The organism is Kitasatospora sp. NPDC005751 (assembly GCF_040630835.1).
In the GTDB taxonomy this organism is placed as follows: Bacteria; Actinomycetota; Actinomycetes; order Streptomycetales; family Streptomycetaceae; genus Kitasatospora.
On sequence record NZ_JBEXYC010000019.1, the window covers coordinates 1 to 57,671 of the forward strand.

General features: G+C 73.5%; 46 protein-coding genes and 1 pseudogene (1 of these 47 running past the window's edge). 37 read left to right on the forward strand and 10 right to left on the reverse strand.

Annotation, left to right across the window (positions count from 1 at the left end):
• Nucleotides 1–109: 109 nt before the first annotated feature.
• Nucleotides 110–976, reverse strand: a complete 867-nt coding sequence (locus ABZ497_RS18985) for a hypothetical protein (RefSeq protein ID WP_359806571.1) — start codon at nucleotides 974–976, stop codon at nucleotides 110–112.
• Nucleotides 977–1,687: 711 nt separating this feature from the next.
• Here ABZ497_RS18985 and ABZ497_RS18990 point away from each other — a divergent pair.
• The 9 genes and pseudogenes from ABZ497_RS18990 to ABZ497_RS19030 all read left to right on the forward strand — a co-directional run bounded on the left by ABZ497_RS18990 (nucleotide 1,688) and on the right by ABZ497_RS19030 (nucleotide 8,184).
• Nucleotides 1,688–2,026, forward strand: coding sequence for a DUF6247 family protein (locus ABZ497_RS18990; RefSeq protein WP_359806574.1), 339 nt, complete (start codon nucleotides 1,688–1,690; stop codon nucleotides 2,024–2,026).
• Nucleotides 2,023–2,283, forward strand: coding sequence for a hypothetical protein (locus ABZ497_RS18995; RefSeq protein ID WP_329485318.1), 261 nt, complete (start codon nucleotides 2,023–2,025; stop codon nucleotides 2,281–2,283). The genes ABZ497_RS18990 and ABZ497_RS18995 overlap by 4 nt, the downstream gene beginning before the upstream one ends.
• A 427-nt stretch (nucleotides 2,284–2,710) precedes the next feature.
• Nucleotides 2,711–3,208: a hypothetical protein gene (locus tag ABZ497_RS19000; protein WP_359806577.1), complete on the forward strand. Its 498-nt coding sequence runs from the start codon at nucleotides 2,711–2,713 to the stop codon at nucleotides 3,206–3,208.
• Nucleotides 3,209–3,327: 119 nt separating this feature from the next.
• The gene (locus ABZ497_RS19005; protein ID WP_359806580.1) at nucleotides 3,328–3,771 is read left to right on the forward strand and encodes a DUF1877 family protein; all 444 of its coding nucleotides are present in this window, start codon (nucleotides 3,328–3,330) and stop codon (nucleotides 3,769–3,771) included.
• A gap of 143 nt (nucleotides 3,772–3,914) precedes the next feature.
• Nucleotides 3,915–4,580 (forward strand): annotated as a pseudogene (locus ABZ497_RS19010) (maleylpyruvate isomerase N-terminal domain-containing protein).
• A 141-nt stretch (nucleotides 4,581–4,721) separates the two neighbouring features.
• Complete coding sequence (locus tag ABZ497_RS19015; RefSeq protein WP_329485314.1) at nucleotides 4,722–5,366, forward strand: dihydrofolate reductase family protein; 645 nt, start codon at nucleotides 4,722–4,724, stop codon at nucleotides 5,364–5,366.
• Between the two features lie 225 nt (nucleotides 5,367–5,591).
• Nucleotides 5,592–6,761, forward strand: coding sequence for a hypothetical protein (locus ABZ497_RS19020; RefSeq protein WP_359806582.1), 1,170 nt, complete (start codon nucleotides 5,592–5,594; stop codon nucleotides 6,759–6,761).
• Nucleotides 6,762–7,253: 492 nt separating this feature from the next.
• Nucleotides 7,254–7,631, forward strand: coding sequence for a peptidoglycan-binding domain-containing protein (locus ABZ497_RS19025; RefSeq protein WP_359806585.1), 378 nt, complete (start codon nucleotides 7,254–7,256; stop codon nucleotides 7,629–7,631).
• A gap of 187 nt (nucleotides 7,632–7,818) precedes the next feature.
• Complete coding sequence (locus ABZ497_RS19030; protein WP_359806588.1) at nucleotides 7,819–8,184, forward strand: hypothetical protein; 366 nt, start codon at nucleotides 7,819–7,821, stop codon at nucleotides 8,182–8,184.
• Nucleotides 8,185–8,340: 156 nt separating this feature from the next.
• Here ABZ497_RS19030 and ABZ497_RS19035 read toward each other — a convergent pair whose 3' ends face one another.
• The 3 genes from ABZ497_RS19035 to ABZ497_RS19045 form a co-directional block, all read right to left on the reverse strand.
• Nucleotides 8,341–9,318, reverse strand: coding sequence for an NAD(P)-dependent oxidoreductase (locus ABZ497_RS19035; RefSeq protein WP_359806590.1), 978 nt, complete (start codon nucleotides 9,316–9,318; stop codon nucleotides 8,341–8,343).
• A 383-nt stretch (nucleotides 9,319–9,701) separates the two neighbouring features.
• Entirely contained in the window at nucleotides 9,702–12,485 is a 2,784-nt protein-coding gene (locus ABZ497_RS19040; protein ID WP_359806592.1) for a M4 family metallopeptidase, read from the reverse strand.
• 536 nt (nucleotides 12,486–13,021) lie between these two features.
• Nucleotides 13,022–15,433, reverse strand: coding sequence for a glycoside hydrolase family 2 protein (locus tag ABZ497_RS19045; protein ID WP_359806595.1), 2,412 nt, complete (start codon nucleotides 15,431–15,433; stop codon nucleotides 13,022–13,024).
• A 515-nt stretch (nucleotides 15,434–15,948) separates the two neighbouring features.
• Here ABZ497_RS19045 and ABZ497_RS19050 point away from each other — a divergent pair.
• Nucleotides 15,949–17,013 (forward strand): LacI family DNA-binding transcriptional regulator, encoded by a 1,065-nt coding sequence (locus ABZ497_RS19050; RefSeq protein WP_359806598.1) that lies wholly within the window; start codon nucleotides 15,949–15,951, stop codon nucleotides 17,011–17,013.
• A 13-nt stretch (nucleotides 17,014–17,026) separates the two neighbouring features.
• Here ABZ497_RS19050 and ABZ497_RS19055 read toward each other — a convergent pair whose 3' ends face one another.
• On the reverse strand, nucleotides 17,027–18,043 hold the full coding sequence (locus ABZ497_RS19055) for a LacI family DNA-binding transcriptional regulator (RefSeq protein WP_359806601.1): 1,017 nt from the start codon (nucleotides 18,041–18,043) through the stop codon (nucleotides 17,027–17,029).
• A gap of 245 nt (nucleotides 18,044–18,288) precedes the next feature.
• Nucleotides 18,289–19,236, reverse strand: coding sequence for an ROK family protein (locus ABZ497_RS19060; protein ID WP_359806805.1), 948 nt, complete (start codon nucleotides 19,234–19,236; stop codon nucleotides 18,289–18,291).
• 402 nt (nucleotides 19,237–19,638) lie between these two features.
• Here ABZ497_RS19060 and ABZ497_RS19065 point away from each other — a divergent pair, with 402 nt between their 5' ends.
• From ABZ497_RS19065 to ABZ497_RS19100, 8 genes are all read left to right on the forward strand, one after another.
• Entirely contained in the window at nucleotides 19,639–20,946 is a 1,308-nt protein-coding gene (locus tag ABZ497_RS19065) for an extracellular solute-binding protein (RefSeq protein ID WP_359806604.1), read from the forward strand.
• A 97-nt stretch (nucleotides 20,947–21,043) separates the two neighbouring features.
• Nucleotides 21,044–22,042 (forward strand): sugar ABC transporter permease, encoded by a 999-nt coding sequence (locus ABZ497_RS19070; RefSeq protein ID WP_359806606.1) that lies wholly within the window; start codon nucleotides 21,044–21,046, stop codon nucleotides 22,040–22,042.
• 47 nt (nucleotides 22,043–22,089) lie between these two features.
• Nucleotides 22,090–22,920 (forward strand): carbohydrate ABC transporter permease, encoded by an 831-nt coding sequence (locus ABZ497_RS19075; RefSeq protein ID WP_359806808.1) that lies wholly within the window; start codon nucleotides 22,090–22,092, stop codon nucleotides 22,918–22,920.
• A gap of 145 nt (nucleotides 22,921–23,065) precedes the next feature.
• Complete coding sequence (locus ABZ497_RS19080; protein ID WP_359806608.1) at nucleotides 23,066–24,136, forward strand: LacI family DNA-binding transcriptional regulator; 1,071 nt, start codon at nucleotides 23,066–23,068, stop codon at nucleotides 24,134–24,136.
• A gap of 52 nt (nucleotides 24,137–24,188) precedes the next feature.
• Nucleotides 24,189–25,382, forward strand: coding sequence for a mannose-6-phosphate isomerase, class I (manA, locus tag ABZ497_RS19085; RefSeq protein WP_359806610.1), 1,194 nt, complete (start codon nucleotides 24,189–24,191; stop codon nucleotides 25,380–25,382).
• A gap of 56 nt (nucleotides 25,383–25,438) precedes the next feature.
• A complete protein-coding gene (locus tag ABZ497_RS19090) occupies nucleotides 25,439–26,746 on the forward strand; it encodes a cellulase family glycosylhydrolase (RefSeq protein WP_359806613.1) in 1,308 nt (435 codons plus the stop codon).
• A gap of 66 nt (nucleotides 26,747–26,812) precedes the next feature.
• On the forward strand, nucleotides 26,813–27,427 hold the full coding sequence (locus tag ABZ497_RS19095) for a GDSL-type esterase/lipase family protein (protein ID WP_359806616.1): 615 nt from the start codon (nucleotides 26,813–26,815) through the stop codon (nucleotides 27,425–27,427).
• A 120-nt stretch (nucleotides 27,428–27,547) separates the two neighbouring features.
• Entirely contained in the window at nucleotides 27,548–28,858 is a 1,311-nt protein-coding gene (locus tag ABZ497_RS19100) for a cellulase family glycosylhydrolase (protein ID WP_359806619.1), read from the forward strand.
• Nucleotides 28,859–28,958: 100 nt separating this feature from the next.
• On the opposite strand, the gene ABZ497_RS19105 is transcribed toward ABZ497_RS19100, so the two are convergent.
• The 3 genes from ABZ497_RS19105 to ABZ497_RS19115 all read right to left on the reverse strand — a co-directional run bounded on the left by ABZ497_RS19105 (nucleotide 28,959) and on the right by ABZ497_RS19115 (nucleotide 31,748).
• Nucleotides 28,959–29,357: a DUF2267 domain-containing protein gene (locus ABZ497_RS19105; protein WP_329485298.1), complete on the reverse strand. Its 399-nt coding sequence runs from the start codon at nucleotides 29,355–29,357 to the stop codon at nucleotides 28,959–28,961.
• 162 nt (nucleotides 29,358–29,519) lie between these two features.
• Nucleotides 29,520–29,954, reverse strand: a complete 435-nt coding sequence (locus ABZ497_RS19110; RefSeq protein ID WP_359806622.1) for an Hsp20/alpha crystallin family protein — start codon at nucleotides 29,952–29,954, stop codon at nucleotides 29,520–29,522.
• Between the two features lie 132 nt (nucleotides 29,955–30,086).
• Entirely contained in the window at nucleotides 30,087–31,748 is a 1,662-nt protein-coding gene (locus ABZ497_RS19115; protein WP_359806625.1) for a glycoside hydrolase family 13 protein, read from the reverse strand.
• Between the two features lie 176 nt (nucleotides 31,749–31,924).
• Between ABZ497_RS19115 and ABZ497_RS19120 the strand changes: the two genes are divergently transcribed.
• The 18 genes from ABZ497_RS19120 to ABZ497_RS19205 all read left to right on the forward strand — a co-directional run bounded on the left by ABZ497_RS19120 (nucleotide 31,925) and on the right by ABZ497_RS19205 (nucleotide 53,430).
• The gene (locus ABZ497_RS19120) at nucleotides 31,925–33,145 is read left to right on the forward strand and encodes a sedoheptulose 7-phosphate cyclase (protein ID WP_359806627.1); all 1,221 of its coding nucleotides are present in this window, start codon (nucleotides 31,925–31,927) and stop codon (nucleotides 33,143–33,145) included.
• A 76-nt stretch (nucleotides 33,146–33,221) separates the two neighbouring features.
• Nucleotides 33,222–33,629 (forward strand): cupin domain-containing protein, encoded by a 408-nt coding sequence (locus tag ABZ497_RS19125; RefSeq protein ID WP_329485294.1) that lies wholly within the window; start codon nucleotides 33,222–33,224, stop codon nucleotides 33,627–33,629.
• Nucleotides 33,626–34,927, forward strand: coding sequence for an aminotransferase class III-fold pyridoxal phosphate-dependent enzyme (locus tag ABZ497_RS19130; protein WP_359806631.1), 1,302 nt, complete (start codon nucleotides 33,626–33,628; stop codon nucleotides 34,925–34,927). The genes ABZ497_RS19125 and ABZ497_RS19130 overlap by 4 nt, the downstream gene beginning before the upstream one ends.
• A complete protein-coding gene (locus ABZ497_RS19135) occupies nucleotides 34,924–35,940 on the forward strand; it encodes an ATP-binding cassette domain-containing protein (RefSeq protein ID WP_359806633.1) in 1,017 nt (338 codons plus the stop codon). The genes ABZ497_RS19130 and ABZ497_RS19135 overlap by 4 nt, the downstream gene beginning before the upstream one ends.
• Nucleotides 35,937–36,782 carry an ABC-2 family transporter protein gene (locus ABZ497_RS19140; protein WP_359806636.1) on the forward strand — a complete coding sequence of 282 codons (846 nt, stop codon included), beginning with the start codon at nucleotides 35,937–35,939 and terminating at the stop codon, nucleotides 36,780–36,782. Before ABZ497_RS19135 ends, ABZ497_RS19140 begins: the two co-directional genes overlap by 4 nt.
• Entirely contained in the window at nucleotides 36,779–37,585 is an 807-nt protein-coding gene (locus ABZ497_RS19145) for an ABC-2 family transporter protein (RefSeq protein ID WP_329485290.1), read from the forward strand. Before ABZ497_RS19140 ends, ABZ497_RS19145 begins: the two co-directional genes overlap by 4 nt.
• Before the next feature lie 2 nt (nucleotides 37,586–37,587).
• On the forward strand, nucleotides 37,588–39,054 hold the full coding sequence (locus ABZ497_RS19150) for a hypothetical protein (protein WP_359806640.1): 1,467 nt from the start codon (nucleotides 37,588–37,590) through the stop codon (nucleotides 39,052–39,054).
• A 5-nt stretch (nucleotides 39,055–39,059) separates the two neighbouring features.
• Nucleotides 39,060–41,165, forward strand: coding sequence for a glycosyltransferase (locus ABZ497_RS19155; protein ID WP_359806643.1), 2,106 nt, complete (start codon nucleotides 39,060–39,062; stop codon nucleotides 41,163–41,165).
• Nucleotides 41,158–42,258, forward strand: a complete 1,101-nt coding sequence (locus tag ABZ497_RS19160; protein ID WP_359806645.1) for a sugar phosphate nucleotidyltransferase — start codon at nucleotides 41,158–41,160, stop codon at nucleotides 42,256–42,258. Before ABZ497_RS19155 ends, ABZ497_RS19160 begins: the two co-directional genes overlap by 8 nt.
• On the forward strand, nucleotides 42,251–43,279 hold the full coding sequence (locus ABZ497_RS19165) for an ROK family protein (RefSeq protein ID WP_359806648.1): 1,029 nt from the start codon (nucleotides 42,251–42,253) through the stop codon (nucleotides 43,277–43,279). Before ABZ497_RS19160 ends, ABZ497_RS19165 begins: the two co-directional genes overlap by 8 nt.
• Nucleotides 43,276–44,163: a sugar nucleotide-binding protein gene (locus tag ABZ497_RS19170; protein WP_359806651.1), complete on the forward strand. Its 888-nt coding sequence runs from the start codon at nucleotides 43,276–43,278 to the stop codon at nucleotides 44,161–44,163. The genes ABZ497_RS19165 and ABZ497_RS19170 overlap by 4 nt, the downstream gene beginning before the upstream one ends.
• Entirely contained in the window at nucleotides 44,160–44,702 is a 543-nt protein-coding gene (locus ABZ497_RS19175) for an NUDIX hydrolase (RefSeq protein WP_359806654.1), read from the forward strand. The genes ABZ497_RS19170 and ABZ497_RS19175 overlap by 4 nt, the downstream gene beginning before the upstream one ends.
• A 38-nt stretch (nucleotides 44,703–44,740) precedes the next feature.
• A complete protein-coding gene (locus tag ABZ497_RS19180) occupies nucleotides 44,741–46,900 on the forward strand; it encodes a glycogen/starch synthase (protein WP_359806657.1) in 2,160 nt (719 codons plus the stop codon).
• Between the two features lie 3 nt (nucleotides 46,901–46,903).
• Nucleotides 46,904–47,812, forward strand: a complete 909-nt coding sequence (locus tag ABZ497_RS19185) for a Cof-type HAD-IIB family hydrolase (protein ID WP_359806660.1) — start codon at nucleotides 46,904–46,906, stop codon at nucleotides 47,810–47,812.
• On the forward strand, nucleotides 47,796–49,895 hold the full coding sequence (gene malQ / locus ABZ497_RS19190; protein ID WP_359806662.1) for a 4-alpha-glucanotransferase: 2,100 nt from the start codon (nucleotides 47,796–47,798) through the stop codon (nucleotides 49,893–49,895). Before ABZ497_RS19185 ends, malQ begins: the two co-directional genes overlap by 17 nt.
• A 186-nt stretch (nucleotides 49,896–50,081) precedes the next feature.
• Nucleotides 50,082–51,008 (forward strand): adenosine kinase, encoded by a 927-nt coding sequence (locus tag ABZ497_RS19195; RefSeq protein ID WP_359806665.1) that lies wholly within the window; start codon nucleotides 50,082–50,084, stop codon nucleotides 51,006–51,008.
• A complete protein-coding gene (locus tag ABZ497_RS19200; RefSeq protein ID WP_359806667.1) occupies nucleotides 51,005–52,498 on the forward strand; it encodes a GMC family oxidoreductase in 1,494 nt (497 codons plus the stop codon). Before ABZ497_RS19195 ends, ABZ497_RS19200 begins: the two co-directional genes overlap by 4 nt.
• On the forward strand, nucleotides 52,495–53,430 hold the full coding sequence (locus tag ABZ497_RS19205) for an aldo/keto reductase (protein ID WP_359806669.1): 936 nt from the start codon (nucleotides 52,495–52,497) through the stop codon (nucleotides 53,428–53,430). The genes ABZ497_RS19200 and ABZ497_RS19205 overlap by 4 nt, the downstream gene beginning before the upstream one ends.
• A gap of 82 nt (nucleotides 53,431–53,512) precedes the next feature.
• Here ABZ497_RS19205 and ABZ497_RS19210 read toward each other — a convergent pair whose 3' ends face one another.
• Nucleotides 53,513–55,789 carry a carbohydrate-binding module family 20 domain-containing protein gene (locus ABZ497_RS19210; protein WP_359806672.1) on the reverse strand — a complete coding sequence of 759 codons (2,277 nt, stop codon included), beginning with the start codon at nucleotides 55,787–55,789 and terminating at the stop codon, nucleotides 53,513–53,515.
• Between the two features lie 712 nt (nucleotides 55,790–56,501).
• Here ABZ497_RS19210 and ABZ497_RS19215 point away from each other — a divergent pair.
• A protein-coding gene (locus ABZ497_RS19215; protein ID WP_359806675.1) for a carbohydrate binding domain-containing protein crosses the window boundary here: on the forward strand, nucleotides 56,502–57,671 show its 5' end (the start). It continues 2,316 nt past the right edge of the window; only the first 1,170 of its 3,486 coding nucleotides appear in the window; its start codon is at nucleotides 56,502–56,504; its stop codon lies off the right edge, out of view.

The window sequence follows — 57,671 nt, forward strand, 5'->3', positions numbered from 1 at the left end:
GCAGGGCGGCGATCAGCTGGACGGCGGCCTCGGAGTAGAACGCGCCGCCGCGCTGCCCGAGCAGCTCCGGCTTGGTGTCCAGGGCCGGGTCGGCGCCCCCGTCCGGCGGTCAGGCCTTCGCCCCGGCGACGGCCGTGTAGAGGCCGCGCTCGGGCCGCTGCGCGCGGCCGGCCTTGGCGAGACGCTCCAGCCTGGTGCGGATCGTGTTGATGTTGCCCTCGTGCGTTTCCAGGCCCAGCAGTTCGGTGACCTCGCGGGCGCGCAGCGGGGCCTCGGCCTTCGCGAGCACCGCCACCACGGTGTCCGCGTCCGCCACCTGGCGCCGGCGGTCCGTCGAGGCGGTCTTGCCCTCGGTGGCGGTCGCCGGAGCCGGTGCGGCCTTCTTGGCCGGGGCCGCCGCCGGTGCGGCCTTCTTGGCGGTGGTCGCCGGAGCCGGGGCCGCCTTCTTGGCGGGGGCCGCCGCCGGAGTCGACGTGGCCTTCTTGGCAGGCGTCCGCTTCACCGTGGGCTTGGGCCCGCTGTCCTTGGCCGCCGCCTTCGTCGCGGTCCGCTTCTTGCCGGGGGCCGACGACGGCGCCGCCTGCTCCGCATCGGACGCGGCACTCTTCGCCGCCACCGCCTTCTTGGCGGCTGCCGGCTTCCTGCTCCGCGCCTTCGCCGTCGGAGCGGTGGACGCCTCCGGAGCGGCAGGCGTGGCCGGGGCAGCGGGCGCCTCCGCCGGAGCCGGCGCCGCCGGGGTCGGCTCCGTCGCCGCGGCCTCCTCCTGCGGTGCCTCGGCCGAAACCGGCTGCGCCTCGGGGGCGCCCGACTCGCCCCCGGCACCGATCGACACGCCGGCGAGCCCTCGCAGGCCCGCCAGCGCCTTGGCCACCGCCTCCTCCTCGGCCCTGGCGGCGGCGAGTTCCTGCTCCGCCCGGGCGAGCCGGTCCCGCACTGCGGGCAGTCTCCCCTCCAACAGCGAAATCGTCGATCCCACACCGCTGTCCGTACCGAAAGTGCTCCCGTTTCCCACAACCACTCCTACGCGTAGTCCGTCACCAGTCGTGCAGTGAATGTACGGCTAGCCGGGCGGGGTGTACGAGGATTGCGGAATGTTCCATCGCACGGGGTGCCGACGGTGCGTGGCCTTACCTCGGTGGAACCCGGTGTGGAAGCGAACGCGCGGAGGGCGGGCGGGTGTTGGCGGAGGAGGCCGACCAGGGTTCCCGGCACCCGACGCGGTGCTTGAACGGCACCCCTGTCCGCGCCCCATCTCCCGTTTACCGGAGGGGTGTTGCTCGACGGACCGGTCGAGTGTCGACCGCTGCCGGAGGCATCCGACACCGTGGAGGGGCGTACGCCGCCGAAGAGTCGCCGCACACCCCGACGGTGCGGTCCGCCGCCCCCGCGGCGGTTCGGGTGTCAGCGGTCCGGTGGGTGAGATTCGTGAGCGGCAGCAGCGGCACGGGGGTTGTCGCGTCCGCGCCGGGGCCCCCGGGCGGCGGGGCAGGGGCGCGGACTCGCGACCCGTACGGCGCGGGGCAACTCGACGCGGCGGCGCGCCCTCTGGGGCACCGGGGCGGACGAGCACGCCCCGGACCGCCGGACCCGGGGCAGGCCGGACCGACGGCTCGGGACACACGCGAATCGGCCAACCAGGAGGGAATCCGGTAGCGGCCCCGCCCTCGCGCCCACCGATTGCCGTACCGTGACCGACGACGAAGTGGAGGACCTCTTGAGCGCCCAGCCCGACCACCTGCCCGCCCCGCCGTCGGCCCCGGCGCCTCGCGCCGCCGCCCAACTGCTCGTCCGCATCCACGCCGAGCCGCCCGAGCGGTCCGCCCGGTGGCTGCCGGCGTTCGAGCGGGACTGGGCGAAGGCGCTGGAGGATTCCCGCCAGACCTACGACCTTTCCCCGTTGCACGAGGTGGTCCGCACCTGGCGGTTCCGCCTGGACAGCGCACCGGCGGTCGACGCGTTCGCCGCCGCCGGCCTGGACGACGAGGACGGCATCGACCTCGCCGACCTCACCGGGACGAACCCGTGACCGACCGGGTCTGGCCGGCCCGCCTGTCCCCGCAGGCGGCCAAGACCTTCGTCGACCTGCCCCGACACGCGCGGCTGACGGTCCGCGACCTGCTCGACATCGCCTCCTGCACCCCCTGGGGATGGCCGCAGTGGGACGCCACCGACCTCGAAGGCGAGGACCTGCGCTGCGCCTCCGTCGGCCAGCTCAGCCTGGTCTACTCGGTCAACCGCCTGGCCGAGCGCCTGTACGTCCTCGACATCGTCTGGCTCGGCTGACGTCTGGCTCGGCTGACCTCCGGCTCGGCCGACCTCCACCGCGCCCGCCGCCTGAACGGGCCGCCGTCACCGCGTCGTTGGCCGTCCGCGCCGGCCTGCGCCGAACGATCGGCCGGCGACCCGCCACCTCTCCCGCTCCGCGAGCGAGGAGAACCCGCAGAATCCGGTTCGGGAGTCCACGAGGATCGGCCGGCATCCGGGAACCGGGAACACGGAGGTCGCCGAGTCGGCGTCACCACCGTTGCCGGGCATCGGTTTCACTGTGGCACGCGCCCACCGGCTGCGTGTCGACCCCTTGCGGTGGGCCCGCGTCCACGAGCCTCCCGTGTGGGGAACCGCTCGGCCGTTCGCTCCGGGTCGGGCGCGGCCGTCCGGGGCCGGTCAACCGATTGGACAGCCATCGCCGCAGGTGACAGGCTCCGCCGTCGTGGAGATACTCGATGTCCTGACCGGCCTGGCGCGGACCGGGCACCTGGGGCCGGTCGCGAACGGGGTGACCCTGGCCTCCGTGATCGCAGAGTACGGCGAGCCGTGGGTGGGCGCCGTCGGGGACCGTCACGAGTGGCCCCGACTGGTCGGCTACGGGGACCTGGAACTGGCGGTGTGCCGCTGCGGAGCCGTCGTGCTCGTCTGCCTCCAGACCTGGCGTGAAGTCATCGACCTCCCACCCGCACTGGCCGGCCGACCGGCCCTTCCCGGACAGCCGTACTACACCGACGTCATCGCCGCCCTGGACCGGGCCGGTTGTCCTTGGCGGCCGTACCCGGCACTCACCTTCGAGGGTCAGCGCTCGGTCGAGGCCGAACCCTCCGGCGCCGTCTTCACCTTCGAGACCGTGGACGACGAGGAGCCGGTCCTGAACGTCGTGTGCCTGCCACCCCATCACCACGACTGTCCCACGACCGCCGCATCGCCCGGGAGTTGACGCGGGTGCAGGCCATCCACCGCGACCGCCCGCTCTCCCCGCAGGGACGCCGAACCGTCAGGCTCCAGGCTCACGGTCCTGGGAATGAACGGGCGCTGTCTCCGGCGAGCGCCGACCAGTTGCGGCGCGCGGCGGCCGAGCCGGACCGGGCGCGGGCACGGGTCGCCGAGCTCGACGGGGGCGGGGCGGCCGCCCCGGAGCGGCTGCACGAGACCGGACGGGCCGGGCACGTACTCGGCTTCCTGCTCCGCCGCCACGCCCTCCCGGTCGCCGTCGTCCACGGGGAGGACGAGCTCCCCGACGCGGGGGACCGGTGCTACGGCCCGCCGCGCTGCCTGACCCCCGAACAGGTCCGCGCCGGCGCGGACGCGCTCACGGCTTTGTCCCCCGGCGCCCTGGTCGACGGGGTCGACCCGGCGGAACTCGCCGCCGCTGTCGCGCTGCCCGCCGGCTGGACGGAGGAGGACGCTCCGCACCTCGCCTCCGGCCACTACCGGGCCCTCGCCGACTTCCTCCGGACGGCGGCCCGCTACCGGCAGGCCGTGCTCGTCTGGACCGAGTAGGGCACCGACCGAGTAGGGCACCGCCGCCGCATTCCGCGCCGAGAAGGCTTCGCCGCGGGTGCGCGGGCAGGCGGTCGGCCCACTCCCGCTCCACCCGTCGCCGGTTCCGGCGGCCCGGGCGGGGGCGGTGGTAGCTTGCGGGCGTGGATCTCTTCGGACGGTCATGGGCGGCGCTGCGGGCCGCGGTGGACGGGCTCGCGGAGGAGGACTTCGCCGAGCCGTCGGGTTGTGCCGGGTGGCTGGTGCGGGACTTGGTGTGCCATCTGGTGATCGACGCCCAGGACGTGCTGATCACCCTGGTCACCCCGTCCCCCGCGGAGCCGACCCGGGACGCGGCGTCGTACTGGTAGGTGTCCGCCGAACCGCCTGACGGCCAGGACCCGTTGGACGCGCTGACCGTCCGGCTGGCCGCCGCCTACGGGGACCCGGGGCTGCTCCGCCTCCACCTCGACGACGTCGGCTCCGCGGCGGGGCGCGCCGCCGAACTCGCCGACCCGCGGCTGCGGGTGGCGACCCAGGGGCAGGTGCTGACCGCCGGTGACTACCTGGACGCCTACGTGCTGGAGTGGACGCTGCACCACCTCGATCTGGTCGCTCACCTGCCGCACCTGCCGGGCCCGCCCGCCGAGGGGCTGGCCGGGGCGCGTCGGTTGCTGGAGCGGATCGCCGGAGGAGCGTTCCCGGCCTCGTTCGCGGACGCGGACGCGTTGCTGGTCGGCACCGGGCGGCGGGCCGCGACCCCGGCGGAGCGGACGGCACTCGGGGCGCACGGGGCACCGTGGACGAAGGTGCCGCTGGTCCTCGGGTGAGCCGGGCAGCCGCAGCGGCCCGCCGCCGACCGGTGCGGTTCGGCGCGATTGTCGGTGGCGCCTGCAAGACTGCCGCCGTGTCTGTCCCGCGCCCGGGAGCCGCACCGTCGTCGTCCGGCAGGAACCACTGGAGGAACACACATGACGCAACTGCTGAGAGTCCAGAACTTCGTCGTCTCGAGTGACGGCGTCGCGGCCGGCGAGGACCAGAGCTTCGAGCGCCCGTTCGGCTTCGACCACCCCGAGCGGCTGTTCTCCTGGGCCGGCGCGACGGCGAGCTGGCCGATGCGCACCGACCCCGGGGGCAGCCGGGGTCTCGACGACTACTTCACCCGCGACTACCCCCGCAACATCGGGGCCGAGATCATGGGCCGCAACAAGTTCGGGCCCCAGCGCGGGCCCTGGCAGGACCACGAGTGGCGCGGCTGGTGGGGTGACGAGCCGCCGTTCCGCACCCCGGTGTTCGTCATGACCCACCACACGCGGCCGTCGTTCACGCTCTCCGACACCACGTTCCACTTCGTCGACGGCGACCCGGCCACGGTCCTGGAGCAGGCGCGGGAGGCGGCGCAGGGCAAGGACGTCCGGCTCGGCGGGGGAGTCACCACCGTCCGGGAGTTCCTCGACGCCGACCTCGTCGACACCCTGCACGTGGCGGTCTCGCCGCTGAAGCTCGGGTCCGGCCTGCGGCTCTGGGAGTCCCCCGACGAGCTGCTCGACCGCTTCCACCTGGACGTCGTGCCCAGCTCCAGCGGCGTGACGCACCACCTGTTCTGGCGGAAGTGACCCAGCCCCGGGGCGGCCCCGACCGGCCGCGGTGCCTCCCCGGAGCCGTCCGCCGAGCACGGTGACCACGGCGGGCGGGCCCGCTCGGGCGTCCTGCACCGGTACGACGGCGCCTGCCGCGCCGGCCGTCCCGCCCGCCCCGCCGCCGGCCCCCGCGGGGTCTGTCGGTCGCCACGCCTAGAGTGCCGTCGGCGACCGACAGACCCCGAGGTCCTGGAGAACGGCATGCACTTCTTCGCTGTGACGGACGCGCCTGCGACGGACGGCTGGGAGGAGTGGCTCGCCCACGCGGACCTGCTGAGCGCGGCGGGCGACCCGCGGAGTGCGGCGATCCGCCTGGAGCACGCGTCCGAGACCGCCGGCGCGGACCACGCCGGGGTCGCCGCCGCCTACGGGGAGGTCGAACGGCGGCTCGGCCTCGACGGGCTGCGCACGGACGGCTCCTGGCGGTTCACCTGGCGCCGCGGCTTCGTCGACGAGGCGTGGTTCGCCCTCACCGGGCGCACGCCGTCCGGCCGCCGGGAGCTACTCGAACGGCTCCTCGCCGACCACCCCCACGCCGCGGCTGTCGACCTCACCGATGCCGAACGCTGGGAGGGCGCACTGATCGACGCCCTGCTGTCCCATCCGGTCACCCACCGGCTGCGCACGCTCGACCTGCGCCTCACCGACTACCACCACTCCGCCGAGCACGCGGCCCGCTCACTGGCGGGCCACCCCCGCCCCCGGCTGGAGCACCTGCGCTTCGGCTACGGCTTCGAGTACCTGTACGAGGACGGCGAGACGTCGACGGGCGGTCGGATCGACCCGATGGACCACCATCACAGCGCCCTGGTGCGGACGGCGCCATGGGAGGCCCTGCCCGCGCTGCGCAGTCTGGAACTCGACGGGGCCTTCCTCTTCGACGCCATCGACCACGACGGCCTGACCCGGCTCCGGGTCAACGGCCCGGCGACGTCCGACGGCGCCGTGTTCGACCTCGGGCGGACACCGGGCGTGGCGTCCCTGGTGGTGGAGATCGGGTGCGATGTCTACGGCGCGAGCTGCCCCGTCGAGCAGCTCGACGAGCTGACGCCCGCCGGGTACCCCGGACTCACGCACCTGGACCTCGGCGGATCGGAGTTCGACGCCACCTCGTTCGAGGTGTTCTCGGCGCTCGCGGAGTCCCCGGTCCTGCCGGGGCTCGACAGCCTCGTGCTTCCCGACCTGCGGATCGGGCGCTCCGACGGCGAGGGCGATCCGGCAGCCGAACTGGTGTGGCGGGCACCCCGGTTCGCCCATCTCGCGCTTTGGGTGAACGGCGCCGTCGAGGTGGAGGGCGTGGACGGGCAGGAGCTCGCGCGGCTGATACCCGGGCTCCGGCCGCGGCGGGCGAACGGGGCCCCGGAGGGCTGACGGCTCCCGATCGGCGTGGTGACGCTGTCGGCTCTCCCGGCCGGGGGCCGGTTCGGCTCCGGGGGACCTGCGCCAGGGGACACCCGGACCGGTCCGTGCAAATGGAGACGTCTTCGTCGCGGGCCCGTCCGGCGTCCCAAGAGCCAGGTCAGCGCGATGAGACGATCATGGGACGCCGCGCGGACCCGGTCCATCCGCCGTCCGATCGCCCTCGGGAGGGTGTGAGCGGGCCTAGGGTGATCTTCATGTCCGGTGGCAGCCCGCCGGTGCCGGGGGGACCGGCGGCGGGCACGGGGGACGGGGACGGGGACGGGGCACGGTGCTCGGCGCCGTGCGCCCCGGGCCTGGCCTCCCGGCCCGGCCTCGGCGGCGCTCGGCGGCATGACGGCCGGTCAGCGGCGACCATTCGGGGAACGGCCCGGCCGCCGCCGCGCCGACCGCACCGCCGGACATCCGACACACAGCCCGTATCTCGAAGAATCTGGGGTTCCCTTGAACAGCATCTCCCTGAAGCGGCGCGGCGCGCTCGTCTCCGCTGCCGCGGCCCTGCTCACCGTCGGTGTGATGGGCGGCAGCGCACACGCGGTGCCCAACTCCGGCTCCCTCTGGGTCGGCTACGGCAAGAGCAACACGTACGCCAGCGTGAAGTGCGTGCAGCAGACCTCCAACTCGCTGCAGTACCAGACCGGCTACCACGAGATCGCGGTGGACGGCTCCTTCGGGCCGGACACCTACGGGGCGATCGTGGCCATCCAGCGGTGGGCGAGCCTGGACCAGGACGGCGTCGTCGGCCCGCGGACCGGTGACGTCATGGTCTCGGCCACCAAGGACATGTTCCACTGCTACGCCTCGCTGCCCACGTTGCGGTGACCCCCGGCGCGTGGCGCCGGTAGGCGGCCGCGGCGGTGGGCACCGGGTGTGCTCATCGCCGCGGCCGCCTACCGGCGTTGGGGGGAGGGCTGGTTCCCGGGTGGTCTTGGCACGGGTGGCAGGCGTAGTTGAAGATGCAATGAGCTTGACCGCACCGTAGGAAGACCTTTCGAGGAGGAGTCCCGCGATGACCGTCCACCTGAAGCGCCTCACCGCCGTCGCCGCCACCGCGGCCGCCCTGCTGCTGGGCGGAGCTCTCGCCCAGCCCGCCGCTGCCGTCGAACTCCCGCACGCCCCGGTGGCCTACTTCGCCACCGGAGCCGACCTGACGGGCACCAGGTTCCCGGTCGACACCGGCAGCACCGGCTGCCGCGCGCTGCCGTCCCCCGCACTGTCCGCGGTGGACTTCACCGAGGTGAACATCAGGGTCTACTTCACCGCCGACTGCCGGACCGGCCTGCCCGGCAAGCCGAGCGACCTGTCCTACGTGCTGGGCAGCCTGCACTGGGCCGACTTCCCGTTCCCGGCGCTGAGCTACGAGGTCGTTCGCTAGGGGCCGGGGAGGAGCCCGCCGCGGTCCGGGTGTCGCCGCGAGCCGGCGGCCCGGTCCGCGGCGGGCGAGGGTGGACCGTCACCGGGGTCGTCGAAGGCATCCCGCGCCCGGGACCGGCCACCTGCCCGCCGCGTCCCGTCCGCACGGCGCGGCGCGCTACCCGGCCGTGGCGGGGTAGCGGGGTTCGTCGCCCCGGGCGACGGAGAGCAGGTTCTCCGCGGCCATGTCGGCCATGCGCCGGACGGCCTGGGTGCTGAGGTAGGCGCAGTGGGGTGTGACCAGCAGCCGGTCCGGGACGAACTCCAGCAGTCCGTACGGGTCCTCGGCCGGGTCCGGCGTCGGTTCGGTGTAGTAGCCGTCGAAGGCCGCGCCGGCGATCAGGCCCTCGGCGAGCGCGGTGCGCAGGGCGTCGGGGTCGACGAGGGCGGCGCGGGCGGTGTTGATCAGGAAGCCGTCGGGGCCCAGCGCCGTCAACTGCCGTGCGCCGATCACGCCGTCGTTGACGCCCGGCTGGTGGGGGAAGTGCAGGGTCACGACCTCGGCGGCCTCGAACAGGTCGTCCAGGGAGGCGACCGCCGTGTAGGGCAGCCCGTCGAGCTCCGGGCGGTGCGTGCGGTTCCAGTACAGGACCTCCATGCCGAACGCGGCGTGCGCCATCCGGGCCACCTCGCGGCCGATGTGGCCCATGCCGGCCACCCCGAGTCGGGCGCCGACCAGCGAGGGCGTCGCGTCCTCGCTCCACAGCCCCGCCCGCACGCCCGTCACCCGGCGGGTCACCCCGCGGACCAGGTCGAGCATCTGAGCGACGGTGAACTCCGCGACGGCCACCGCGTTGGCGTGCGGGGTGTAGCAGAACCGGGTCGGCGAAGCACCCTCGGGCAGTTCCATGAAGGAGCCGTAGCCGGTGCCCATGAAGCAGGCCACCGCGAGGTCCGGCAGCCGGTCCCACGCGCGCGCGGACATCACCTCCGACCCGCCCAGTACGTAGCCCCAGGCGCCGTGCAGCGCCTGGACCACCTTGTCCTCGTCCAGGTCGCCGGGGAGCGACTCGACGGCGAACCCGCCGGCTTCCAGCTTCCGTACCACCTGGTCCGGGAAGGTCGCCCCGGTCACGACCACCCTGCGCCTGTCCATGCTCGGCTCCTCGGTCGACTCTGTGCGCGGCACGCTCCGCCCCCCGACGGCGCCGCGGGCCCCAGCCTACGGGCGGCGGACCGGATGTCTCCGCCGGTCCGGCGGAAGCCGTCCACCCGTCGTCGCCCGTCGGGGGCGGTCCGACGCCGTGTCCGTTGCTCCGCAGGTCACGCCGGGGCGATGCTGCGGGCGTCCTCGCCGGTGCTCCGGTCGGCCGATGACGGGGCGACAACCGAGGCGAGACGGGAAATCTTCCGGTCTTCACTGCCTCAAATGACGGTCTCTCACCGTCCGGCGCCGAAGGATTTCCGGTCTACACGCCGCTGCGCCGTTCGCCCCGGGGATAGGGGCGAACGGCGCAGCGGTGTGGACGGCGGGTCGGGTCAGCAGGCGGCGGCGGGCCGGTCGCGGGTCACGAGGTCGCTGCCGCCGGTGGTGGCGTCGAGCCAGACGACCCGGTTGCCCTGGTCGGCGGCGGGGTGGAACTGGGTGCCCCGGTTGCAGGAGACGCGCACGGGGGTGCCGCCGGTGACGGGGAGCTGGTACAGCTTCGGCAGCGCGGCGTTGGACCAGCCGTCGGCCGGCTTGTCGCCGCGCTGCTGGAAGGTGACGGCCCGGTCGGTGGCGGTGATCGCCAGGTCGGCCGGGGCGAGCGGCGAGCCGGCCGGCAGCAGCTCGCCGACGCCCGAGCCGTTCAGCGCGCCGGAGCGGATGGCCCCGCCGCCGGGGTGCCCGGGCGCGGTCTGCGTCCAGAGCAGCCGGTCGCCGGCGAGCGTCGGGGAGTCGAGGAACGGGGCCTCGGCGCCGTTGGCGGTGCTCACCGGGTACTGGGCGGTGGTCCGGCCGGCGGCGATCGAGTGGACGGTCGGGGCCTGGACGGTCGACTCGCCGGTCGTCCAGGTTTCGAGCCAGCCGAGCAGGCCGTTCCTGAGGGAGAGGGAGGAACTCGTGTACGGCACCAGGTCGTGGCCCTCGGGCAGCGGGAGTTCCACCGGCGGGGCGCCGTCGTGGGAGAGCATCGCCCGGCTGCGGCCGGTGTCGCCGTCGGTCAGCACGAAGGCGATGTCCGTGCCGGAGACCTGGACGCTGACGGGCGACTGGGCCGAGGACTTGAAGAGGCTGCGGACCGGGCCGCCGGACAGCGAGCGGGTCAGCACCTCGGTGCCCCAGGTGCCGGTGTCGTCCAGTCCGATCGCCAGCCAGGCGGCGGAGGTGCCGTCGGTGGCGGCCCAGCCGTGGATCCGCTCGTCCTCCGGGCTGAGCCGGGTCGGGGTGGAGGGTGCGGTGGTGGAGCCGGTGTAGAGGGGGACGGCTCCTCCGACGGGGCCGCTGGTGCTGCCCATCACCCAGTGGCCCCCGCCCGCGGCCGGCCCGGTCGGGGCCATGGCGCCGCGCAGCAGCGGGCGGCTGTCCGTACGGACCCGGCTCTGCCAGCCGGCGCGGATCCCGTGCGCGTCGAACGCGGCGGCGACCGTGCGGAGTTCGGCCCGGCCGAGGCCGAGCGAGCGGCCGGCGGCCAGGACGGCGTTGCGGCCGTCGACGAAGTCGTCCAGCGGGGTGAGGAATTCGGCGAGGGCGCGGTAGACGAGCCGGTCGGCGGTGAGCGGGTCGAGGGTGCGGCGGAGGTCCCACAGGGCGCCGCCGAAGATGGTGGAGTTGAGGTGCACGCCGCCGCTGTCGAGTTCGAGCCCGGCGCCGAGGTAGTCGTCCACGGTGGTGCGGCGGTCGTCGAGCCGACGGCCCGCGCAGGCCTCGGGGGTGCCGGTGAGGCAGAGGCTCTCGCCGAGAAGCGCGGCCCCGGGGTCGGTCATCGCGATGCCGCGGGCGGTGACCTCGATGGCGTTGCCGAAGTAGTCGGCCAGCGCCTCGTTCATCGCCCCGGACTGCCCGGAGTACTCCAGGTCGGCGGTGTGCTGGATGACGCCGTGGGTCATCTCGTGGCCGGCCACGTCCAGGGCGGCGGCGAACTGGCGGTGCGTGGCGTCGCCGTTGCCGTAGACCATCTTCTGCCCGTCCCAGGAGGCGTTCGGGAAGGGCCTGCCGCCGTTGCTCACGTTCACCACGGAGGTGATCGGGCTGCCCTTGCCGTCCAGGCCGTCCCGGCCGAGCCGGTCGCGGTAGAAGTCGTACACCGTACCGGCGTTGACGTGGGCGTCGGTGGCGCCGCTGGTACCGGTGGCGGCCGGGAAGTCGGGGCCGGGGGAGGTGACCGGGAGGGCGTCGGCGGGCAGCCGGCCGAACTCGCGGTAGTCGCGGCCGGTCCCGTCGTAGGTGGAGATGGTGGCGGGCCGGGTGAGGTCGACGAGCCGGTAACCGCCGTCGGACTGACGGGCGATGTTGACCGGCACGGTGCGGCCGAGGAGGTCGGGCGCGCTGCCGGTGGCGGGTTCGCCGGCCGGCCCGGTGGGTGCGGCGGCCGCTGCCGCGCCACGGGCGGCACCGGTACCGGCGTCCGCCGCCCGGTACGGGCTCCGGGCGTCATGGGCGAGGGCGACCACGCCGCGGATGGCGTCCACGTAGACCTCGCGGACCAGCGGGCCCCCGGTCGCCGGGTCGGTGGAGCGTACGGTGAAGTGCTGGGCGAGGCGCCCGGCGCCGCCGGGCAGGACGACGGGGCCGCGGTCCTCGGCGGTGGCCGCGGTCCGGGCGCGCTGGTCGGTCAGCGAGTCGAGTGCCAGTCGGCGCAGCGTCGCGGCCGGGACGGCGGCGGTGGTCGGCGCGGTCAGCCCGGTGAAGTACTTGCCGCCGGCCGACTCCACCCGCTGACCGGCTCCGTCGCCCACCAGGCGTACCAGGTACTGCCCGCCGAGGACCGGTACGCCGCCGTGGTACTGCTGGAACCTGACGGTGCGCCGGTCCGCGGCGGTCCGCTCGACGGCGAGCTCGGCCAGCTGCGCCGGGTCGATCCGGTAGCGGTCGGGGTGGGCCGCGAGATGGGCCCGTGCCGCCTCGCCCGCGCCGCCGGGCGCGGCCTCCGCCAGTCCGGTCACCAGCTGAGGGGCGGCGGTGCCCTCCCCGGCCACCAGGGCGGGGACGGGATCGCGTTCGGCCCCCGGGCCCGGGGGCGCGGCCAGGGCCGGTGCGGCGCTCAGGGTGAGCGCCAGCGCCAGGCTCAGGGCGGCGCCCGCGCCGAGCGCCTTGGGGGTGGGGCGGGAACGGTGCTGCACGGCGGTCCTCCACGGTGATCGGCAGCCGGTGGCAACGCCGCTGACGGGGCGGCGAGGTGACGATGGATCACCAGATGCTCGATCGCGGCCGTCGGGCCCGTCCAGACCGTCGGGCGAAAGGGCAGCGCGCGGCGCCAACTCCTGCGCACGGGCGCAACCGCCCCGTGTCCGAACGGGCACGAACCGCCCCCGCCCGCGGAAACCGCCCCCGCCGGTGAACCGCCCCCGCCCCCGCCCCGTACGGCCGCCGCCCGGCGTGCGCGGCAGCGCCGGCCCGCCGGCCGATCAAGACCGGTGCCCCTCGGCAGGGTCGGGGAGCGGTCGCGGCCCGCGAGTACGGCGGCCCGCGACCGCGTCGGGAGCGGCGCGGCCCGGCGGCACCCGGGTGTGTGTGGGTCAGGGGCAGGTGACGCCGCTGCTCTGCCAGGTGGTGGCGTCGACCATGGTGGGGGCGGCGAAGCGCTTGGCGGCTCGCTGCTGCCGGCGGTGGGAGCCCGGTAGCAGCGAGCCGTCAGCGGCGCGTCAGGTGGACCTGGTCACGCGGGTTCCACGCAGTACAGGGCGGCGCGGGCGGTGTCGGCGTCGATGCCGGGGGCTCCGGTGATCCGGATCCGGGCCCGCTCGCCCGCGAGCAGGGTCAGGAGGCCTCGGTCGGCGACCGCGTCGGGTGCCAGCCGGTCCGCCTGCAGCAGCAGGTCGCGGACGAGGGTGTGGGCGGTGATCACGATGTCGCGGGCCGTGTCGTCGCCGGCCACCGGCTTCACGGTCACGTCGAACTCGGGCCGCGCGTAGTCGAAGTGCTTGTCCGCTACCGGGAAGTGCACCGCACGCAGGTCGTCGGCGTCGGCGGCCAGGAACTCCTTGGTCGAGCCGGCCGTCGGCGCCAGCGCGTTCGGTACCGGCAGGCGCAGCACCGAGCGGGCTTCGACGGTCACCGGCAGTTCGGTCGTCGTGGCGGTGGTGCCGTCGGCGGAGACCCTGCGCAGGGTGACGACGGTGTGCCAGGGCTGGGCTGCCTGGTTGGCCAGGGCGAGGGTCGGGGCGGCGTCGTCGGTGGTCGGCTGGACGGTGATGAGCCGGTCGGCGAAGACGCGGCGCAGCTCGTACCAGAGCGGCTTGAGGCGGCCGTCGCCGTCGATGGCGGCCCAGGAGGAGACCGGCCAGCAGTCGTTGAGCTGCCAGACGACGGTCCCCGCACAGCGGGGCCAGTGGGAGCGCCAGTGCTCGATGCCGGCGGCGACGGCGCGGGCCTGGACGACCTGGGTGAGGTAGTGCCAGCGGTCGAAGTCGGCGGGGAGGTCGAAGTGGCGCTCGACGCCGCGGTCGAGCTTGCCGTTGCCGTCCTCGGCCTTCTGGTGGTGGAGCATGCCGGGGGAGTCGGCGGCCAGTTCCTCGGTGGGCAGGGCGCGGCGCAGGGTGGCGTGGGCGGGCGGGGCCTGCCAGCCGAACTCGGCGACGAAGCGGGGGACGGTGGCCCGGTACTCGGCGTAGTCCTGGCGGTTCCACACCTCCCAGGAGTGGTGGGTGCCGTGGTCGACGTCGTTGGGGTGGTGGTCCCAGCTGCCGGACCAGGGGCTGCCGGCCGTGTAGGGGCGGGTGGGGTCGAGTTCGGCGACGATGCGGGGCAGCACGCCGAGGTAGTAGCCCTCGCCCCAGGAGGCCGAGGCGAGTTCGGTCTCCCAGCCCCAGTCGCGGAAGCCCCAGAGGTTCTCGTTGTTGCCGTTCCACAGCACCAGTGAGGGGTGCGGCATGAGGCGGACGACGTTCTCGCGGGCCTCGGCCTCGATCTCGCCGCGCAGCGGCTGCTCCTCGGGGTAGGCGGCGCAGGCGAAGAGGAAGTCCTGCCAGACCATCAGGCCGAGTTCGTCGCAGGTGTCGTAGAAGGCCTCGTCCTCGTAGATGCCGCCGCCCCAGACCCGCACGAGGTCGACGTTGGCCTCGGCGGCGCGGGTGAGGCGCTCCCGGTAGCGTTCGGGCGTGACCCGGCTGACCAGGGTGTCGTCGGGGATCCAGTTGACGCCCCGGACGAACAGGCGGACGCCGTTGACCGCCAGGGTGAAGCCGCTGCCGTGTTCGTCGTCGGAGGTGTCGAGCTCGATGGTGCGGAAGCCGACGCGGCGGTGCCAGCTGTCGAGCGGCCCCTGCGCGTCGGCGAGCGTCACGTCGAGGTCGTACAGGGCCTGGTCGCCGTGGCCGCGCGGCCACCAGAGCGCGGGGTCGGGGACGTCCAGGACGATGACGGCGGTGTCCTGGCCGACCGGGAAGGCGACCGTGGCGGTGTGGTCGCCGATGGTGGCGGTGGCCGTGAGCTCGCGGGCCGCGCCGGTGGTGGTGCGCTCCAGGTCGAGGTGGAGTTCGACGGTGCCGGTGGCGCCGTCGACGGTGGTGTGCGGGCGCACCCGGGCCAGTCGGGCGGTGGACCAGCGCTCGATCCGGGCCGGTCGCCAGATGCCGGCACCGGGCAGGGTCGGGCCCCAGTCCCAACCGAAGCTCGCGGCCATCTTGCGGATGTACTGGAACGGCTCCGGATAGACGTTGGGGCGGTCGCCGACCAGGGCGCGCACCCGCTCGGCCTCCCGGTAGGCGCTGGTGAAGCGCACCGCCAGCTCGCCGGTCAGGCCGGTGGCGTCGAAGCGGTAGCCGCGGTGCATGTTGCGGGTGGAGCCGAGTTCCGTGCCGCCGAGGGTGATGGTGGCGGCGGTGTCGAGCCCTTCGAAGACCAGGTCGGTGCGCTCGTGCCGGGTGCCGTGGTCGGGCAGGTCCAGGGTGTAGGTCCAGTCCTGGCGGCTGACCCAGGCGACGTCGGTCTCGTTGGCCTCCAGGAACGGGTCCGGGATCAGACCGGCGGCCAGCAGATCGGTGTGGACGCAGCCGGGCACGGCGGCGGGGAGCCGACTCCCCGCGTGGTGCAGGGCCCAGCCCTGGTCGAGCTGGGTGACGTCCTTCATCGTGCGGCTCCATTCGCTGTGGGGGTGGTTCCGAAGGCGGGTGGGAGCAACCGTAGCCCCTCCTACTGAACCTGTCCATAAACCGGTTAGGTGAGGTTTGTGGGCCCAGTCGAGCGATGAAGTCCCTGCTGGAGCGGGCCATTGAGCCTGCGGGAGCTCGCTGATCGTTGACGACGAGCGTGGAGTTAAGTGCCGCTCCTTTACCGGTTCGCCAGCTGCGGTCGACCACTGGTGTGCGGCAGGCCGCCTGCTGAGCGGCACTGGCGCGCCACCTCCGACCGCGGGGGTGCGACCGGAGTCGGCGGCGGTCGCGCCGAAGGCGGCCGCCGGCGCGTCCGGCTACGGCGCTCGTCGAGTTAACCGCTTCACTCCGAGGGGCGCCATTGTGGTCACCGCTCGCTGTCAACCGCTGATTAACCGGTTGCCCCGAGCAGGCCGGGGCGGCTTCTGTGGACGGCCGGGCCCGTAGTAGCTTGGGGGCGCAAGGTCTGCCCCAGCCGTTCAGAAGGGTCCTCGTGGATCAGGTGTCCCCGCAGCAGCGCCCGGCCGGGCGACGGCCGACGATCGCCGACATCGCCAAGATCGTCGGCGTCTCGAAGGTCTCCGTCTCGAACGCGCTCAACGGCCAGCCGGGCGTCTCGGAGGCGACCCGGGCCCGGATCGCGGAGGTCGCCGAGGAGATCGGGTTCGTGCGCAACAGCGCCGCCCGGGCGCTGAGCGGGGCGAAGTCATCGGCGGTGGGTCTGGCGCTGGCGCGGCCGGCCCGGATGCTGGGGACCGAGCCGTTCTTCATGGAGCTGATCGGTGGGATCGAGAACATCCTGTCCGACGCCTCCTATTCGCTGGCGCTCCAGGTGGTCTCCGACCACGAACGCGGACTGGAGGCGTACCGGCGCTGGTGGGGCGAGCGGCAGATCGACGGTGCGATTCTGGTGGACCTGCGGGAGGACGACGCGCGGGTGCCGGCCCTGGAGGAGCTCGGCCTGCCGACGGTCGTCATCGGTCACCCGTCCGGCTCGGGCGGCCTGACCCCGGTGTGGTCCGACGACGCCGCGGCGATCCGCGAGACGCTGGAGTACCTCGCGGCGCTGGGCCATCACCGGGTCGGCCGGGTCGCCGGGCTCACCGGCCTGGTGCACACCTCACTGCGTGACGAGGCCTTCACCACCGTGTGCCAGGAGTTGGGGCTGGAGGCCGCGCCGGTCGTCCACACCGACTACACCGGCGTGGAGGGTGCGCGGGCGACGCGGCGTCTGCTGCTCACCCCCGACCGGCCCACCGCGATCCTGTACGACAACGACATCATGGCCGTGGCCGGCCTGTCGGTCGCCCAGGAGATCGGACTCCAGGTGCCCGGGGACCTGTCGATCGTCGCCTGGGACGACTCCCCACTCGTCCAGGTGGTACGCCCCGCGCTGACCGCGTTGACCCGGGACATCCACGCCTACGGCGCGCACGCCGCCCGGACCCTGCTGGCGCTGATCTCGGGGCAGAAGAGCGGCGGTTACGAAGACACCGCCCCGCAGCTGACACCCCGCGGAAGCACTGCCGCACCACCCCTCCCAGCGACCCGGCCCTGAGCACGGGCCTGGCTCACGGCCGGCGCGGCGGCGGGCCGGTGGTACCGCGCGGGACCAGGACGGGCGTACCGGAGATGCGGGAATCGGCCCGTCCGGTGTCCAGCAGTTCGAGCAGGCACCGCGCGATCTCGGAGCCGAACGCGAACGGGTCGTGACTGAGGGCGGACAGTCCGGGTCTGGTGATCTGGCACAGGTCGGAGTCGTCCCAGGCGACGAGCGACACGTCCTCGGGGACCCGCAGGCTCAACTCGGCGGCGACGGCCAGGCCGGCCACGGCCATGATGTCGTTGTCGTAGACGATCGCGGTCGGCGGCCGATCCGAGGCGAGCAGTTCCCGGGTGGCTCTGGCGCCCTGGTGCGCGGACAGGTCGGTGGGGACGTGGCGGTGGTCCTGGAGAGACAGTTCGACGGCGACGTCCTCGAACGCCCGCGAGCGGACCAGCGCGCTGCCGAGCCTGGCCGGGCCCGTGATGTGCGCGATCCGGCGGTGCCCCAGGACGGCGAGGTAGCGCACGGCCTCCGTGATCGCCGCCGCTTCGTCCATCCAGACCGCCGGGAAGGGCCCGCTGTGGTCGGGGTGGGTGACGGCGACCACCGGCATGCCCAGACGGTGGGTCGGCTCGATCCGGGGGTCGTCCGCGGTCACCCCGGTCAGCACCGCTCCGTTGACCTGGCCGGACTGCCACCACTGCTTGTAGAGGGCGATCTCCATCTCCCTGCTGGCGGTGAGGCGGAGCAGCAGGGAGCAGGGGCGTTCCGACAGGACGTTCTCGATGCCGCCGATGAGCGCCATGTGGAGGGCGTCGAGACCCTCGGCCACGGCCTCGCGGCTGATCGCCATGCCGATGGTGTGCACCCGGGGACCGCGGGCCAGTGAACGGGCGGCGAGATTGGGGGACCAGCCGAGTTCGCGGGCGGCTTCGGTGATGCGGCGGCGGGTCTCCTGCGAGACGCCGGGCCGGTCGTTGAGGGCGAGCGAGACGGCGCCGGCGGAGACCCCGGCGCGGGCGGCGACGTCTCGGATCGTCACCCGGTGCTGCATGCTGTTCCCCTCCGACGGCTGGTGGCCCGGCGACGCGCGTGCACGCGTTCCCGGTACATCCTGTCAGGTCGTCCGGCCGGCGGACCGCCGCGCGCCCGCCGCTCATCTCGCGGGCGGCGGGGCCTTCTCCGCCGATCCCCGGGCGGTCGGCCGGGTGGGGATCCGGGTTCGGAGGGCAGGGCCGGCGCGGGTCGGCGCCGTCGTCCGGCGGGCTGGCGGGAAGGCCAAGGGCGTCAGCGGTGGGCGGGCAGGGCCGGGAGGGCGAGGGCGGCGGCGCCGACCAGACCGGCGTCGGTGCCCAGGTGCGCGGGCACCAGGCTCAGTCCGCGGGCGAAGGACAGGGTGGCGTACGAGGCGAGGTGGCGGGTGAGCGGGTCGAAGAGGACGGAGCCGGCCCTGGCCACGCCGCCGCCGATCACCGCGGCCTCGATCTCGACGAGGGTGGCGGTGGCGGCGATCCCGGCAGCCAGCGCCAGGGCGGCGCGGTCGTAGGCGGTCAGGGCGAGCGGGTCGCCGGCCCGGGCGGCGACGGCGACCGCGCCTGCGGTGGCGACGCCGTCCGGGCCTGGCCGCCAGCCGAGTTCTGCGGCGGTGCGGGCGATGGCGGTGCCGGAGGCCAGTCCTTCGAGGCAGCCGCGGGAGCCGCAGGGGCAGGGGCGGCCCCGGTAGTCGATGCTGATGTGGCCGAGGTGCCCGGCGTTGCCGGTGGCGCCGGTGTGCAGGCGGCCGTCGAGCACCAGCCCGGCGCCCACGCCGGTGGAGACCACCAGGCACAGTGCGTTGCGGAAGGGGCGGGCGGCGCCGCGCCAGTGTTCGGCCGCGGTCATGGCGACGGCGTCGCCGCCGAGTACGACCGGAAGGCCGCGGACGGCGGGGTGCTCGGCGGCCTCGGAGCGCAGCGGGAAACCGCGCCAGCCGGGCAGGTTGACCGGGCTGACGGTGCCGGCGGCGATGTCGACGGGGCCGGCGCTGCCGACGCCGAGGGCCCGGACGCGCTGCCAGGCGGGGAGGCGGGCGAGGTCGTCGAGGACGTGGTCGACGGCGGCCATCAGCTCGTGCCGGTCACCGTCGGCGGGGGTGGGCACCTGGAGCTGGTGGAGCAGTGTGCCGTCGGTGTCGACCAGGCCGCCCGCGATCTTGGTGCCACCGATGTCGACAGCCGCGATCAGCGGTCCCGCCAGGGCGCCGCCCGGGGCCGGCCCAGCAGGTCCGGGTGTCGTCGCGGGAGCGGCCATGTCGTAACTCATTGTAACTTCTCCGCATGTGTGACAGGGGGGCGCCGCAGTGCTCGGCGGGGCGCCGCCGGGGCGATCCCGGTGATTCTGATCCACCGCGACAACGTTGTCCAGCGCCCGCCGGTCGCGATCGGGCGGCAAGGACGATTCGATATCTTGTTAGGCAATGTTTTAGTAAAGAGCACCTTGATTGGACACAGAACTGGTGGATATCAATGTTGACCGCTCTATGGACATGACGGCGAAGTGACGTCTACGTTAAGCGTCCAGCAGCCAGGGAGACCGGCCAGGCCTGCTGGGTGTTGCCTCCCCCGTGTCACAAGACGATCAGCACGAAGGATGAGCGAGATGCGAAGAGGATGGGTGGCCGTCGCGGCCGCGACCACGGTGGTGCTCACGGCGTGTAGCAGCAACGGCGGCGACGGCGCTTCCTCGGTCCCGACGGTCAACGCCGACCCGGCCAAGGTGTCGGGCTCGATCACGGTCCTGACGAACCGCACGGACCAGCTCGGCGAGGGCATCCTGGACAAGTACGCCGCCGAGTTCAAGAAGGTCTACCCGAACGTCAAGGTGAAGTTCGAGGGGATGAAGGACTACGAGGGCGAAGTCAAGATCCGCATGAACACCGAGAACTACGGTGACGTGCTGCCGATCCCCTCGGACCTGTCGATCGCCCAGTTCCCCCACTTCTTCTCGCCGTTGGGCGAGGCCGCCGAGCTGTCGAAGCAGTACCAGTGGACCGACTACTCGACGGTGGCCGGCAAGGTCTACGGCATCGCCAACTACGGCACGGTGACCGGCTTCGTCTACAACAAGAAGGTCTGGGCGGACGCCGGCGTCACCGAGTGGCCGAAGACGCCGGAGGAGTTCGTCACCGCGTTGAAGGCCCTCAAGGCCAAGGGCGCCGCCACCCCGTACTACACCAACTACCACGACGGCTGGCCGCTGCGGCAGTGGACCGACGCGGTCAGCTCCCCGAGCTGCGACCCCGGGGCCAAGGACGCCATGGCCACCACACCGCTGCCGTGGACCGGCGGCAACGACATCTTCACCATCGACAGCCTGCTGTACTCGGTCGTCCACGAGAAGCTCTCCGAGGAGGACCCGACCACCACCAACTGGGACAACTCGAAGGTCCTGCTGGCCACCGGCAAGGTCGGGTCGATGTACCTCGGCTCCTGGTCCATCGCGCAGGTGCGCGATGCCGCCTCCAAGGCCGGCGCGAACCCGGACGACATCGGCTACATGCCCTTCCCCTCGACGACCGGCACTCCGTGCACCGTCCTGCAGCCGGACTACAAGTACGCGATCAACAAGCACTCCAAGAACCAGGAAGCGGCCCGGGCCTGGATCGACTGGTTCGTCAACAAGTCCGGTGCCGCTCAGAACGAGCAGGGCATCTCCTCCGTCAAGGGCACCGAACTCCCCAGCGCGCTCAAGCCCTTCATCGAGAAGGGCGTGCGGATGATCAGCCAGAACCAGGAGAAGCTGGCCGCGGTCAAGAAGATCGACAAGGGCGCGGAGATCAACCTGGACGCCCCGGACTACCGGCAGAAGCTGGTCGACGTCGCCCGCGGCGCCGCCGCCGGCGACCAGAAGAGCTACTTCGCCGAGCTCAACAAGAAGTGGTCCGAGTCGCAGAAGACGGTCGGCTGACCCACGGGACCGAGCGGCGCGGCCCCGGCCCATCCGCTCTGACATCGGGGCCGGGCCGTGCCGCTCACCGGACGCCAGGACCTACGAAGGAACGAAGATGACTGCACTGCAGAGGGACCGGGGCACCGGAAAGCCCCCCGCGCGGACCTCCCTCGCCGCCGCCCCGGCCGACCGGGGCCGCGTCGCCCGGCGCAGGGGTGTCCGGGACCGCGTCGCCCGGCGCGAGGGCGTCCGCAGGCACTGGTGGTTCACCCCGTGGCTCTACCTGCTGGTGCCGCTCGGGCTGCTGGTGACCTTCACCTACCTGCCGATCGGCGACATGATCGGCTACAGCTTCACCGACTGGGACGGCATCAGCCCGGAGAAGAACAACGTCGGGTTCGAGAACTACACCGACCTGTTCACCCGCCCCGAGCTGTTCAAGGTGTTCCTGGTCAGCGGCGTCTACCTGATCGCCGCGGTGGTGCAGATCTGCCTGGCGCTCTACTTCGCCACCGTGCTGAGCTTCGACACCAGGTTCCGGAACCTCTTCAAGGGCATCCTCTTCTTCCCGTACCTGATCAACGGCGTCGCGATCGGCTTCGTCTTCCTCTACTTCTTCCGGCCGCACGGCACCCTGGACTCCCTGCTCGCGCTCCTCGGTGTCCACGGCGAGCACCTCTGGATGGGTGACCCGGACCTGGTCAACACGTCGCTCGCCGGCGTGTCGGTGTGGCGCTACACCGGCCTGAACCTGGTGCTGTTCCTCGGCGCCATCCAGTCCATCCCGCCCCACCTCTACGAAGCGGCCGCGCTCGACGGCGCCAACCGCTGGCAGCAGTTCCGCCACATCATCGCGCCCAGCATCAAGCCCGTCATCAGTCTCAGCGCGATCCTCGCCGTCTCCGGCTCGCTGGCCGTCTTCGAGATCCCCTACATCATGACCGGCGGCGCCAACGGCTCGCAGACCTTCGTCATCCAGAGCATCAACATGGCCTTCAAGTTCGACAAGTACGGCCTCGCCTCGGCCAGCGCCGTCGTCCTGCTCGTCCTGATCCTGCTCGTCACCTGGATCCAGCGCCGCCTGGTGCCGGAGGAGAGGGTGGAACTGTCGTGACCACCGACCCCGTCACCCCCGCGCGGCACCCCCGCGCCGCGGGGAGGATCCACGCCCGGTCCGCCGCCGCCGGCGGCGCCAAGTACCTCTCCCTGGTCCTGGCCGGCGCCGTCGTGCTGATCCCGCTCGTGGTGATCATGTTCACCGCGCTGAAGACCCGTCAGGAGGCCCTCGACACCGGCCCGCTCGACCTGCCGGGCAACTGGCTCAACTTCGAGAACTTCCACATCGCCTTCACCCAGGGCAAGATGCTGCCCGCCTTCCTCAACACCACCTTCATCCTGCTGGTCTCGGTGACCGGCACGGTGGTCATCGGCTCGATGACCGCCTACGCCATCGACCGCTTCGACTTCCGGCTGAAGAAGCTCGTCATGGCGCTCTTCCTGCTGGCGAGCCTGGTGCCCAGCGTCACCACCCAAGTGGCGACCTTCCAGATCATCGACAACCTGGGCGCGTTCAACACCCGCTGGGCGCCGATCCTGCTCTACCTCGGCACCGACATCATCTCGATCTACATCTTCCTGCAGTTCATCCGCTCCATCCCGGTCTCCCTCGACGAAGCCGCCCGCCTCGACGGTGCCAACAGCTTCACGATCTACTGGCGGATCATCCTGCCGATGCTCAAGCCCGCCATCGCCACCGTGGTGATCGTCAAGGGCGTGACCGTCTACAACGACTTCTTCATCCCCTTCCTCTACATGCCCTCCAGCGACCTGGGCACCATCTCCACCTCACTGTTCCGCTTCCAGGGACCGTTCGGCGTCAACTGGGAGATCATCTCCGCCGGCACCATCCTGGTCATCCTGCCCACGCTGGTGGTCTTCCTCGCCCTCCAGCGCCTGATCTACGCCGGCTTCGCCGCCGGCTCCAGCAAGTGAACCGGCTCCCCAGGGCGACGGTCCGGCGGCACCGCACCCGCGCCGCGGTGCCGCCGGCCCGGCACCCCGCCCGGAACCCGGCCCGGAGCACTGCCCGGAACCCGGCCCGGCACCCCGCCCGGAGCACTGCCAGGAGGGCACGGCGATGAGCGTACGCGTCACCATCCGCGACGTCGCCGCCCGCGCGGGTGTCTCCGCCGGCGCCGTATCACTGGCCCTCAACGACAGGCCCGGGGTGTCCGCGCCCACCCGGCAGCGGATCCGGGCCGCCGCCGAAGAACTCGGCTGGGTACCCGACCGAGCCGCCCGCAGCCTGGCCCGGCGCGCCCCCGGCAGCGAGACCGTCGGACTGGTCCTCGCCCGCCCGGCCCACCAACTCGGCCTGGAACCCTTCTACATGGAGTTCATCTCCGGCATCGAGAGCGTCCTGGCGGAGCGCTCGGCGACCCTGCTGCTGCGCCTGGTGCGCGATCGCGAGCAGGAGATCGCCGTGCACCGCACCTGGTGGCGCGCCCGCCGCGTCGGCGGCGCCGTCCTGGTCGACCTCGCCGAGGCCGACCCCCGTGTCCCGGCGGTAGCCGCGCTCGGCCTGCCCGCCGTGGCGGCCGGCCACCCGACGCTCGCCGGCGGGGCGCTGGCCGCCGTCTGGACCGACGACCGCGCCGCCGTCGAGGACGCTGTCCGCTACCTGGCGATGCTCGGCCACCGCCGGCTGGCCCGGGTCGGCGGCGACCCGGCACTCGGCCACACCGCCATTCGTACCCGGGCGCTGGAGGCCGTCGCCGAACAGCTCGGCCTGGAGCCGCCGCGCAGCCTGCCCACCGACTTCTCCGGCCGGGCCGGCGCCCGGGCCACCCGGATGCTGCTGGCCTCCGCCGACCGCCCCACCGCGATCATCTACGACAACGACATCATGGCCGTGGCCGGCATCGCCGTCGCCGCCGAACTCGGCCTCCGGGTACCCACCGACCTGTCGCTGATCGCCTGGGACGACTCCCAGCTGTGCCGGCTCACCCACCCCCCGCTGTCCGCGATGAGCCACGACGTCCACGGCTACGGAGCCCTTGTCGCCCGCACCCTGTTCGACGTCATCGAGCACCAGCGACCGCCCACCGGCCCGGCCTCCACCCCTGTCCTGGTGCCGCGCGGCAGCAGCGGGCCACCGGCCCGCCGACTCCCTCCCACAGACTCCCGACCCGTCCCCGACTCCTCGTGAGGGTGAGGAAGCCCGGGGACGGGTCGGGGCCCACGCACACCGGAGCACCGACATGACCGCCGACCTGCTCACCACTCCCATCCGCCACTACACCTGGGGATCCACCACCGCGCTCGCCGAACTGACGGGCCGCCGGCCCACCGGCGTACCCGAGGCCGAGCTGTGGATGGGCGCCCACCCCGGCGCTCCCGCCCGGATCGACCGCGGCCACGGCAGCGAAGGCCTGGACACCGTCATCACCCGGGATCCGCAGCACGAGCTCGGCGGCCGGGTGGCCGGCCGCTTCGGACCCCGCCTGCCCTTCCTACTGAAGCTCCTGGCCGCCGACCACGCCCTCTCCGTGCAGGTCCACCCGACGACCGCCCAGGCGACCGCCGGGTACGACGGGGAGCAGGCCGCCGGAATCCCGCTGGACGCCCCGCACCGGATCTACCGCGACCGCCATCACAAGCCCGAACTGATCTGCGCACTGAGCGACTTCGAGGCACTCTGCGGCTTCCGCGACCCGCGGGTCACCGCCGCGCTCTGGGAGCGGCTGGCACTGCCGGTACTGGACCCCTGGATCCGGCAGCTGCGTACCGCCCCCGCTGACCAGGCCCTGCGCACCGTGCTGACCGGCGCACTCGCCGAGGACCGGACCAGGGGAGAGCAGGCCGCCGCCGAACTCCCCTCCGCCCTGGCGGACCTGGCCTCCGGTGCCGACCCGGACGCGGCCACCTGGGCCGCCTACCGGGGCGCCGCCCTCGACCACCCCGGCGACCCGGGGATCCTCGCCGCGATGCTCCTCAACCACGTCCGGCTGGGCCCGGGCCAGGCCCTCTACCTGGACGCCGGTGTTCCGCACGCCTACCTGCACGGCCTCGGCGTCGAGATCATGGCCAACTCCGACAACGTGCTGCGCTGCGGCCTCACCCCCAAGCACGTCGACACCGCCGGGCTGGCCGCCGTGGTCGACTTCCGTCCCACCGCGCCGCAGCACGTCCCCGCCGTCCCCGTCGGGCCCGAAGAGCTCGAGTTCCTCACCCCCGCCGAGGAGTTCAGCCTCTCCCGGATCGAACTCGGAGCACCCCTGCGGATCGTGGACGACGGACCGCAGATCCTGCTCTGCGTCCGCGGCACCGCCCGGGTCGACGACGGGCCCGCCCTCGGACCCGGCCGGTCCGCCTACCTGCCCGCTGCCGGCGGACCCGTCCGGCTGGACGGTGACGCCACCCTGTTCCGCGCGAAGGTCCCGCGGGCCCGCTGACCGAACCCGCACGCCCCCAGGCACCATCCCACCCGCCACTTGTCCGGAGGAGACCCGTGAACGACCAGCCCCGCACCACCGCCCGCCGCACCCTGCTCGGCGCCGTCGCCCTCGGCGTCGCCGCCACCCCGCTGCTCGGCGGCGCCGCCTCCGCCACCACTGGCGCCGGCCCGGACGACGAGCAGCGGCAGGGCCGCGGCAGCGAGGACGGCGCAAGGCGCTCGTTCGTCACCGCCAGAAACGGTGAACTGCGCTTGAACGGCCGGAAGTTCCGCTTCGGCGGCACCAACTGCTACTACCTGCACCAGCAGTCCCACTACATGATCGACGCCGTGCTGAACGACGCCGCCGCGATGGGTCTGACCGTGATCCGCGTCTGGGCCTTCGCCGACGGCGACGGCCACTCCCACCGAGCCCTCCAGCCCAAGCCTTTCCAGTACGACGAGGCCGCCTTCGACAGCCTCGACTACGCCGTCCACAAGGCCGGCCGGCTCGGTCTCCGTCTGGTCCTCCCGCTGGTCAACAACTGGCCCGACTACGGCGGCATGCGCCAGTACGTCTCCTGGTTCCTCGACCTGCCCGACGACTCCTACGGCGACGGCACCCACCACGACCGCTTCTACACCGACGCCACCTGCAAGAAGGCCTACCGGGCCTGGGCCAAGCACGTCATCGGGCGCCGCAACCGCTACACCGGTCTGCGCTACGACGACGACCCCACCGTCATGGCCTGGGAGCTCGCCAACGAGCCGCGCTGCCGCAGTGACAAGTCCGGCGCCACTCTCCTCGGCTGGGCCCGCGAGATGAGCGACCACGTCAAGGCCCTGGCCCCCCGCCAGCTCCTCGCCGTCGGCGACGAGGGCTTCTACGGCGAGCCCGGCCACGCGGACTATCCCTACTCCGACTACGAGGGCGGCGACTGGCGCAAGCTCACCGCCCTGCCCGCCGTCGACTACGGGACCGTGCACGTCTACCCGCAGAACTGGGGGGAGACCAGCGGCTCCAAGCACGGCGCCAACGCCACCGAATGGGGCACCCGCTGGATCACCGACCATCTCGCCGACGGCCGCAAGCTCCGCAAACCCGTCGTCGTCGAGGAGTTCGGCCTGCAGATCGACCCGGCCCGCGACATCCCCGACGCCGCGACCCGCGACGCCGCCTATCGCGCCTGGACCGACGCCGCGCTCGCGAACGGCGCGGCCGGCGACCAGTTCTGGCTGCTCACCTCCCGCGTCGACGACGGCTCCTTCTACCCCGACCACGACGGCCACCGGGTGATGTGGAACAACGACCCGGCCAACCCCACCCGTGCCGGCGCGCAGCTCTTCGCAGCCCATGCGAAGGCGATGGCCGCGGCGGGCTGACCCACTGACCGCCCGCCGCCCGGTGACCGTCAGCCCGGGCGGCGGGCCCTCCGGGAGGAGTCCCGCATGCACCCCCGCACCACCGTCCTCTTCCAGGGCGACAGCATCACCGAGGCCGGCCGCGACCGCGGCTGCCCCGGAGACCTCGGCCACGGCTACGCCGCGCTGGCCGCCGCCGGGCTCCCCGGTACCCCGGTGGTGCTCAACCAGGGCGTGGGCGGCGACCGCCTCGCGGACCTGCGCGAGCGCTGGCCGACCGACACCCTCGCCCACCGGCCCGGGCTGGTCTCCGTCCTGATCGGCGTCAACGACACCTGGCGCCGCCACGACCGGGGCCTGCCGAGCCCGGTCGACCGCTGGGAGCAGGACTACCACCGGCTGCTCGGAGACCTGTCCGGGCACTGCGCTCCCCGACTGGTGCTGATCGAGCCGTTCCTGGTGCCCGTGCGGGAGGAGCAGTGGGGCTGGCGGGCCGACCTCGACGCCCGGATCCAGGCCGTCCGCCGCCTCGCCGCCGCGCACGACGCGGGCCTGCTGGCCGCCGACGGCTTGCTCAACCAGGCCGCCCGGACGGCAGGCGATCCCGCCCTGATCGCGGCCGACGGCGTGCACCCCTCCCCACTCGGCCACCGCCTGTTGGCCGACGCGTGGCTCGCCCTGGTGAGCGCCCCGAACGCCTGACGCCCCATCACCGGCAGGCCGTTCGAGAACGACTGGAGGGCGATGACGGCGTCGACGCGTACCCGCGCGTTGGTCAAGGCCATCGACTCCAGGCCCCCACAAACGATTTGAGGAGTCTCAATGGACAAGCCGCAGAGCCGCAGAGCGCTCACGACGGTCGGAGCAGCACTCGCGGCCGCCTTCGGGTTGCTGTTCGGGGTGTTCGGGTTCGGCCCGGGCGGTGCCCAGGCCGCCGGTACCGGCATCCACGTGAGTAACGGCCGCGTCTACGAGGCCAACGGGAGCCAGTTCGTGATGCGAGGGGTCAACCACGCGTACACCTGGTACCCCACCCGGACCACCGCCATCGCCGACATCGCGGCCAGGGGCGCCAACACCGTCCGCGTCGTGCTCAGCAACGGCGACCGCTGGACCCGCACCGGCTCCGCCCAGCTCGCCACCCTGATCGACCAGTGCAAGCGCGCCAAGGTGATCTGCGTGCTGGAGGTCCACGACGCCACCGGCTACGGCGAGGACGGCGCCGCCACCACGCTCGACCGGGCCGCCCAGTTCTGGGTGGACAACAAGAGCGTCCTCGCCGGCCAGGAGGCCTACGTCGTCGTCAATATCGCCAACGAACCCTGGGGCAACAGCGGTTACGCCGCCTGGACCGCCGCCACCAAGAGCGCGATCAGCAGGATCCGCGCCGCCGGCCTCCACCACGCCCTGATGGTCGACGGGCCGAACTGGGGCCAGGACTGGTCCCACACGATGCGCGACAACGCCGGCTCGGTCTTCCAGTCCGACCCCGACCGCAACACGATCTTCTCGATCCACATGTACGGCGTCTACGACACCGCCGCCGAGGTCCAGTCCTACCTCGGCGCCTACGTCAACGCCGGACTGCCCATCGTGGTCGGTGAGTTCGGCGCCAACCACAGCGACGGCAACCCCGACGAGGACGCCATCATGGCCACCGCCCAGTCCCTCTCGGTCGGCTACATCGGCTGGTCCTGGAGCGGCAACGGCGGCGGCGTCGAGTACCTCGACCTGGTCGACGGCTTCGACACGAACTCGCCGACCGCCTGGGGCAAGCGGTTCTTCGACGGAGCCAACGGCATCGCCGCCACCGCCCGCCCCGCCACGATCTACGACCGGCCCGGCCAGTCGCCCTCGCCGTCCCCGCTGCCGACCAGGGCGCCGAACGGCTACCCGTACTGCGTGAGCGCTTCCTCCGACCCCGACGGTGACGGGTGGGGCTGGGAGAACAGCGCCTCCTGCGTGGTCCGCGGCGGCCGGGCCGACACCGGCAGTACCCCGTCCCCGCTGCCGACCAGGGCGCCGAACGGCTACCCGTACTGCGTGAGCGCTTCCTCCGACCCCGACGGTGACGGGTGGGGCTGGGAGAACAGCGCCTCGTGCGTGGTCCGCGGCGGCCGGGCCGACCTCTGACCGGCCGCCGTTGGTCCGCGCGCGGCGACTCCGGGCGGCAGGTCGAGCTTCCGGAACGGGCGCCCGGCCGGGGCGGGGACGCCTGGGCGCGCGGGGCCGTTCAGGCGGCGATCGTCAGGTCCGCGCGGCCGAACAGCAGTGCGTAGCCGCGGGGCAGGTGGGTGAGGAGGCGGTCGGTGAGCCGGTCGTCGGCGAGGTCGCCGAGGGCGGCCAGGACGGAGGAGGTGTCCCAGCGGGCGGCGGTGAGGCTGGTGCCCAGGTTGCGGGCGACGGCTTCGACGAAGGCGGGGGCGGTGACCGGTTCGGGAAGGGGGATCTGGGCGGCGAAGAGGGCGCGGGCCCGCTCGGGAAGCGCCGCGGCGAGGTCGCAGCGTTCCTCGCCGGTGAGCTGGGAGCCGAGGACGGTGAGGACCGCGGTGAGGACGCGCTCGGCTTCCTCGTCGGTGGTGTAGCGGCCCAGGGCGCGGACCTGCTGGATCAGGTGGCGGTGCCGGGTCATGACGGTGGCCTTCCGGGGGAGAGGGGCCCGCGCGGTGCGGGACGTGTCATCAGGAGCGGTGCCGTGGTGCGGGGCGGCTGAGGAGGAATCCGTAGCGAGGTCTTCCGGGCCGCCCCGCGGGGGGAGGGGCGGGGCGGCCCGGAACGGCTCCGGGGGTGCGGGTCAGGCCTGGATCTGCTTCGGGGTGCCGCTGTGGCCGATGGCGATCTTGCGGGGCTTGGCCTTCTCGGCGACCGGGATCCTCAGGGTCAGCACGCCCGCGTCGTAGTCGGCGCTGATCCCGGCCGGGTCGAGGGTGTCCGAGAGCATCACCTGGCGGGAGAAGATCCCGAGCGGGCGCTCGGACAGCTCCCACTTCACGTCGTCGCCCTCGGGGCGGGGGCGGCGCTCGGTCTTGACGGTGAGCATGTTCCGCTCGACGTCGATGTCGATCGCGTCCGGGCTCACACCCGGCAGGTCGAAGCACATCACGTACTCGTCGCCGGTGCGGTAGGCGTCCAGCGGCATCGGGGTCGGACGCGACCAGGTGCCGGTCGTGTTCAGGAACTGCTGGGTCAGACGGTCCAGTTCGCGGAACGGGTCGGTGCGCATCAGCATCGCGAAACACCTCCAGAAGGATCAGGGGGCCAGTGCGCTTCACCTGACACCTTTGTAGCGCGTCATCCATCCGATGACAAGCTCTGGCGTCGCCGATAGAGTGACGGCAGCGGCAAGCCCCGGGGACGCTCGTCAGCCGGCCAGCCACCAGCCGGTGCTGTCGGCTGCCAGCAGCACCTCGCCGGGGTGCGCGGTGACCGGTGGTTCGGCCGAGCAGAGCAGGAGGGCGCCGAGTCCGCCGTCGGTGACGCGGACCGGTGCGCCGGTGGTGTTGACGGCGCAGACCACGGCGCCCTGGTCGCTGTCGCGCCGGAACGCGAGCACCCCGGGTGCCAGGTCCAGCCATTCGACGGACCGGCCGGCGCCGAGCGCGGGATGGGTCCGGCGCAGGCGCAGCGCGCTGCGGTACAGCTCCAGGACGGATCGCGGATCGCCGGTCTGCGCCTCGACGCTGAGGTCGGCCCACTCGGGGGGCTGCGGCAGCCAGGAGGGGCCGCCGGGCACGGGGCCGAAGCCGTACGGGGCCCGGGTGCCGGACCAGGGGAGCGGGACCCGGCAGCCGTCGCGCATGCCGTGGCCGCCGTCGGCGCGGTGGAACGCCGGATCCCGGCGGACCTCGTCGGGGATGTCGGTGACCTCGGGGAGGCCCAGCTCCTCGCCCTGGTAGAGGTACGCGGAGCCGGGGAGCGCGAGCATCAGCAGCGCGGCGGCCCGGGCCCGGCGCAGGCCGCGGGCCGGGTCGCCCTGCGCGTACCGGGTGGCGTGCCGGATGACGTCGTGGTTCGAGAGCGTCCAGGTGGTGGGGGCGTCGACGGTGCCCATGGCGGCCAAGGACGTCGTGATCAGTTCGCGCAGCCGGACGTCGTCCCAGGGCGCGTTCATGAACTTGAAGTTGAAGGCCTGGTGGAGCTCGCCGGGGCGGACGTAGCGGGCGGTGCGGTCCAGTGTCCGGGTCCAGGCCTCCGCCACCGCGATCCGCTGGCCCGGGTACTCCTCCAGCAGGCCGCGCCACGACCGGTAGATCTCGTGGACGCCGTCCTGGTCGAAGTACGGTACCGACGTTTCGCCGAGGAGGCCGAGCTGTTCGTAGCGCCCGAGGTCGGGCAGGCCCGGGGCCTTGACCAGGCCGTGCGCGACGTCGACCCGGAATCCGTCCACGCCGAGGTCCAGCCAGAACCGCAGGATGGACCGGAACTCGTCCTGGACGGCGGTGCAGTCCCAGTTGAGGTCGGGCTGTTGGGCGGCGAAGAGGTGCAGGTACCACTCGCCCGGGGTGCCGTCGGGTTCGGTGGTCCTCGTCCAGGCGGGGCCGCCGAACAGGGAGATCCAGTCGTTCGGCGGCTCCTCGCCGCCGGGGCCGCGGCCGGGGCGGAAGTGGAACCGGGACCGCAGCGGGGAGCCGGCGCCCTCGCGCAGTGCCCGCAGGAACCACGGGTGCTGGTCCGAGCAGTGGTTGGGGACCACGTCGACGATCACCCGCAGGCCTAGGGCGTGCGCGTCGGTGATCAGCGCGTCGGCGTCGCCGACCGTGCCGTACACCGGGTCGACGGCACGGTAGTCCGCCACGTCGTAGCCGCCGTCGGCCTGCGGCGAGGTGTAGAACGGCGAGATCCAGAGCGCGTCGACACCCAGCTCCCGCAGGTGGCCCAGACGGTCGCGGATTCCGTTCAGGTCCCCGCAGCCGTCGCCGTCGCTGTCGGCGAAGCTGCGCGGATAGACCTGGTAGATGACGGCGTCCTCCCACCAGTCCGAACGTGTGCGTGCGGGGGCCGGCGCCGTCATGGGTGCGGTCATCTGAGGACTCCTCGGGTGGCGGAGCCTCGATGCTCGCACCGGCCCCAAGCCTCTGCAAGAGATTGCTGCAAGTTTCTGAAGATCCTTGCCATATCTGGCTATCAACTGTTTAACTCTGGCCCGTTACCGCAGTTGACGACACGTCCGGTCAGGGACCGGCCGATCCGAGGAGTGTTGTGGCGGAGCAGACAGCATGGGCCGGGCCCGGGGTGCGGGCCGACGACGGGGGCTTCGCGCTCCGTGCACCGGAGGGGACTTCGTACCGCGTCGACCTCACCGACGGCGTGTTCGCACCGGGGAACCCGCTGCTGGCCGAGTACTGCGAAGGGCGCCGGGTGATCGCCTTCCTCGGCCCGTCCGTGGACCGGCTCTACGGCGAACAGCTACGCCGCTACCTGGCCGAGCGTCTGGCGCCGGGCAGTTGGAGCGTGGTGGTGATCGGCGGCGGCGAGGCACAGAAGACCATGGACTCCGTCGAGCGGATCTGCGCGGAGGCCAAGGCCGCCGGGCTGGACCGGCGCGGCGTGATGATCGCCGTCGGCGGCGGCGTCACCTGCGACACGGTGGGCTTCGCGGCGGCCGTCTACTGCCGGGGCGTGCGCTACATCAAGGTCAACACCACCCTGGTGGGCCAGGTCGACGTCGGCGTCGGCGTCAAGACCGGGGTCAACGCCCTCGGCACCAAGAACATGCTCGGGTCGTACCACCCGGCGCACGCGTCGATCAACGATCCGGCCTTCCTCCGGACCTTGCCCGCGCGCCAGATCCGTTGCGGGCTGGGGGAGATCGCCAAGATGGCGATCATCAAGGACGCGCAGCTGTTCCGCGCCCTGGAGGAGTGCCCGGAGGTCTTCCGGCAGCCCTGCCCGCCCCCCTCGTGGCTGGCCGCCGACGGTGGGCGCGGCGTCGAGGACTACGTACTGCGCACCTCCATGGCGCTGATGATGGAGGAGCTCTGCCCGAACCTCCGCGAGCACGACCTGGCGCGGCTGGTCGACTTCGGGCACACCTTCGGGCCGGTGATCGAGACGGCCAGCGACTACCGGATCGCCCACGGCGAGTCGGTGGCCGTCGACATGGCGATCTCCAGCGAACTCGCCCGCGTGCTCGGCGTGATCGGCGCCGAGGACTGCGAGCGGATCGTCCGCCTGATCTCCCGCCTCGGCCTTCCGGTGCACGACCCGCAGACCTGCACGCCCGAGCTCATGCAGCGGGCCCTGAGAGCGTCCTGGGAGCGGCGCGGGCGCCGGCTGCACCTGGTGGTGCCCGACGGCATCGGCTCCGCGGTCTTCGTCGACGACCTGGAGGACATCCCGGCCGCCGCGCTGGAGGAGGCGCTGGACGCCCTGGCCGTCCGCCCGGGAACCCTCCCCGGTCCGCTCGCCGTCGCGCACTGAACCCGGCCCGCCGACGGACGCCCCGTCCGCCCCGTCCGTCCCGTCCGTCCCGTCCCCGACAGGAGCCCGCACCGAGATGAGTCCCGCCGAACCGCCGCCGGCCCGTGGTGTGACCCGCAGCCGGGTGTCCAACCTGCACGAGGGCCTGCTCCGAGGGGTGAACGCCGACCACGGGGGTGCCGGCACGATCCTCGCCCACCGGGCCTACCACGGCGAGAGCGCCCCGGCCCCCGTCGCCTTCATCGACCTGGTGGTGCTGCCGCCCCGCACCTCGATCGGCCTGCACCGCCACGCCGACGACGAGGAGACCTACGTGATCCTGTCCGGCCGGGGCCTGATGACCCTCGACGGCGAGGAGTTCGAGGTCCGGGCCGGGGACGTCGTCCCCAACCGCGCGTACGGCGAGCACGGCCTCGCCAACGCCTCGGACGAGGACCTCCAGCTGCTGGTCTTCGAGGTCGGCCCGATGGGCGGCGCCCGGTGACCGGCCCGCGCCAGAGCGAGCTGCTGGCCCGGGAGGCCGTCCGCCTCGCGCCGGGAGCCTCGGAGGAGTCCGCCCTCGGGCGCCGGGTGTTCGTCGAGGGCAGCGGCGCCGTCCTCACCGACCTCGACGGCGACCAGTACATCGACCTCGCCGCCGGAACCCTCACCCAGTCGCTCGGCCACTGCCACCCCGAGGTGGTCGCGGCGCTCACCGAGCAGGCCGGCCGGCTCTGGAACGTCCACGACTTCGCCACCGCCGACCGGGCCGAGCTGTGCGAGCTGCTCGCCCGCCTGCTGCCCGAACAGCTCGACACCTACGGCTTCTTCTCGACCGGGGCCGAGGTCGTCGAGGCCGCGCTGCGCGCCGTGCAGGCCGTCGCCGACCCCGGCCGCAACCGGATCGGCGCGCTGCGCCACGGCTTCCACGGCAAGACCCAGGGCGCCCGGATGCTGGTGCACTGGGACATCGGCAACCAGGCCCACGCGGGCAACAGCATCCTCGGCTACTCGCCGTACTGCTACCGCTGCCCGCTCGAACTGGAGTACCCCTCCTGCGGGGTGCGGTGCGCCTCGCTGGTCCGGCGGCACATCACCGAGAAGTCCAACGTGTCGGCGCTGGTCTTCGAGCCGGTGCTCGGCGCGGCCGGAGTCATCGTGCCGCCGCCCGGCTACTGGGAGCAGATCGCCGACAGCGCCCGGCAGAACGGGGTCATGCTGGTCGCCGACGAAGTCCTCACCGGCGGCGGTCGCACCGGCAGCTTCCTGGCGAGCGAGCGCTTCGGCGTCCAGCCCGACCTGGTCGCCCTCTCCAAGGGCATGGCGTCGGGCTTCCCGTTCGCCGTCCTGGCCGGACGCGCGGAGGTGCTGCGCCACCCGCGGGCGGCCGGGGCCGGATCCACCGCCTCCACCTACGCCAACAACCCGCTGGGCATCGCCGCCGCGAAGGCCACCCTGCAGGTGGTGGCCCGCGACACCCTGATCGAGAACGTCCGTACCCTCGGCGCGCTGCTCGACGACCGGCTGGCCGAACTCAAGTCCCGGTTCGCGGTCCTCGGCGACGTCCGGGGACTCGGACTGCTGCACGGGCTGGAGTTCGTCCGCAGCCGGGAGAGCCGGGAGCCCGCGCCCGAGATCGCCCGCGCCGTCTACCTCGCCGCCCTCGACCTCGGACTGCGCACCTCGCTCGGCGGCCACATCATCCGGCTCGCCCCGCCGTTCACCATCGACCGGGCGCTGCTGGAGGAGGGCATCACCCTGCTCGGGCGCGCCCTGGAGCGGGTCACGGAGGCCGGCCGGTGATCGTCGCGGAGAACCTGGTCAAGGAGTTCAAGGTCTACGAGCGCAGGCCCGGTCTGCTCGGCAGCCTCGGCACGTTGTTCAGCCGGGAGCACCGCCTGGTGCGCGCCGTCTCCGGGGTCTCCTTCGAGATCCCGGCCGGCGCCAGGGCCGCCTACATCGGCGCCAACGGCGCGGGCAAGTCCACCACCGTCAAGATGCTGACCGGGATCATGAACCCGACCTCCGGCCGCTGCCTGGTGGCCGGCCTGGAGCCGTACCGGGAGCGCCGCCGCAACGCCGCCAACATCGGCGTGGTGTTCGGCCAGCGGAGCCAGCTCTGGTGGGACCTCCCGGTCCCGGACTCCTTCCGGATCCTGCGCCGCATCCACGAGATCCCCGCCCCGGTCTACCGGCGCAACATGGCGCTCTACCGCGAGCTGCTCGACCTCGACGCCCTCGGCAGCACTCCCGTGCGGCAGCTGAGCCTCGGCCAGCGGATGCGCGCCGAGGTGGCCGCGAGCCTGCTGCACGATCCGGCCGTCGTGTTCCTCGACGAGCCGACCGTCGGTCTGGACCTGGTCCTGAAGGAGGCCGTGCGCGAACTGGTCAACCGGGTCAACACCGAACTCGGCACCACCGTCATGCTCACCAGCCACGACATCGGCGACATCACCTCGATCTGCGACCAGGTCCTGGTCGTCAACCGGGGCGAGGTGGTGCACCAGGGCACCGTGCACGAGCTACTGCGCGCCGCCGACACGCGGGCGGTCGTCTTCGAGCACCAGGGCTGGCCCGCGCCGGCCCAGGCGATCGCGATGATCGAGGACAGGCTGCCGGGCGTGACCGCCGGGCCGGTCGAGGGCGGACGGATCCGGGTCGAGTACCCGACCCGGCACTCGTCCGCCCGGGAGGTGATGGGCTTCCTGCTGGAGCACTTCGACGTGACCGACTGCGTCGCCCCCGAGCCCGACCTCGAAACGGTGCTCCGCCGGATCTACACCGGCCGGGCCGAGCCCCGGGAGGCGCTGCTGTGACGGCCTCCGCCACCTGGCACTGCCGCACCCCGCTCGCCGTCACCTGGCGCCGCTACACCCCGTTCGCCGCCGCCAGCCTGCAGGGCCTGCTGCAGTACCGCTCGACCTTCGTGATCAACGCGGTCACCGCGACCACGGCCGTCGGCCTCCAGGTCTTCCTCTGGCGCGCGGTGTACGCGGGCCGCACCGGCGGCCTGCCCGGCGGGTACGACCTGCCCGAGCTGACCACGTACGTGCTGCTCGCCCAGATGCTGGCGCTGCTCCAGGCCAGCCGGGTGGACGAGGAGGTGGCCGGGGAGGTCCAGCGCGGCGACATCGCGGTCTCGCTGCTGCGCCCGGTCAGCTACCCGCTGGCGCGGTTCGCCGCCGGCCTGCCGGTCTCCCTGGTCAACGCCGGGACGGTCGCCGTCCCGGTGGTGCTGCTGTACGCGCTGCTGCTGCCGCTGTCCGCGCCGAGCTGGGCGGGCGGGCTGCTGTTCGCGCTGTCCGCCGGGCTCTCGCTGGTGATCGGGTTCGGGGTGAACCTGCTGGTCGGCCTGGCCGGCTTCGTCACCACCAACATCTGGGGCGTGCGGATCGTCAAGGACAGCGTGGTCGCGTTCTTCGCCGGCCAGGTCGTGCCGCTCGGCCTGATGCCGGGGCCGCTGGCCACCGTCGCGCACCTGCTGCCGTTCCAGGCCCTGGTCGACGGACCGCTGCGGCTGCTGCTCGGCCACTACCGGGGGCCCGCCGAGGCCGCCGGGATCCTGGCCGGTCAGGCCGGCTGGGCCGTCGGCCTGACCGCCCTGGCCGCCCTCGCCTGGCGCGGGGCCGTCCGCAGGGTGGAGGTGCTGGGCGGATGAGCGCGTTCACCACCGCGGCCCGCTACACCCGGCTGACCTGGTACCTGAGCGCCGTCAGCCTGCACCGGCTGACCGAGTACCGGATGGACTTCGCCCTCGGGGCGGGCGGCCTGCTGCTCCGGGTGGGCGGCCAGCTCGCCGTGGTCGGGATGGTGTTCCGGCAGGTCCCGGTGATCGCGGGATGGAACTTCCACCAGGTGCTGTTCCTGCTGGGGTTCTCGCTCCTCCCGCGCGGCCTGGACCGGCTGTTCACCGACCAACTGTGGATCCTGGCAAGGCGCCTGGTGCAGTCCGGCGAGTTCTACCGGTACCTGATCCGGCCGGTCCACCCGCTGTACGCGCTGCTGTCCGAACGCTTCCTCTACCCCGACGGCTTCGGCGAGCTGGTCACCGGCGTGGCCATCACCTGGTACGCCGCCGACCAGCTGGACCTCGGCCCGAGCGCCGGCCGGCTGCTGCTCGTCCCGCTGCTGGTGCTGTGCGGCGCCCTGATCCTCGCCTCGATCAAGACGGCGTTCGCCGCGCTGTCCTTCTGGACCACCAACAGCTTCCCGGCCCTGTACGCCGCCAACCAGCTGGGCGACTTCGCCGGCTACCCCCTCGACCTGTACCACCCCTCCCTGCGGTGGCTGCTCACCTGGCTGCTGCCCTACGCCTTCACCGCCTACGCCCCCGCGTCCTACCTGCTCTTCGGAGCGACGGACCTGCTGCGCTGGCTGCCGGTGGTGACCGCCGCCCTGGCGGCACTCGCCCTGCTGGTGTGGCACCGGGGCGTCGACCGCTACGAGATGACCGGGAGCTGAACATGGACACCCTGCTGCTCGGCAGCCTTCCGCCGGCCACGGTCGACCTCCTGCGCCGGGCCTCCTGGATCGACGAGACCGGCCGCCGCGCCGGGCGGTTCGAACTCCTGGACCAGGCCACGCTGGAGACCGTCCGCCTGCTGATCGTCGCCCCCGCCGGCGAGCGCACCGGCCGCTGGTTCGTGCCCGTCATGGACGACGACCCCGGCCGGGGCGCCGACCGCACCCCCGAGTACGACGAACTGGTCGTCCGGGCCCTGCGGAACGGCCTGCGGCTGCCCACCGCCCGGGGCAACCTGATCGAGTTCCGCGGCGACCCCGCCGAGTACCGCGGCCGGCTGCCGTTCGACCCGGGCTGGTCCTCCAACGCGCTCTCGCTGCTCGACCTCGGCGGCGCCGCGCACGCCCACAAGACGTACCGGCGGATCGGCGTCGGCACCCGCGAGCCCGAGCTGCTCCGCCTGATGGCACCGGGCGGCCGGACCCAGCAGCCGGCCGGCGACTACGCCTACGTGGAGACCGCCACCGGCCGCCGGGAGCCGCTCGGCGTGCTCTACCGCTACGTCGACGGCGACGGCCTGAACGTTCCGCTGAGCGCCGCCATCCGCGCCATGTGGCCCCTCCTGCACGCCGGCGCCGACCCGGAGGACGCCGTCGCCGACTCCCAGCGCGCCCTGGCCGGGCCGCTGCGCGCGACCGGCCGGTTCCTGCACGAGTTCCACCGGGACCTGGCCGAACGGCTCGGCCCGCACCCGGAGTTCCCGGCGAGCGACTTCCTGGCCGAGACCGCCGGGCGGACCGCCGCGCTGCGCCCGCTGATCCTCGACGACGACCGCTTCCCCGTCGCCGTCCGGCAGGCCGCCGCCGCCGGTCTCGACCGCGAGCTGGCGCGGATCGCCGCCCTGCCGCCGCGGCCCTGGCCGGCCGGCCCCTGCCACGGCGACCTGCACCTGTCCCACCTGCTGCGCCGCGAGCGCGCGGACGGCAGCTGGGAGCTGTGCGTGATCGACCTCTCCACCCCGGCGGCCGACCCGGCCGACCCGTCCACCGCGCAGTCGCCCTGGCAGGACCTCGCCGCCCTGCAACGCGGCCTGGAGATCTTCACCGCCGACGAGCTGGCCGACCACGCGGCCCGGACGCTCCGGACGGACCCCGAGGACACCTGCCGGACGGCGCTGCTGCTCGCCGCCGGCGCGGCGCCGGACACCCCCGGCTGGACCCCCCGGCACGTCGCCGAGCTGGCCCGGCTCACGTCCGCCGCCCGGCTCTGGGCGGCCCGCACCGGCGACCTGCTGATCACCGACGGCCGGCCGCTGGCCGGCCACCCCGCCTGGCGGCTGCTGCGGCTGCGCCGGCTCGTCCACGAACTCGACTACGCGTACGCCCACGACCGCGCCTACCACGCGGCGATCAACCTGCGGCACGCCGTGGAGGCCGCCCGACTCCCCGCCTCCGCGGCGAAGGACTGACACCCGTGCACATCATCGAGACCTACTTCGAGTGCGGCGGCTTCGACCACCGCCTCATCCAGGGCGGCACCTCCGTCTACCTCTGGAACCTCTCCAAGGCGCTGGCCGACCGCGGCCACCGCGTCTCCATCGTCACCCCGGCCCACGGTCGGCTGGACGACCTGCGGCGCCTCCACGACCTGGAGACCCTGGACTACCGGGACGAGTACGAGCTGCCCCTCGTCCTCGACCCGCAGACCTGGGGCGAGCGCTTCCCCGCCGAGGTGCGGATCCCGCTGACCACCACCGCGCACCTGCTGCGCCTGGACGGCGTCGACCTCTACTTCCTCTCCAACCGGCTGCTCGACGAACTGCCCGACCGGTTCTACCCGCCCTACCAGAGCAAGGGCCACGACCTGGTCTTCTTCAAACCGCTCGCCTACCAGGTGGACAGCATCCGCTTCGTGCGCGAGCGGTTCGCCGAGGAGAAGGCCGTCCTGCACGCCCACGAGCCGTACTACCACTACCTGATGCCCGCGGCGTTCCGCCACGACCCGGACAAGCTGGTGGTGGGCACCGTGCAGAGCAACATGCCGATCACCAAGAAGGTCTACCGCCCCAAGGTGGAACGGCTGCTGGAGTTCCTCGGCGCCGGGGTCGAGCTGCCCGCCGAGGACGCCGGACACCCGCTCACCGAGCACGAGCAGGTGATGAGCGGCTACCAGCAACTCACGCACCTGCACTACGAGTACGGCCCGGGGCACGTCCGGGTGTACGACCTGGTGGCCGACCACGCCGACCTGGTCGACTTCCTCTCACCCGGCCACCTGGACTTCTACACCGACTTCGCCGACACCCCCTTCGAACAGCTCTTCACCCGGCTGCCGATCCACGACACGGTGCGCCGCAACGCCCACAAGAGCTTCGTCGGCGGCTGCGCCGTCGGCGACACCTGGACCACCGGCGAGCCGCCCGCCGTCGACCGGGCCGCCGTGCTGGGCGGGCTCGGGCTCGACCCCGCCCGGCCGACCTTCTTCCACAACGCGCGCTACGCGGTGAACCACAAGGGGCAGGTCGAACTGTTCCGCGCCGTCGACCGGGTCCTGAACGAGGGCCTGGACGCCAACTTCGTGCTGCGCTGCATCAGCGACTCCGGGATCGACGACCCCTACGTCCACGACGTGGTGCGACGCCACGAGGGCCGCGTGCACCTGGAGTGGCAGCGCGTCGACGAGCGGCGGATCGTCGAGTACGCGGCGTCCTCGGACTTCTGCCTCTTCCCGTCCAAGTTCGAGATGGACACCTTCCTGATCGCCCAGGGCGAGGCGATGGCCGCGGGCGCGGTGCCGATCGCCACCGCCCAGCGCGGCATGGCGCACTTCGGACACGTCGCCGACCCGCTGGCCGGCCCCGAGGCCGAGCGGGCCACCGGCTTCGCCGTCAACCGCTCGTTCGCCGAGGACGACCCCCTGCTCGCCGACGCCCTCGCCCGGCGCATCCACCAGGCCGCGGCACTGCTGCGCGAGCGGCCGGAGGAGTACCGCCGGCTGCGCGCCAACGCGGTCGCCAACGCCCGGCGGTTCACCTGGAGTCACGCCGCCGACCTGCACGTGGCGGCCTTCACCCCGCTCTGGGAGGGACGCTCGCCGGAGCTGGGCCTGGACCGCGTGCTCCGGCACGGCTGGTTCGACCTGCTGCCGGACGAGGCGTACGAGAGCGACCGGGCCGCCGTGGCCGAGGCCGCCGCCCGGCTCGGCGACGCCGAGGCCCACCGGCGCTGCCACCAACCGGACCCGGCGACCGACCGCGCCCTGTTCGAAGCGGCCTGGGCCCGCGCCGACTTCGTCCGCTGCGAGCCGACCGCGGACCGCGACCCGGCGCTGCGCGCCAGGCTGGACGGGCGCTGCACCGTCGAGGACGGCTCGGTCGTCTACCGGCTGCCGCACGCCGAGCGGGTCGAACTGGTCCGGCTCGCCCCGCCGGGACCGGGCCGCCGACAGGTGATCGTGCACCAGCTCGACCGCAGCGGCGACGTGTTCACCTGCCCGCTGCCGGCCCCCGGCGAGGACCTGCACTTCCTGCTCACCCTCACCACCGGCCGCGCGACCTGGGACGTGATCCGACATGGCTGACTCCGTGCGCACCGTCCTGCTGGCCGGCGGCGAGGGCCGCCGGATGGGCCGGCTCGGCCACGGCCGGCTCAAGCCGCTGGTGCCCTTCGGCGGCGCCTGCCGCCTGATCGACTTCTCGCTCGCCAACGCCGCCGCCTCCGGCCTGGGCGAGGTGCTGCTGCTCTCCCAGTACGAGGAGAAGCAGCTGATGGACGACCTGCACCGGACGTGGTGGCGCCCCGGCTTCCGGGTGCACTTCGGCCCCTACGACCGGGCCTACCGCGACGGCGGGGCGAGCGCGCTCGTCCGCCCCGACGGGCCGCCGGAGCGGGGCACCGCGGACGCCCTGATCCGCAAGGCCCGCTACGTCTTCGGCCCCGGCACCAGCGAGGTGCTGGTGCTGCACGCGGACCACGTCTACCGCTTCGACTACCGCCCGCTGATCGAGCGGCACCGCCGCACCGGCGCCGCGCTCACCGTGGCCTACCAGCGGATCGAACGCCGCTTCGTCCACCTCTTCGGAATGGTCGAGTTCGACGCCGCCGGGCGGCTGACCGGCTTCGTGGAGAAGCCCGCCGAGCCGACCAGCGACCTGGTGTTCGCCGCCTTCTGCGTCTTCGACGCGACGGTGCTGCACCGCTACCTGGAGCACCTCGACGGCACCGACTGGCAGCACGACATCAGCCGCGACGTCATCCCCGCCATGCTCGCCGGGGGCGAGCGGATCCTCGGTCACGAAGTCCCCGGGCACTGGGAGGACATCGGCACCGTCGAGCGCTACCACCGGGCCCACCTGGCCATGGTGGGGGACGGCCCGACCCTGCCCCTCGACCGGCTGCCGCTCACGGTCCGGCCCGCGACGGCGCGCGGCCTGGTCGTCCGCGCCCCGGGCGTCGAGCGCAGCGTGGTGCCCGCCGACCTGGCCAACCACGGCCGGATCGAGCACAGCGTCGCCTTCCCGGGCGTGCGGATCGGCGCCGGGGCGGTGGTGCGCCGCAGCGTCCTGCTGCCCGGCGCGAGCGTGCCCGCGGGAGCCGAGATCGACTCGGCGGTCGTCCTGGAGGACGGCTACGTGCAGCCCATGGAGTACGCCCGCGGAGGGGCCCGTGTCTGAGTCCGCCTTCACCGTCGCCGACCTCGGCGGAACCACCCTGCGGATCGCCCGCTACGACACCGCCACCGACGCGCTCACCGACATCCGCCGCACCCCCACCGAGGGCATGGACCGGCACCCCGGCGCGCCGGTGCCCGAACTGCAGGACCGGATCGTCGCGCAACTGTCCGAACTGGCCGGCCGGGCCGTGCGGCGCCACCGCAGCAGCGCCCTGGCGCTCGCCTTCGCGGGCCCCGTCACGGCCGACGGCCGCGTGATGACCGCACCCACCGTCTGGGGCGGCCGCGGCGAACCGCTGCCGCTGCGCCTGCTGCTGGAGGAGCGGCTCGGCCTCCCGGTCGTCGTCGTCAACGACCTGACGGCCGCCGTCTGGCGGTACGTCGCCACCGAGGGCCGGCAGCCGTTCTGCCTGATCACGGTGAGCTCCGGGATCGGCAGCAAGGTCTACCGCGCCGGAGAGGTGCTGCTCGACCCCGAGGGGCACGGCGGCGAGCTCGGCCACTGGACGAGCGACCCGTCCCCGCGGGCACCGCGCTGCGACTGCGGCGGACGCGGCCACCTCGGCGCCATCGCCTCGGGCCGCGGCATGCAGGCCGCCGCCCGCCGCGCGGCCCTCGCCGACCCGGCCGGCTACGCCGGCTCCCGGCTCGCGCAGGACGCGCCCGACCCCGCGCGGCTCGACAACCGCGCCCTGGTCGCCGCCGTCCGCGCCGGCGACGCGTTCGCCACCGCCGTGCTGCGGGGCGGCCTCGCCCACCTCGCCTCCGCGATCACCTCCGTCTTCGCCTCGATCGGCGTACGGCGCTACGTCCTGATGGGCGGCTTCGCCCTGGCCGTCGGCCCGCGCTTCGTCGAACTGCTCACCGAGGAGCTCCGACGGCTCGGCTGCTTCGGCCTGAGCGCCGAGGAGATCGGCCGGATGGTCGTCCTCGGCGAGCCGGACGACGACCACGGGCTGATCGGCGCCGGCCGGCTGCTCACCGCCCGCGGCACCGCCCGGCAGGCGGTGGCCGCCCGGTGACCCGCACCCTGATCGTCGGCAGCGGCTTCGTCGGACGCGCCGTCGCCACCCGGCTGGCCGCCTCCGGCGACCGCCCCGTGCTGGCCTCCCGGCACCCGCTCACCGCCCCGCCCGCCCCCTGGGTGGCGCTCGACGCGGCCGACGCCCGGTCCTGCGCCCGGGTGGTGGAGCAGGTCCGCCCCGACCGGCTGGTGCTCGTGCACGGCCCCTCCGACGTGACCTGGTGCGAGGCCAACCCCGAACGCGCCGCCGACCTGCACACGGCCGCGGCGGCCAACCTCACGGCCGCCGCACCCGGCTGCCGGACGGTGCTGATCTCCACCGACAACGTCTTCGACGGCAGCTCGCCGGCCAATGACGAGAACGCGCCCACCACCCCCGCGAACGCCTACGGCCGGGCCAAGCTGCGGGCCGAGCGGATCGTCGGACGCACACCCGGCGCCACCGTGCTGCGGGTCAGCCTGATCTACGGCTGGGAGCCGGCCGACGCGGGGAAGTGGCTCAACTTCTTCTCGGCCTGCGCCCACAGCCTGCGCCGGGGCGAGCCGGTGGAGGCCCCGGACGACCAGTGGACGACACCCGTCCTGGTCGAGGACGTCGCCGCCGTCACCGCCGCCGCGCTGGCCGGCGCGGCGCCCCCGCTGCTGCACCTGGGCGGCCCCGACCGGATCTCCCGGGCGGCCTGGGCCGAGGCCGTCGCCGACGGCCTCGGCGTGCCCCGCTCGCTGGTCCGCAAGGTGCCCAAGGCCGCCGGCCGCTACGCCAGCCGCCCCACCAACACCTGCCTGACCAGCGACCGGCTGGCCGGCTTCCTGGCCGCCCACGGCCTGCGGGTGCGCGGAGTCGCCGAGGGCACCCGAGCCCTGCTGGAGGACAACCCGTGATCCGCACCGTCCGCTCCCGCGAGGTCTACCGCAATCCGTGGATGACCGTCCGCGAGGACGACATCGAACGGGCCGACGGCAGCGCCGGCCGGTACGGGGTGGTCGACAAACCCGACTACGCCCTGGTCGTCCCCCGCCAGGACGGCCGGGTGCACCTGGTGGAGCAGTACCGCTACCCGGCCGGCGGCCGGTACTGGGAGTTCCCGCAGGGCTCCTGGCCCGAGGGCCACCGCGGCGAGGCCCCGCTCGACCTGGCCCGCGCCGAACTGCGCGAGGAGACCGGCCTGCGGGCCGCCCGGATGACCTACCTGGGCCGGCTGCACGTCGCCTACGGCTACTCCAGCCAGGGCTGCCACGTCTTCCTGGCGGAACAGCTGACGGCGGGGGAGCCGGAGCGGGAGGCCTCCGAGGCGGACATGGTCCAGCGCTGGGCCGATCCGGAGGAATGGCGCGCCCTCGTCCGGTCCGGACGGATCACCGACGCCGCCACCCTGGCCGCGCACACCCTGCTCACGCTGCACGCCCCCGGCGAGGCCTGAGACAGCACGACCGACGCGACGACAGAGAGGACCCGGCGGTGCACATCGTCAAATTCGCCTTCGAGAGCGTGGGCTTCGACATCCGCCTCATGCGTGGCGGCCTCGCCTCACTGGTGTGGAACCTGGCCCGCGAGTTCGCCGACCAGGGTCACCGCGTCTCCGTGATCACCCCGGCGCACGGCTGCCTCGAACACCTCAGGGCCCACTACGAGCTGGAGGAACTGGACCACGTCGACCGGCACACCGTGCCGCTGGTACTCGACCGCGCCGTCTGGCCCGGCCACCCCGCCGAGCTCGAACTCCGGCTCACCACCCGCGCCCACCGGCTCCGGCACGAGGGCGTCGACATCTACTTCCTGTCCGACGAGTACCTCGACCTGCTGCCCGAGCGGATCTACCCGGCCCGCACGAGCGAGGGCCACGACCTGGCCTTCTTCAAGCCGCTCGTCTTCCAGGTCTCCGGCCTGCGCTTCCTGCGCGCCCACCTCGACCTGGGCGCGGAGCCCGCGGTGGTGCAGGCCTACGAGCCCTACTACCACTACCTGCTGCCGCCGGTGCTGCGCACCGACCCGCGCTTCCTGGTGGTCAGCACCCTGGCCAGCAACATGCCGATCAACCAGCAGGTCCACCGGCCGCAGCTGGAGCGGCTGCTGGAACTGTTCGACACCGACGCCGACCTGGACGCGCTCGCCGACCCGCCGGCCACCGGCCGGCTCGCCGCGGCGATGACCTCCCAACTGCCCAGCACCCACCTGGCCGACCGCCCCACCGCCGACGGCATCGGCTACTACGCGCTCGTCGCCGCCAACTGCGACCTGCTGGACTTCCTCACCCCCGGTCAGCTGGACTTCTACTCCACCTTCCGGGACACGCCCTTCGAACGCGCCTTCCAGGACCTGACCGTCGCGCGGATCGTCCGGGAGTCGGCGGCCCGCCAGTTCGTCGGCGGCTGCGCCGTGCCCGACGGCTGGCTGGCCCGCGACCCGGCCGGGGCCGACCGCGCGCGACTGCTCACCGCCCGCGGGCTGGACCCGGCCCTGCCGACCTTCTACCACGTGGCCCGTTTCTCCGTGCACCACAAGGGGCAGGTCGAACTGTTCCGGGCGATCGACGCCGTGCTCGCCGTCGACCCGGACATCAACTTCGTCGTCCGCTGCGCCGTCGCGGCCGGCGGGGACGGCGTGGTCAGCCCGGTCGGCGACCCCTTCTTCGAGGAGGTCGCGAACCGTCACCCCGGGCGGGTCCGGCTGGACTGGTCCATGGCCGGTGAGGACGTGCTCCACCGGGAGGCCGTGGCGGCCGACTTCTGCCTCTTCCCGTCCAAGTTCGAGCTGGACTCCTTCCTGATCGCCCAGGGACAGCTGATGGCCTGCGGCGCGGTGCCGATCGGCACCGCACAGGAGGTCACCACCCACTACCGGCACCAGCTGCCGCGCGAACACCCGGACGCCACCGGCTTCGCCGTCCCCCGCTCGTTCACCGAGGACGACCCGCTGCTCGCCGCCGCCCTGACGGACCGGATCCTGGAGGCCGCCCGGATCCACCGCGAGGACCCGGCCGAGTACCGCCGCCTCTCCGACAACTCCCGTGCGCTCGCCCGCCGATTCACCTGGCGCAAGGCCGCCACCACCCGGCTGGCGACCTTCGCGGCCGCCGCCGCCGGAGTCCTGCCCGGACTGACGCCGGAGCGGGCCGCCGGGTACGGCTGGTTCGAGAGCCTGGCCGACACCGACTGGGTCACCCACCGGCGCGAGATCGCCGAATCGGCGCTCGACCGCGGTGACCTGGCGAACTACCGCAGATGTGTGCCGGCGGTGGACCGGACCGCGCTGGAGCAGCTGTTCGCCGCCGCGTACGCCAGGGCCGACTTCGCCCGCTGCGCCGAACTCGCCGTCCTCCTGGACGACCCGGGCCGAACCGCCCTCGTGGACGGGCGCTGCCTGGTCGAGCCGGTCGGCGACGGCCTGCGGATCGACTACCGCCTGCCGCACGCCGAGAGCGTGCTGCTCGTACTGCCGACCGGCGAGCACCGGCTGGCCGGGGCCGAGGGGCACTTCACCACCGTGCTGCGGGAGCGGCCGCAGGGGCCGCTGGTCCTCCTGCTGCGGCTGCGCGACGGCCGCTCCGCCTGGGACGAGTGCCCGCTGGAAACCCCCCGGCGGGTCACGCCGGTCGGCGCCGGACTGGAGAGGGACTGACCCATGACCGCACCCACCTGCCGCCGTCCGCCGCCCTTCGGGGTGGTCGCCACCGACCTGGACGGGACGCTACTGCGCGGCGACCTCAGCCTCTCCGCCCGGACGCGGGCCGCGCTCGCGCGGGCCGAGGCGTCCGGCGCCCTCCACCTGGTGGTCACCGGCCGGGCAGCGGCCGGCTGCCGGACCCTGCTGGAACGACTCGACTACCGGGGACTGGCGGTCTGCGGCCAGGGCGCCCAGCTCTACGACGTCGGCGCCGACCGGCTGCTGTCCTCGCAGGGCCTGCACGGTCCGACCGTGCGACCCCTGGTCGCGCGCATCGCCGAGCAGGCGGGGCCGCTGCGACTCGCGGTGGTGACCGCCGGCCTGACCGGGGACTTCCTGGTCACACCGGGGTTCGAGAGCCGCCTGCGGCACGGCTGGCGGCTGGCCGAGAGCCCGGACGACCTCTGGGCGCGGCCCGTGGACAAGGTGCTGATCCGGCACGACCACCTGGGCGACGACGAGCTCGCCGCGCTGGCCCGACGGGTCTGCGCGGACGAGGTCGCCGTCACCCACTCCGGCGAGGGGCTGGTGGAGCTGCTCCCCGCCGGAGTCAGCAAGGCGAGCGGACTGGCCGCCGCGGCCGCCCTGCTCGGCTTCACCCCCGCCGACACCATCGCGTTCGGCGACATGCCCAACGACATCCCGATGATCGAGTGGGCCGGATACGGAGTCGCCATGGGCAACGCCCACGCCGAACTCCGGCGCCGCGCGGACGAAACGGCCCCCAGCAACGAGGAGGACGGGGTCGCGGTGGTGCTCGAACGGTTCTTCCCGCCCGACGCCGGTCGATCCGCCGCCGACCGGCCCGCCGCCGCCCCATCCACCACCCACCGACGGGAGAGTCCGACCGATGTCGCCCACGCGTGAGCTGTCCGAACTGGCCGAACTGCACGGCGTCTCCACCCACTGGACCACCGACGTCGGCCGACGGATCGAGACCTCCCCGGACACGCTGCGGGCCGTGCTGGCCGCCCTGGGCGTCGACGCCGCCACCGGCGGCTCCGTCCGGGCGGCCCTCTCCGAGCGCCGGCGCGCCCTCGCCGAACGCCTGCTCCCGCCCAGCGTCGTGCTCCGCTCCGGACGCCCGCGCGCCGACCTGCGGACACCGCCCCGCACCGACCTGCTGGTCGAGACGGAGGACGGCCGGACCAGGCCCGTCCGCGACCTCGGCACGGACCTCGCCGAACTCCCGGTCGGCCGCCACACCCTCCACGCCGAGCGGGCCGGCCGGCGGGAGGCCGCCCCGCTGCTGGTCGCGCCCACCCGGCTGGCCGGTCCCGCCGGGCGCGGCTGGGGATTCCTGGCCCAGCTCTACTCGGTGCTCTCCGCGCGCTCCTGGGGCATGGGCGACCTCGGCGACCTGGCCGACCTGGGCCGCTGGGCCGGCGCCCTCGGCGCCGACTTCGTCCAGCTCAACCCGCTCCACGCGTACGTGCCCGGCCCGCTGCCCGACCCGTCCCCGTACCGGCCCAGCAGCCGGCGCTACCCCGACCCGATGAACCTGCGCATCGAGGCGGTACCCGAGTACGCGGCCCTGTCACCCGCCGACCGGGCCGCCGTCGAGGAGCTGGCCGCGAGCGGGGGCCGGCTGCGCGAGGCCGTCCTCACCGGCGCACTGATCGACCGGGCGGCCGTCCGCGACCTCAAGTTCCGCGCCCTGGAACTCCTCCACCGGGTACCGCTCGACGCGGCCCGGCAGGCCGCCTACCGGCGGTACACCGACACGGAGGGTCCGGGGCTGACCGACTTCGCGACCTGGTGCGCCCTCGCCGAGGTGCACGGCACCCGGTGGCGGTCATGGCCCGCCGGGCTGCGCAGCCCCGACGGGCCCGACGTCGCCGGCGCCCGGCGCGAGCTGGCCGGCCGGATCGAGTTCCACCGCAGGGTCGCCTGGCTGGTCGACGAACAGCTCGGCGAGGCGCAGCGGGCCGCGACCGGGGCGGGCATGGCCATCGGGCTGATGCACGACCTGGCGGTCGGCGTCGATCCCGAGGGCGCGGACGCCTGGAGCCTGCGGCGCTACCTCGCCGAGGGCATGACGGTCGGCTGCCCGGCCGACGACTTCAACCCGCACGGCCAGGACTGGGGCCTGCCGCCCTGGCGGCCCGACACGCTCGCCGAGGCCGGGTACGCGCCGTTCGCCGAGGTGCTGCGCGGCACGCTGCACCGCTCCGGCGCACTCCGGCTGGACCACATCATGGGGCTGTTCCGGCTCTGGTGGGTACCCGCCGGGGCGCGGGCCGCCGAGGGCGCCTACGTCCGGTACGACCACGAGGCGATGCTGGGTGTACTCGCCCTGGAGGCGCACCGGGCCGGCAGCATGGTGATCGGCGAGGACCTGGGCACCGTCGAGCGCGGAGTCCGCGAGGAGCTGACGGACCGGGGGATCCTCGGTACGTCCGTGCTGCGCTTCGAGTACCTCGGGGGCTCGGAACAGCGCTCCGGTCCGCTCCCGCCCGAGGAGTGGCGCGACGGCTGCCTGGCCACCCTCACCACCCACGACCTGCCCAGCACCGCCGCCTGGCTGGACGGTGACCACGTCGGCCTGCACGAGAAGCTCGGCCTGCTCGCCGAACCGGTGGAGCAGGCCGCGGCCGCGGCGGCGGCCGAGAGCGCCGGCTGGCTCGCCGAGGCGGAGCGGGCCGGCGCACTCGGCGCACCCGACCCGCGGACCGGGGAGGTGCCGGGCCCGGAGGTGCCGAGCCGGGAGGTCCTCGGCCTGCACCGGTTCCTCGCGCTCACCCCGGCGAAGCTGCTGGGCGTCTGGCTGCCCGACACGGTGGGGGACCGCCGCCCGCAGAACCTGCCCGGCACGGTCGACGAGTACCCCAACTGGCGGCTGCCCATAGCCGATCCGGCCGGCCGGCCGCTCACCCTGGAGGAGCTGGCCGCCCTGCCGGGCCCCCGTGCCGTCGCCGAGGTCTACCGGGACCTGCCGGCCGCCCCGTGACGTCCGGGGCGGCCCCGCGTTCGACCGGGTGACGGCTCACGCCGGAGCCGTCCGCGGGACCCTGCCCGTCCGCCGCACCGCCCCGCCGCACCGCCCCGCCGACCCGCCCGCCGGGGGGAGCGGCCCACCACCGGGTGGGGGCCCACGGCCACCGCCACCCGGACCCTACGTCCGAGAGGAACACCCATGAGCACCGAGACAGACGTCCTCGTCCTGGGAGGCGCCGGTGTCGACACGATCGTGTACGTGCCCGAGCTGCCGCTCCCGTTCGCCGACAGCTACATGGTGCCCAGGATCGAGATGCGGGCAGGCCAGACCGGCGACTTCGTCGCCCTCGGCCTGAGCGCGCTGGGCCTGCGCACCCACCACCTCGACATGATCGGCGCCGACCACGCGGGCGACCTGATCCGGGCCCTGCACCGGGACCGGGGGATCCCGCTCACCGAGGTCCCGCTGCCGGGCGGCACCAAGCGCGCCGTCAACCTGGTCGGCCCCGACGGGCGGCGCCTGTCGCTCTACGACGACAGCCGCTCGCACGAGGCGGACCGGCTGCCCGAGGAGACCGTCCGGGCGCTGGCCGCGGTGAGCCGCCACGCGCACGTCTCGATCACCTATCCCTGCGCCTTCGCCCTGCCGCTGCTGCGCGAGGCCGGCCTGACCCTCTCCACCGACCTGCACAACTGGGACGGCACCAACCCCTACCACGAGCCGTTCGCCCACGAGGCCGACGTCGTGTTCGTGTCCACCACCGCCCTGGCGGACCCCGAGCGGACCATGCGGCAGATCGCCGAACGCGGCCGGGCCCGGGTGGTCGTCGCCACCGCCGGCGCCGAAGGCGCGTACCTGCTCGTCGACGGGGAGATCACCCACGTGCCGGTCGTCACCCCGCCCGCACCGGTGATCGACTCCAACGGCGCGGGCGACGCCTTCGCGTCGGGCTTCCTGCTCGGCTGGCTGTCCGGTGAGCCGGCGGCGCGCTGCGCCCGGTACGGCGCGATCGCCGGAGCCTTCGCCTGCACCGTGCCGGCGACCGGCACCGACTCCATCGGCCGGGACGCACTCCTCGCCCGCCTCGCCGAACTCGACGCCGCGGCAGCGGGAGCGGGCGCGTGACGGGCACACCGGCCGGCTACGACGTGATCGTCCTCGGCGGGGGAGTGGCCGGCTGCGTGCTGGCGGCCCGTCTGAGCGAGGACCCGGACCGCACCGTCTGCCTGGTCGAGGCCGGTCCCGACTTCGGCCCCGACCGGCAGGACTGGCCGGCGAAGGTGCTGAACGCCCGCGCCCTGCCGCGCGAGGAGGTGTGGGAGCGGCACGCCCCGGCGCACCGCATCCGCGCCCGCGTCCTCGGCGGCTCCTCCTGCATCAACGGCTGTTGGAACACCTGGGGATCCGAGGCCGACCACGCCGAGTGGGCCCGGACCGGCGGTCCGCGCTGGACGGCCGCGGCGCTGGAGCCGTACCGCCTCGCGGCGGTCGAACAGATGGGCCTGCGCCGGGTACCGGAGCGCGAGTTCTCACCGTGGAGCCGCGCCGCCCTGGCGGCGGCCGCGGAACTCGGCTTCCGGGAGGTGGACATGGGCACCCCGGGCGGGCCCGGTTACGGCACGCCCCTGCTCAACGCCTTCGACGGAGTGCGCCACAACGCCGCCTTCGCCTACCTGGACGCGGCACGCGCGAGGCCCAACCTGACCGTCCTCGCCGGAGCCGCCGTGGACCGGCTGGACATCGGGGACGGCCGGGTCCGCGGCGTCCGCGTCGACATCGGCGGCCGGCACGAGACCCTCGTCGCCGACGCCTACCTGCTGGCCTGCGGCACCTTCGGCTCGCCCGCGGTGCTGATGCGCAGCGGGGTCGGCCCGGCGGACCACCTGCGGACGGTCGGCATCCGCCCCGAGATCGACCTCCCCGGGGTCGGATCGAACCTCACCGACCAGCCCGGCGTCTTCGTGCCGCTGGCCCCGACCGACGAGCTGAACGCGGCGCTCGCCGCGAAGGAGGCCGACGGCGACCTGTACGTCAGCCGGATGCTGGTCCGGGCGGCCGGCGAACTCTGCCCGGACGACTCCTGGGACCTCCACATCCTGCCCGTCGCCGGCCCGCCGCTGTTCGGCAAGCTCCCGCCGGGCCGGTACGAGGCGGGCATCTCCGCCTTCGTCATGAAACCGACCTCGCGCGGCACCGTGCGGCTGGCGTCCGCCGACCCCGCCACGGCCCCCGAGATCGACCCCGGCTTCCTCACCGACGAAGGCGGCCACGACCTCGCCGTCCTGCGCTCGGGCCTGGAGATCGTCGAGCGGATGGCCGCGACGGCGGCCCTGAGGCCACTGGCCGGTCCGGTCCGGGGCCACCCCGCCCGGGACCTGTCCGACCAGGACCTGCGCGGTCGGCTCGGCACCTACTGGCACCCCGTCGGCACCTGCGCGATGGGAGCGCCGGACGACCCCCTGGCGGTGGTCGACGGCGAGGCCCGGGTACGCGGTGTGGCGAACCTGCGGATCGTCGACGCCTCCGTCCTGCCGACCGTCCCGGCGGCGAACACCCAGCTTCCGGTGCTCGCCGTCGCGGAGATGCTGGCGGACCTGATCGGGGGAGCGGCATGACCGGGGCCACCGCCGACCGCGTCCTGTACGGATGCATGGGCCTCGGCGGCAGCTGGGACGACAGCCCGTACACGGCGACGGACATCGACCACGCCGAGGCGGCGGTCGGCGCCGCGCTGGACGCCGGGATCACCGCCTTCGACCACGCCGACATCTACCGGTACGGCAAGTCCGAGGCGGTCTTCGGCGAGGTGCTCGCCCGCACCCCCGGCCTGCGGGAGCGCATCACCCTGCAGACCAAGTGCGGCATCAGGCTCCCCGAAGGCGGGCGGCCGGGCCACTACGACCTGCGGGGGCCGAGCATCCTCCGACGGGTGGAGGAGAGCCTGACCCGGCTGCGCACCGACAGCCTCGACGTGCTGCTGCTGCACCGGCCCGACCCGCTGGCCGGCCCGGAGGAGATCGCCGAGGCCCTCGGCTCGCTCCACCGGCAGGGCCTGGTACGGCGGTTCGGCGTGTCCAACATGAGCGCCGCGCAGATCGCCCGGCTCCAGTCGGTGCTCGACGTGCCCCTGGTCGTCAACCAGCTGGAGATGAGCCTGGACCACCGGGACTGGGTCGAGGCCGGCGTCCTGGTCAACACCTCCGCCGCCGCCTCGAACGGCTTCCCGCACGGGACGGTCGAGTACTGCGCCGCCCACGGGATCCGGCTCCAGGCCTGGGGCGCCCTGGCCCGGGGCCGCTTCACCGGCAGCGAGCCGACGCCGGCCGGTGAACTCGTCGGCAGGCTCGCCGAGCGCAGGGGGACGACGCCGGAGACGATCGTGCTGTGGTGGCTCCAGCGCCACCCGGCCGGCATCGCGCCGGTCATCGGCACCGCCCGCCCCGAACGCATCGCGGCCTGCCGCGACGCCGTGCTGCGCGAGCCGGAGCTCAGCCACGAGGAGTGGTACGAGCTGTGGATCGCCGCCCGCGGCGCCCCGCTGCCCTGATCCGGCGCCGGTCCGGTCCCGCGAGGACGGCGGGTGCGGTGCTCACACCTGCCGTCCTCTCCGCCGTGATGCGGGCGGCGGGTCAGGGGCGCCAGGTGTCGTTCAGCGTGACGTTCCCGCTCGCCGGGACGGTGGCCGTGTGGTTGGCCCCGCTCTCCCAGGTGACGTTCCCGCTCGCGTCCTTGCGGATGTACTTGTACTCGAAGGCGGTGCCGGCGGCCATGGCGACGTCCAGCTTCCACACCGGGTAGCTCGCCGGGGAGAGCGGCAGCGCGGCGCCGGTGTTCCAGTTGCCGAGCGCCGCGGTGTTGCCGACCAGGTAGACGCTCTGGCCCGTCGCGGTGGTGGCGTTGACCGCGAAGGAGGCACCGGCGGTGGAGGGGGCGGCGGTGGCGCTGGGGGTCGGGCTGGAGGTGGCGGTGGCGCACGGATCGCCGCTGCCGACCACGCCGTTCTTCACCGTGACGGCGCCGGTGCGCAGCGCGTAGTTGTTGCCGTTGTTGTTGTCCCAGGTGCCGGCGCCGTTGTTGAAGGTGGCGGCGAGGCCGGTGGCGCCGCCGAGGTCGATGCTCTTCTTCACCCAGCCGGTGCAGGCGGGGGTCATCGCCACGCCGGGGGCGGTGGTCCAACTCCCGCCGTTGGGGGCGTAGTGGAGGTTGTAGGCGGGCCAGTTCCGGTCGGTGCTGTAGAAGACGGTCGTGCCGTCGGCCGGCGTGGTGCTCGGGGACGGGCTGCCCGAGGGAGTGCCGGACGGGCTGGTGGAGGGGCTGCCGGACGGGCTGGTGCTCGGGCTGGGCGTGGTGCCGCCCACGCCGGTGCGCAGGGCGACGGCGTCGCCGGGCGGAACGGTGGTGGTGGCCTTGCCCGAGGCGTCGACGGTCACGGTGGTGCCGGTGCAGGCGCCGGTCGCGGTGAGGTCGCCGTGGATGACGTCGCAGTAGGTGCCGGCGGCGAGGCCGGTGCTGAAGGTCTGGGTGACGGCGGTGGAGCTGTTGTTGATCGCGACCCAGGCCTTGTTGCCGCGGCTGAAGGCGATGGCGTTGTTGCCGTTGTCCCACCAGTTGGCGACGGCCTGGCCCTGGGCGGCGTTGTGCCAGCCGACCATGTTGGCGATGCCCTGATTGCGGTCGGTGCAGGTCCAGGTGTTGGTGGAGCAGTTGGTGTCGGTGACGAAGCCGTTGGCATCGGCCGGCGGGGAGTCGTCCCGGTTGCCGAAGCGGAAGCCGGAGTAGACCTGCGGGGTGCCGTAGCCCCAGGCGAGTTCGAAGACGTGGGCGAGATTGTACTTGGCGCCGCTGTTGTAGGTGAGCGTGGTCTGGTCGCGTTCCAGGTCGTGGTTGGTCACCATGACCGCGGACTTGTCGCTCGGTTCGAGGCCCCAACTCTGCCCGAACGTTTTCAGGTTGGCGATGTTGCCGTTGAACTGGTCCTTGAGCTTGAAGGCGTAGGTGAACTCCAGCACGCTGCCGTTGCCCTCGAACGCGGCGGGTGCGAGCTGGCCGCCGCTGCCCGGGAAGATCTCCTGGTAGATGTAGGGCCGTCCGCCCCAGGCGGTGTCGTGAACCCGGGAGAGGATGGCGGCCATGTCGGCCTGCGCGACGTGCTTGGCCGCGTCCATCCGGAAGCCGTCCACCCCGGCGGCCACCATGCTGTTGAGATATCCGGCGATCTTGCCCCGGACGGAGTCCGACTCGGTGTTCAGGTCCGACAGCGAGAGCGACTGGCACTCCTGGACCTGCGCGACGCTGTTCCAGTCGTTGATGCCCAGGTCCGCGTTCGGGCACGGGGGCGAGCCGTGGAAGTCCGCTCGGCCGTACGGGATGTCGTTGTAGGTGTACGCGGCCGGGTTGAAGGCCGCGCCGCCGTAGGAGCTGCCACTGGTCTGGTTGACGCCCACGGTGTGGTTGAGCACCGCGTCGGCGTACACCTTCACACCGGCGTTGTGGCAGGCCGTGACCATGGCCTTGAACTGGGCTTCGGTGCCCATCCGGCTGTTCAGGGAGTAGGAGACCGGCTGGTAGACCTCCCACCAGGGGTGGGCACCGTTCAGCTTGATCGAGTCGGCCGGCGGGGCGACCTGGACCGCGCCGTAGCCCTTCGGGCCGAGGACGTCGGTGCACTCCGAGGCGACGGACTTCCAGTTCCACTCGAAGAGGTTGGCGATCACGTCGCCGCCGTTCGGCGTCGCCGCGGCCTGCGCGTCGCCCTGGAAGGCGAGCGGCAGGACCACGCCGGCGACCAGGGCCCCGGCGGCGAGCAGGCCGACCGGTCCGCGTCCGGTGCGCGCCGACCGGTCCGGGCGGCGTCCGGAGGGTCCGGGCCGTTCCTCGGGCCGGGATTTGCGGATCAACTCGTTCATGGAAAAGCTCCGTTGGGTGGGTGGAAGGGGGTGTTCGACGGCATACCGGACACGTCGGGCGTGGAGCCCGGAACGGCGCGGAGAGGCAAGGCGGGCACGGCCGGGGCCGGGAAGCCGACTGGCGTCCGGGTACGAGCGGCAGCCCGGTGCGGCAGGACGTTCTGCAGGCCGTGGGGATCCCGCCAGGAGTTCCGGCGGGCCGGCCGTCGGACGGACGGGGTGGACGTCCGGCTGGCTGGCGGTGCGGGGCGCCCGGAGACTTTGGGGCGGGCGGTGGAGGATGCGAGACGACCATCCCTCCCTGGCGCGGGATCGTCAAGGGCTCATGCAAAGTCGTACATGAATTTGCTGCAAACCTTTTCAGGCCGGATCTCCCGACGGCGGGTCACCAGGCGGGCGGCAGAGCCCTGGTGAGCGGAGGCCGCTGCCGCGGGTGCGCCCGGGATGTTCCGCATCGGCGCGCCACCCCGCGTGCGGCGTCCCGAATGGCTCCCCGGGCTCGGGCCGGCGTCGGGCGCGAAAGATCCGGCCGCGAAACCGAGGGATTTGTGACGCTATGCCGGTGTCCACAGGTGGCCGGGAAGCCTTTACAGCCCGGTCATGCGTCAGTAACCTCCTGGAAGCTCTTGCAGGTTCTTGCGCAAGTGGCCCCACCCACCCCCTGCCGCAAGGCAGTCCCCACCGCCTGCGGCCATGACCGAGGGACTCTCCCTTGACCGGACGAGCACGGCACCGGCGGCGCTCCACAGTCGCCGTCCTGACAGCGGCGGCGGCCCTGACCGCCGGTCTGCTGTCGACCGCTCCACTCGACACGGCCGCGACCGCGGCGACGACGGCCAGTACGGCCACCGGCAGCAACACCGCCACCGTCTTCTACTACACCAAGACCCACAACTGGTCGACGTACAACCTCCATTGGGCTCCGGACGGTGGTAGTTGGACCGCCACGCCGGGCACCGCCATGCAGGCGGCCTGCACCGACTGGGTGAAGAAGACCGTCGACCTGGGCAGCGCCAGCGGCCTGCAGGCGACGTTCAACAACGGCGCCGGCACCTGGGACAGCAACGGCGGCAGGAACTACGCCCTGGGCACCGGCACGGTGGTGGTCAAGGACGGCGTGATCGCCCACAGCGACCCGTGCGGCGCCGACAACGGCGGCGCCAGCGCCTCGCCCGGCCCGGCCCCGAGCCAGTCCCCGGCGGGCGCGAGCACGACGGTCTACTACTACACCAAGTCGCGCAACTGGTCGGCCTACGACCTGCATTACGCCCCCAACGGCGGCACCTGGACCACCGTGCCGGGCGTCGCGATGGAGGGGGCCTGTACGGACTGGGTGAAGAAGACCCTCGCCCTGGGCACCGCGAACGGACTGGCGGCCACCTTCAACAACGGTGCCGGCAGCTGGGACAGCAACGGCGGCAAAAACTACGCCCTCGGAACGGGCGTGGTCACGGTCAAGGACGGCGTGGTCGGCAGTGCCGAGCCGTGCGGCACCGACGGCAGCCCCGGTCCCAGTCCCAGCGCGAGTTCGAGCCCGAGTACCTCCCCCGCGCCGTCGACCTCCCCCTCGGCGTCGGCGTCGCCGTCCTCCTCGGCGTCCCCGTCGCCGTCCGGCAGCAGCACCCCGCCGGCCGGGAACAGCGCCACCGTCTTCTACTCGACCGCGGCGGTGGGCTGGAGCACCGTCAACCTGCACTACGCCCCGACGGGCGGGGCGTGGACGGCGGTGCCCGGCGTCGGCATGGAACTGGCCTGCCCGGGCTGGTTCAAGCGCACCGTCCCGCTCGGCTCCGCGACCGGCATGGCGGCCACGTTCAACAACGGCCTCGGCACCTGGGACAACAACAACGGCAACAACTACGTCGTCCCGGCGGGCATCAGC

Bases quoted from the DNA above. Each gene is read 5' to 3' on its own strand.
- ABZ497_RS19195 (WP_359806665.1), top strand. From the start codon at position 50,082: ATGAGCACCGAGACAGACGTCCTCGTCCTGGGAGGCGCCGGTGTCGAC.
- ABZ497_RS19210 (WP_359806672.1), bottom strand. From the start codon at position 55,789: ATGAACGAGTTGATCCGCAAATCCCGGCCCGAGGAACGGCCCGGACCC.
- ABZ497_RS19015 (WP_329485314.1), top strand. From the start codon at position 4,722: ATGACGCAACTGCTGAGAGTCCAGAACTTCGTCGTCTCGAGTGACGGC.
- manA (WP_359806610.1), top strand. From the start codon at position 24,189: ATGACCGCCGACCTGCTCACCACTCCCATCCGCCACTACACCTGGGGA.
- ABZ497_RS19030 (WP_359806588.1), top strand. From the start codon at position 7,819: ATGACCGTCCACCTGAAGCGCCTCACCGCCGTCGCCGCCACCGCGGCC.
- ABZ497_RS19115 (WP_359806625.1), bottom strand. From the start codon at position 31,748: ATGACCGCACCCATGACGGCGCCGGCCCCCGCACGCACACGTTCGGAC.
- ABZ497_RS19065 (WP_359806604.1), top strand. From the start codon at position 19,639: ATGCGAAGAGGATGGGTGGCCGTCGCGGCCGCGACCACGGTGGTGCTC.
- ABZ497_RS19020 (WP_359806582.1), top strand. From the start codon at position 5,592: ATGCACTTCTTCGCTGTGACGGACGCGCCTGCGACGGACGGCTGGGAG.
- ABZ497_RS19185 (WP_359806660.1), top strand. From the start codon at position 46,904: ATGACCGCACCCACCTGCCGCCGTCCGCCGCCCTTCGGGGTGGTCGCC.
- ABZ497_RS19125 (WP_329485294.1), top strand. From the start codon at position 33,222: ATGAGTCCCGCCGAACCGCCGCCGGCCCGTGGTGTGACCCGCAGCCGG.
- malQ (WP_359806662.1), top strand. From the start codon at position 47,796: ATGTCGCCCACGCGTGAGCTGTCCGAACTGGCCGAACTGCACGGCGTC.
- ABZ497_RS19110 (WP_359806622.1), bottom strand. From the start codon at position 29,954: ATGCTGATGCGCACCGACCCGTTCCGCGAACTGGACCGTCTGACCCAG.
- ABZ497_RS19035 (WP_359806590.1), bottom strand. From the start codon at position 9,318: ATGGACAGGCGCAGGGTGGTCGTGACCGGGGCGACCTTCCCGGACCAG.
- ABZ497_RS19095 (WP_359806616.1), top strand. From the start codon at position 26,813: ATGCACCCCCGCACCACCGTCCTCTTCCAGGGCGACAGCATCACCGAG.
- ABZ497_RS19145 (WP_329485290.1), top strand. From the start codon at position 36,779: ATGAGCGCGTTCACCACCGCGGCCCGCTACACCCGGCTGACCTGGTAC.
- ABZ497_RS19070 (WP_359806606.1), top strand. From the start codon at position 21,044: ATGACTGCACTGCAGAGGGACCGGGGCACCGGAAAGCCCCCCGCGCGG.
- ABZ497_RS19160 (WP_359806645.1), top strand. From the start codon at position 41,158: ATGGCTGACTCCGTGCGCACCGTCCTGCTGGCCGGCGGCGAGGGCCGC.
- ABZ497_RS19080 (WP_359806608.1), top strand. From the start codon at position 23,066: ATGAGCGTACGCGTCACCATCCGCGACGTCGCCGCCCGCGCGGGTGTC.
- ABZ497_RS19205 (WP_359806669.1), top strand. From the start codon at position 52,495: ATGACCGGGGCCACCGCCGACCGCGTCCTGTACGGATGCATGGGCCTC.
- ABZ497_RS19150 (WP_359806640.1), top strand. From the start codon at position 37,588: ATGGACACCCTGCTGCTCGGCAGCCTTCCGCCGGCCACGGTCGACCTC.
- ABZ497_RS19045 (WP_359806595.1), bottom strand. From the start codon at position 15,433: ATGAAGGACGTCACCCAGCTCGACCAGGGCTGGGCCCTGCACCACGCG.
- ABZ497_RS19105 (WP_329485298.1), bottom strand. From the start codon at position 29,357: ATGACCCGGCACCGCCACCTGATCCAGCAGGTCCGCGCCCTGGGCCGC.
- ABZ497_RS19100 (WP_359806619.1), top strand. From the start codon at position 27,548: ATGGACAAGCCGCAGAGCCGCAGAGCGCTCACGACGGTCGGAGCAGCA.